Below are 56,841 nucleotides of genomic sequence, written 5' to 3' on the forward strand. Positions count from 1 at the left end.
TCTCAATAACCGATGTGCTTCTTCTGGTTGTTTTCTCATTGCACGTAAAAGCTTTTCTACCGGAATCAATGACCCTGCTGCCGTCATAGGACCTGGAATAGTAGCAAAAACCCCTACTTCTTTCCCTACTTTTTCCACGCATATGGATGCAGCTTCATAATTCAATTGACTCCACGCATCATTCTTTCTTTCAACCATCGACAAATCCAGTTCGGAAACCTGACTGATATCGTCTAGCCTATGTTTTATAATTGCCGGAGCACTATCTTCCGGATCATTAGTAATGCTTCCACAAGCTTTTCCAATTCCCAAGAGACCATATTCTACTACCAATCCATCTTGTCCCAATCTTTCATATGCTTTCAACTGTGCTTCCGCCTGATTTTTCGCACAACTTCTCTTTTCCCGATGTGTCATTCCCGCATATCTTCCTGCATTTGACACAATAAACAGCATAATAGGAGAATGATCATAAGGTTTTCCTGAATAGAACGCATCCATACGTTCATTTGATGTCATCTCATCTCCTCTAAACATTTTACTTTCTCCTTTTCTCTTAATGTTTATTATATAGAACCACCTTTACCGGAGGACTACTTCTTTGAATTTTCCATTTTCAATATGGTAATCTATATTCTTAATACACATCTGTCCTGCAAACTTCACTTTCCCAAGCAATGAAATACAAGCTTCTCCATATCTCATAGATTCCCCAATCTCTACATTTTCGAATTTCGCTTTCTCAGTTCCCAAAAGAGAAAACGTTGTCTTTGGGCAAAGAAGAATCATCGTCTTGTCGTCTGCAATCCCCTCTACTTTCTTCATAAACTCATAAGTAAAAGCTTCCACAACCTGCTCTGCCATCTTAGGCCCTAGGATATTCACCCCACCAGAAGAATCCGCATAACTGATCAACTCCACACCATACTTTTTCGCTTCTTCCATGAATTTTAAAACTTCATTTCCAAGCTTCCAAAACACCTGCTTCATTACTTCTGGTTTCTTTCTCATTCCTTTGAATACATATCTTGCATCAATCAATACATTTAAAATTGTAAATGGACCAGACACTTCCAAAACCACATGCTCCCCCATCTCCCGAAGTTCTTTACACGCCAGCAACACCTCATGGATTCTGCCTGTAGAAAAATCAATCTCCGGCAAATTCAGAAGTTCTTCTACATCTGTATAGATATATTCTTTTGCTCTTGGTCCCGTCTTATCATTTCCATAATTAATAATGCCGCCCAAAGCCTCAGCCTCTACCGTATGACAAAATGGTAATTCACAAAACCCCGCGCCGTCATACTCCTTTAATGCTTTGGACAATTTTGCCATCGTATCCGCATGAAGATACGCATCTGGAAATGTAAGTCCCAGTCCTTCTGTCACCGCACCACTAATCCCCGCAGAATTATCATAGGTACAATTAAAATCTTTGATCTCTCTCATAGATTTCTCCCTCCTTCATTTACATGGATTTATTCTACCCCAAACAACTGTCTGACTTTCTCCTCATCCAAATCACAGCCAATCACAACTGCTTTTTCACTCAAATGCTTCCTTTCATCTGCCGGACATTCTTCATAAGAGAACGGCGTATATTCAAAATGAATTCTTTGTCCCGCCACACTTAAAATTCCCTTTGCCCGCAGAACCTGTCCTGCATCCTGGCACTTAAACGCATTCAATACCGCATCAAACTGCTCTCTTGAAAATTCCGACACTTCTTCTACCGCAACACTGGAAAAGACTCGCTCTGCCGGAAGCGCTGGTTTTGGATGACCGCCCGACATTTCTTCATAATCCTCCGCCGCGTCTACCAGTGTTTTTAATTCTTTTCTTCCAAATGTCCGATAGTCCTCACGACAGATCACCGCTTTCGGATTCTCCCCACAAATTTCATCAAGAAGACGATTCCATTCTTTTTCCTCCACTCCTTCCATATTCGTCGGCAGAATCAATCCCGCATGCTGAATCTGATCCAGGTAAAAATCTCCAAAATCTTCTCTGTACTCTTCAAAACTTTTCACATCTACCATGGCAATCAGCTTCGTAATCGTCAGATCAATACCTTCCTTTTCTCTTGCCTTCTGGCATGCTTTCACGATATCCGAAAGCCGTCCCACGCCGGAAGGCTCAATCACGATCTGATCTGGAGAAAACTTCTCTGCAATCTCTTTGATCCCCTGTCTAAAATCAATTGCTAAACTGCAGCAGATACATCCCGCATAAATTTCTCGCACTGGAATATCTTCCTGAATCAGTTCGCCGTCCAGTCCCACTTCACCGAATTCATTTTCAATTAACACCGTCTTCCCGGCAAGCGCTGGAAGATAGTGATTCAAAAATGTTGTCTTCCCAGCTCCTAAAAAACCCGATACCACCTGTACTTCCATTTCCTATTCTCCTTTATATTATATTCAATAAAAAAGGTGCAAAAAAAGACAGTGTATACACTGTCTTTTTCCCACCAAAAAAAAATCCATTTCATATACAGCAGGTTTCCTGACTTGATCTCTTCCTTAGATTCCGCCTTCCCTTTTCACAAAGTGGCTATCTGAAATCCTCGTCCTTCTTACAGTAGAGTGGGCTGTTTCGGATTTTCACCGAATTCCCTTTTAAACGCCTTCGCGTCACTATATATGATACACAAGTATCATATCATATATATTCCCGATGTATCCAATCGATAATTTCCATATAAAAAGTTTTTCTATTGTTATTTTCTATAAGCAAAAAGATAAGGAGCAAATCTTTCTGATCTGCTCCTAACTCTATTGATACTTTCTGTAACTTTTTCTTCAATTCTAATTATAGAATGGACTCAGATCAATGGAATACAACTTCCATCCATCCCCATCCTTAATATATCTTAACTTGCTGGACGCCTGACCTTCATCATTCTCAACTTCACCACTGTCCTCCCAGTAATAGTTGGTATAACAGTAGTAATAGTCTCCTTTTATCTCGACTTCAATCACGGACTGCTCTTCACCTTCTACTACTTTAGAGCTTGTCTCCCCATTGGATAAGGTATACTCATTCGGTACAATATCGGTATCGTCTCCATCAAAATTATAATCTCTGGCATGTTCAAACTCCTCAAGAGCATCTTCCTTGCCCTCATCAGCCATGTCTTCAAACACCTTCACATCGCTGAATCGCTGATTGGTAACAGCCCCCTTCATAATTTCCTGCCAGTCTTCCAGCGCCTGCTCCGTCACTTTTTCCAAGACCTTTTCATTGTAGCCGCTTTCCACCGGAACCGGCTCACCCTCAGTCGATGTAACCAGCATCTTGACCGGATCAATCTCTTTTCCTGTGACTTCCACATAGTGCGTTGGTCCAAAAACCGGCGAAATCGTATAGACATCCATACCTTCCATCTCATGTGACGGCTTTTCTGTGTCAGATACGTTGATCTTATCAACCAGAACTTTCGCCCCCTTCGGAACAGCAATGGAATACTTCTTGGTTACAAAGCCTTCCGCCTTTACCTTCCAGTTCAACCCTTTTCTCTTCAACTTCAAATCCATCTTTTCTTTGGATTTTCCAACATTATAACGCACGCTGATTTTCTGGCTGGAAAATCCTCCGGAACGCTTTGAAATATTCGTAATTTCAAAATCTTCCGCTTTCTCTCTTTCCTCTAGAGACTGCGCTGTTACAAACGCTTCCTTTGTCATAAAATCTCCGGACTCCTCTACCAGTATCGTGTCATAGAATCCGCCCCAGTTCTGTTCCAGCAACGTTTCCACGTAACGCTCTGCCACATGTTTTGCACTGTACTGCACATTGTAAACCACAAAAAAGATTACAATCGACACCAAAAGTACCGCCAGCTCTACTAACAGAATCTTATCTTTCTTTTCCCATGCCTTTTTTTCTTTTTTCTGAGGTCTGGAAAGAGGCGCCTCTTCGTGCTGGTTCAATCTCGCACCACACTTTTCACAGAATCCTGCTCCATCTGCATTTCTTGTTCCACATTCAGGACAAAACATCCTCTTTCACCCCCTACTCGTATTTTTTAATCATTTCGATATTAGCCTGCTCCACATCACTGAGTCTGGATGTAATATCTGCATCAAACTCCTGCGGTGATATGGTTCCATTATACCAGTCTTTGCTTTCAAAATACGCTTTTAAATCTTCATTTTCAAACATACGTCCATGTCTAGCAAAGATCTCATTTCTGGCCAAATACAAATCATAAGCAGACAATCCTGATACATCCGCATCCGTCAGTAGCTTTGTATCGCTGTCTGGCAAAACATAATCTCCAGATTCTGCTCCGGCGTTCTCCTTTTTTAACTCATTTTTCGCCGAAGATGCTCCGTCCTGTGTAAACTGATATTTTTCATCCAGTCCCTTTACCAACACTTTTTCTTCTTTTTGTTCCTGCGTCATCACCGCCCGCGCCTTACTGATTTCATTCTTGGAGACTTTTGACTTTGCTTTTCCTGCTATGCCGGAACCCGTAACCCCCAGAAAAATGCTTCCTCCCAGAAATACTGCAATCAGAATTCCTGTTATCAGAATCGGAACTGACACGGTATGGTGCTGTTTCTGCCTCTTTGCCGTTTCCCTTTTTTCACTCATTCCATTCGCCTCTTTCGCTCTTTACATGAAACTAATCGGAATCACCCAGTCTCCATCCAGCTTCACTACCGGAATTTCCTCCACGACTGGTTCTCCAAAATCCTCATCCTCAGACGACATCTCTACTTCCAGAATATAAGCTTTTTTTACCCGTCTTGCCACTGAGGAAGACACATCATATTCTTCAGTCAGGATGTCCTGCATCTCGCCTTTTGCCAGTTTCTCTTTTCCGATGATTTCCAGATCAATCTCTACGTCCGGAAACATATCGCTTATATCATCTGAAAAGTACGCAGATACGCTGGATGCAATACTTGGCGAAAATGCCTCCAGTACCAGCTCTACATTTCCTTCATTCATACCCTTTTCCAGCTTTTCAATCGGCTTTTCATACCCTTTTCCTCCAAAGATTAACACTAAAATCAGTATAATCAGCACAACCGGAACTGCAATCAGCGCAAGTAATTTCCACGGAAATGCATTCTTTGCAGCAGTCATTCCGCTTCCGGCTCCCGGCTGATATCCGCCAGGCATTCCTCCCGGCTGAGCGTTCTGTCCTGGCATTCCCTGCATTGGTACTCCCTGACCAGGCATTCCCTGCACAGGAGCTCCTTGTACCGGCGCTCCACATTTCACGCAGAACTTGCTTCCTTCTTTTAATTCACTTCCACACTTTGCACAAAACTTTGCCATTCCCATCCTCTCCTCTCTTGTTCCTCTGCTCGATTATCCCAAACGCGTTCCACACTCTGTACAGAACAAAGAATCTTCTTCCACAACAGCTCCGCAGCTCGGGCAGCGTTTTCCTGCTGCGAGAGTTTGTGCGCCATCATTAACCGGCATCTCTTCCTGTTTTTCTTCTGCCACATTTACTGTCGCTTCTTCCTGCGCTGCCGCCGGTGTATTTGCCGGTGCTTCTACCTGCACTGATTCATATGACACGGCTTCTTCCACCGGTGCTTTCATCTCTTCTACAGGCGGAGTCCACACTGGCTGTGTCGGCGCTTCCGGCTCAGTCTGAGCTGCCCGGACAACCGGCGCTTCCGGCTCCGCCACTCCAAAGCGTTGTCCACATTCCGTACAGAACATCGCATCGTCTGTACACCATGCACCGCAGGCTGCACATTTCTTTCCAGCAGGCGCTGCCTGCCGCACCGCATTCAGAGGATTTCCGCAGCTGATACAGAATTTCGCATTCTGATTATTACTGAATCCGCATTGCGGACATACATTTCCAACCGCAAGCGTCTGCAGTGTCATCTGAATACTTGCATTTTCTTCCCGAAGTCTGAGAATCTCAGAAAACAGCTCTGCATACTCCGTATTCGTCTCATTCACATGGTTCTTCACGCACTGTACGCCCACCTGATGGGTCAACTTCTCAATCATTCGCTCATTCGCCTTAATTTGATTGCTAAGTTTCATACTCTCTGTTGCAGTTTTCGCTTTCTGGGATACCCCCTGACTCGCAACCGAGATAGAATCTTTCATTTTATCAAATAATGCCATCTTTTCTTTCCTCCTGTTACTGTAGCATTTTTGTTACTGCACTACTTCTTTTTCCATTACAAATCCTACAATATTAGAACTGTAATACTGACTTACATCATCCGGCATATCATAGAGATTCCAGCTGCCATTCACATACATCATTCCCATTCTTGGTTCATTACCCTGATCATTGTTAGGCTCTCCCACTCCCCACTGGGCATAAGAAAATTCATCTCCTGAAATCCACATAAATCCAGATCCGTCTGGTGTTCGCTGTGCCCCCAGCCAAAGCACCTTCAGTCCAGACTCATTTGCTTTCTGAACGATCTGATTATACTCTTCCTGTGTTGACGGCGTCGCAAGCTGTCCGCCCTGAGACTGACAATATGTATACGCCTCCGACCACGTCATTCGCTGCGCAATCACCTGATATTCATAGACAGGAGCTGCCGGCGCTTCCTTCTCTTTTTTTACGTCACTTTCTTCCTTCTTCGGCGGAGTCCCTTCTACGGAATCTTTCAAGCCATCCTGCTTATCAGCATCTTTTTCATCCTTTGCGTCAGCCTTTTTTTGTTCCTCTTTCTTTTTGTCGGACTTTTTCTTCTCGTTCTCCTTATCTTTCTCCTTTGATGCCGTAGTATTGCTTTTCGACGATGAAATATTTTTATAAAGAAAATATCCGCCGACTCCAACCCCAACTCCAACGATCACGACAGCCAGAATTCCAATAATCAGCCCTTTCTTTCCCTTTCCTGACGAACCATTTCCATCGTCCCAATCAAAATCATTCGGAGCAAAATCGTCAGGATCTTCTGCATTCGGAGCAACATAATTTGATGCAAAATTGTCTGAAGCGAAATTATCTGAAGTAAAACTGTCTGAAGTAAAACCGTCTGAAGCGGCCGTGTTTGACGCGAAATTTCCCGGACCATCTTCTGTCTGCTTCGCGCCACAAGACGGGCAAAACAGGCTTCCATCTTCCAGTTCTGTACCACAATTATAACAATACATGCTTTTCCTCCTTTCAAAGTACGACACACTTTGCTCTCATTCGTCTAATATAGACATTTTATCAAACAATTCTTCCTTTTTCAACTATGCATATACTACATATTGTGCTAAACTAAGTGTATGTGAGGGGACCAAAGACAAGATATACTAAAGGTAAAGGAGAGATGTTTATGTTTTGTAAGTATTGTGGCGCCCAGCTAAAAGATAACTCAAAATTCTGTGCATCCTGTGGTGCAAAATTAGAATCCGATTCTTCGTCAGCAAGGACGGTTAGGCCAAATACAACCTATGCGAATGCAGCCCCTTCGAATCCCAACCATTCGAATACAGCCATTCCTAATTCGGCTATTCCAAACGCTGCCGTTCCAAATGCTGCCGTTCCACTGGGCAAAAAGAAACGTACATTTAATATCGGAAATTTTGTCATTTGGGCTGGATGTGTTATTGCATTTATATCCCTTTTCCTTCCGTTCGCTTCCGCTTCTTTCCTGGGATTCAGCCAAAGCGTCTCCCTTTTTGATACAGAAGACGGTATTTTCTTCATCGTGACGATTGTCGCGACGGCACTTCTTAATTTTACAAGATTGAACCTATTACCAACCATTGGTTCCGCAGTTATGGTATTCTTTCTCTGCCTCGAGGTAAACAGCTTGAACGATGCCGGCTCTCTTGTAAATTACGGACCAGGCCGCGTATTCCTGATTATCGGAACAATTTTGATGATTGGCGGATCTATCGGAGCTATCGTATTAAATATTCTCCGAAAAAAATCACTTTAAAAGAACGAATCAAAAAGCTGCTGCAAGCGACTGAATATCAGCCTCTTGCAGCAGTTTTTATTTGTATCATAATTTTTTGTTTTTAATATAAGAAGCTTTATAAAATCTTGGACAAAAATTCCTGAAGTCTTGGATCCTTCGGATGTTCAAAGAACTCTTCCGGAGTTCCCTCTTCCTTAATCTGTCCTTCATCTACAAAAATTACTCTGGACGCCACTTCTTTTGCAAATCCCATCTCATGTGTCACAACCACCATGGTCATTCCTTCTTTTGCAAGCTGTTTCATCAGCTCCAAAACCTCTCCAACCATCTCCGGATCCAACGCAGATGTCGGCTCATCAAAGAGCATCACATCCGGTTCCATTGCCAGTGCACGGACGATTGCAATTCTCTGCTTCTGACCACCGGACAGCTGAGAAGGATACGCATTTGCCTTTGCTTCCAGACCTACGCGCTCCAAGAGCTTCATTCCACAAGCTTCCGCTTCTTCTTTACTCTTTCCAAGAAGCTTTATCGGTGCAAGCGTAATATTCTGAAGAATGGTTTTATGTGGGAACAAATTAAAATGCTGGAATACCATTCCCATCTTCTGTCTGTGTTTATTAATGTCTACATTCTTGTCGGTAATATCTACACCTTCAAAATAAATATGTCCTCTGGATGGAACCTCCAGCAGATTTAAAGAACGAAGGAAAGTAGATTTCCCCGAACCAGACGGGCCTACCACCACAACAACCTCGCCCTTTTTAATTTCGTTAGAAACTCCGTTAAGTGCATGCAGTTCCCCGAAAATCTTATGTACGTCTTCTACTTTAATTAATGTTTCTCCACGATTAATGGTCACTGCTCCTTAACCTCCTCTCCAGCATATTTACCAGCTTGGTAAATATCAGTACCATTGCAAGATAGATAAGCGCAACGGCAATCAACGGCATAAATGCATCATAAGTACGGCTTCGGATAATATCTCCTGCCTTTGTCAGATCCTGAAGCGCAATATAGCCAGATACTGACGTCTCTTTCAACAATACGATAAACTCATTTCCAAGTGCCGGAAGCACATTCTTAAAGGCCTGAGGCATAATGATATGAATCATCGTCTGCACATAATTAAATCCAAGGCTTCGTCCCGCCTCAAACTGTCCATTGTCAATGGACATGATTCCGGATCGGAAGATCTCGGCTACGTACGCGCCGGAGTTCAAACCGAATGCCATCACTGCCACAAGTGTTTTGCTTATATCAGAACTTCCGAAAATTACAAAGTAAATAATTAACAGCTGTACAACCACTGGTGTACCGCGGATCACGGTCAAATATAATTTGCAAAAAAGATTTAAGATTTTCAGCTTTCCTGTTCTGTCATAAGTGGAGCGTACAACCGCAACCATAAATCCAATCACAATACCGATCAATACCGCAAAGAAGGTGACTCTAAGTGTAACTCCAAGTCCTTCCAAGATATATTTCCAGCGATCATCTGCAATAAAATTCGTAACGAACCTATCCTGTAATGTCTGCAACATACCTATTTCCCCATTCACTCTCCGGCTTACTCTGCGTCAGCCTTGATGTATTCTGCTACAATCTCATCCAATTTTCCGGATTCTTTTAAAGTTTTTAATGCCTTATTTACTTTCTCAAGCAGTTCGTCATTATCTTTTGCAATACCGATTGCATATTCTTCTTCTGTAAAGGCTTCATCCAGAATCTTAAGTCCTTCTGCTTCTTCAACAAATTCTTTTGCCGGCTCACTATCAATAATAACTGCGTCAATCTTACCCTGCATAGTTGCCTGAACTGCTTCAAATCCCTTGTTGTACTGCTCAACCTCTGCATCTTTAATATCACTTGCGTACAGGTCTCCTGTCGTACCGAGCTGAACGCCGATCTTCTTACCTTCCAGATCGTCTGGTCCTGCAATCGCACTGTCCTCTTTTACGATGATTACCTGTGTTGCCTTTGCATAAGTATCTGTAAAGTTTAAGTTCGCTTTTCGCTCGTCAGTCACGGTCAATCCTGCCAACGCAATGTCAGCTTTTCCACTTGATACTGCTGGGATAACGGAATCGAATGCCATATCCTCAATCTTCAATTCCATTCCTAACTCTTCAGCAACTGCCTTTGCAATATCTACATCAATACCGACAACTTCTTCTCCTTCATAATACTCATATGGAGGGAACTCCGCATTCGTTGCCATTACAAGTGCCTTATCTTCCTCTGCCTTTTTCTCTTCTTTCTTTCCTCCACATGCGACCAAAGATACGCTGCATGCTGCTACTAATAATACACTGACTAATTTTTTCATTTTCATAACTTTATTCCTCCATTTTTCATTTTCATTGCATAAAAATACAAAAGCTATTACATATACTACCACGTATTTCAAAAAAATCAAGTGGGTTTTTACATATTTTTGCAAAAACCCACGTTTTAAACAGTATTTTTATGCATCGAACATCTTTTTATGCATAAATCATCTATTTTATGCAATCACTTTCGTAATCAGAGATGTCACTAAAATCAATCCCCCCAGCACAATTCGGTAATAACCAAAGACTTTGAAATCGTGCTTTTTAATATATCCCATCAGGAACTTGATTGCTATCACGGACAAGCTAAAGGATACCACGCATCCCAGTATCAGAAGTCCGAATTCAGCACCGGTAAAATGGAATCCAAATTTGATTAATTTTAAAAAGCTTGCCCCAAACATCGCCGGAATAGCAAGGAAAAATGTAAACTCTGCCGCCACTTCTCTGGAAACTCCTATCAAAAGAGCTCCAACAATCGTCGCACCGGATCTGGAAGTTCCCGGAATCAGAGCCAGCATCTGGAACACGCCGATAATCAACAGCATCTGAATCGATAATTCTGAAATCTTTGTAACAGATGGTCTCGTATGTTTGTTTCTGTTTTCCACTACAATAAACAACACGCCATAAACGATCAGCATCACCGCAATCGGAACGGACTTGTAAAACAATTTATCCAAAATATCATCAAACAAGACTCCAACAATTCCTGCCGGTACCGATGCAATTAACACTTTAATCCACATCTGCCAGGTAAGAAGCTTTTGCTTTTCTGTCTTTTTTGGCGAAAATGGATTCAGCTTATGGAAATAGATCACCACAACCGCCATAATCGCACCCAGCTGAATCACCACATTGAACATCTCCATAAAAGCATCGCTCATACTCGGTTTTAACAAGTCTCCTACCAAAATCAGATGACCGGTACTGCTGACTGGAAGCCATTCGGTAATTCCTTCCACAATTCCAAGAATAATTACTTTTAAAATATCTAACATCTTCGTCTCCTTTTCTATGATTTTCTGTCTAACACATAGGTTTCGAGAAATTCTGCCACGCCGTCCTCGTCATTGCTTCCTGCAATGTAATCTGCCGCCTCTTTTACCGCTTCAATAGCATTGGACATCGCCACGCCACTTCCAACTTCCCGCATCAGATGAATATCATTTGCTCCGTCTCCAAATGCCATAATCTCTTCCCTGGCAATTCCCATACTCGCTCCCAGTTCTACAAGCGCAGCTCCTTTGTTGACTCCTGCTGCATTTACCTCAATATTATTGTTAAGCGCACCCGTCACTTCAATCCCCGGCACTTCTCTTAGCTCTTCAATCGCATCCAGCTTATCTTCATAATTTACAAACAAGCCCTGCAGCTTATCCATTGCTCGATTTTCTTCCTCAAATAGTTTCCATAAATCCGATACCCCCTTACGAGTCGCTTTCACATAGCGTGCCATCGGAGCTTCCGGAAGATATTGCTCTATCGATGCTAATTTTTCCTCCAAAGCATATCCCTGGCCATCATAATAAAGTTCACACATGGTATCGTATTTCTCCAGGATTGTCAGTACTTTTCGTGCCGTATCCGGCATCACTAGACGCTCCAGTATCGTTTTTCCAGTCTTTACTTCCACAATTCTTCCGCCGTTTGCCGTCAAGGCATATCGAATTCCCGGAAATTCAAGTACCTCTCTAGGGATACCGCACAGGGTCCTTCCTGTTGCAGGCAGAAGTTCAATTCCCTGAGCAATTGCCCGTTCCATCGCATCCTTGGTACGCTTCGTCAACTCTTTTTCCGTCGTAAGAAGCGTTCCGTCCAGATCAAATCCTATCATTCGTGTCTTAATCTTCATAAACAGTCAATTCCTTCCCCTCTTGTGAAAAGAGAAACTGCTTCATGCTAATTCGGTCAGCACTTTGCTCATAGGCGCCACTCGCATGTTCCTTCATTTTTTCCACAGCATCTTCGTTAGATGCCGGAGCAAACAGCACCGTATCCTTTGCCGGCACCATAATCAATATATCATCCTTCAATTTGTCCGCGCAAACCTGCCAGATATGTTTAAAGCACAGAGAACTCGCCTCATTGTGTCCATCTGCGAGAATTCCAAATCCTCCATACCAGGTATTTGCAATTACAAATTCTACATCCTGTACCAGATTCTCACACGCCTTCTGATATAACGCTTCAATATTACACTCCGGCGGAAGCATGTTGTCCTTTAAAACTTCATACACATCTTCCTCACGCTTTATAACAAATATAATCTTTAAATCTCCAATAAATGACACTACCGGCGTGTCATTTTCTGAAATATGCTTCCCATTCAACGCATGAAGGTCTATCAATTCTTTCTTAATCCATGGATAAATCTTATCTTGAATCCGCTCGTAACGATAGTGTTCTTCTTCATATTTTTTCATATGTGTCCCTCCCGTTTCACGTTCTAGCTCTTATTCTATCAAACTTCATACTATAAAGCAATTCAGGATTTACCCCATCTCATTTACAGGATTTCCTCCATCTCATTTGCAAAAGAGAACCGGGACATATGCTGCTACATGCATACGTCCCGATTCTCTCTTCCTACTTCTATTATAATCTGCAGGGATTCCCAATTAGCAACAAGATCTCCAAGCTCGATCTTCCTTACTGGTAATCCATAACATCAATCCACTTCATTAAGAAATCCTTCTCAAGCTCATTGTCTTTCTCAAGCTGTGCAGCTGCCACAATTGGAAGCCACTGCTGTACGTACTGCTTTGGCGTATCACTCTTCTTGCAGAACAGATTCAAATACAGATCTGCATTTTCCTGACTCTTAAGTGCAAAAAGAAGATAGGTCATGGCAGCGTCTGCACTGGCATTTCCCTGTGTCACATGCGCCCAATCCACAACTGTCATCTTTCCGTTCTTTCCAACAATCACATTACTTGGATTGTAGTCTCCATGACAGATCTTTGTATGCTTCGGCATGCTCTCTAACCGGGTACAAAGTTCATATCTCTGAGTTGCATCCAACACCGTCAGGCTATTAATCTGGCGCGCCAGTTTCTCCTTTAAGTCATTCAGCATCGGAGCCTGTTTTTCCTGAATCGCCAGCTGCATATCTACAAAATCAGACATATATTTCTCTATATTCGCCGGATCTACCTTCATCATCTCTTCTAACGTCTTACCATCCTTGTGCTCAATCACAAGCGCCCATTTTCCGTCAATCTGGGTTACTTCTTTCAGCTTAGGAATTGCCAAACCAGTCTCTTCTACCCGAACAGTATTCAGTGCCTCATTGAACACTGCTGACTTCGGATGTGATTTTGCAAATACCTTCACGATACTATCCTCACACTGATACACCTCTTTATAAGACCGCGTTACAATCAGATTGCTTTTTTCCAGTTTCATATGCGCTACCTCCTTGAAAATGTTTCCGTTCCTCTTTTTCATGGTCGAATTATACACCTATTTCATTTGTTTGCGAATGGTTTTTTGACATTTTTTTAACTTATTTTTTATTGTCTGTTTTCTTGTTGTTTTATTAACAATTTGCAGCCAGAAGAACAGGGATTTCAAAAGGGACAGGGTAAAACGCAATCGGGGACGGAGGTTTTTTCAAAAAACCTCCGTCCCCGATTAACATTTCTTATTTACCATAGTAACATTTCAAATAAATTTCTTTCATTTCTTTCATCAATGGATATCTTGGGTTAGCGCCTGTACACTGATCGTTGAAGGCCTGCTCAACCATATCATCCAATGTATCTAAGAAGTACTGCTCGTCAATACCATACTCTTTGATGGATTTCTTAATACCGATCTTCTCTTTCAAATCTTCCAGTTTTGCAAGGAAGTTCTCGAACACTTCTTCATCTGTCTTGCCCTGGCATCCTGCAAAACGTCCAAGCTCTGCATATCTTGCCAGTGCATGTGGATACTGATACTGAGAGAATGTTCCCATCTTAGTCGGAACTTCTGCCGCATTGTATCTCATAACGTCTGTCAAAAGAACTGCATTTGCAACTCCATGTGGCAGATGGTGGAACGCTCCAAGTTTGTGAGCCATAGAGTGGTTCAATCCCAGGAATGCATTCGCAAATGCCATACCAGCCATACAAGATGCATTTGCCATTTTCTCTCTTGCGATTGGATCGTTTGCTCCGTTCTCGTAAGCAGATGGCAGATACTCAAATACTGCTTTTACCGCCTTCATAGCCAGACCGTCTGTGTAATCCGTTGCCATAATAGATACATATGCTTCGATTGCATGTGTCATTACGTCGATACCAGATGCACTGGTCAGTCCTTTTGGCTGTGTCATCATATTGTCAACATCTACAATTGCCATGTTTGGAAGCAGTTCGTAGTCAGCGATTGGCCATTTTACTCCTGTCTCTGCATCTGTAATGATCGCAAATGGTGTCACTTCAGATCCTGTACCAGAAGAAGTAGGAATTGCTACGAAGTACGCTTTCTCACCCATTTTCGGGAATGTATATACTCTCTTACGGATATCCATGAAATCCATAGCCATATCTTCAAAGTTTGCTTCTGGATGTTCATACATTACCCACATAATCTTTGCAGCATCCATTGCAGATCCACCACCAAGTGCAATAATGGTATCTGGCTCAAATGCTCTCATCTGATCTGTACCTTTCTGTGCACACTGTAATGTCGGGTCTGGAGCAACCTCGTAGAAGCAGGTATGCTGAATTCCAAGCTCATCTAATTTTTCTTCAATTGGCGCTACGTAACCATTTTTATATAAGAAGGAATCTGTTACGATGAATGCTTTTTTCTTATTCATCACTGTTCCCAGTTCATCAAGAGCTACCGGCATACAGCCTTTCTTAAAGTATACTTTCTCAGGTGTTCTAAACCACAGCATGTTTTCTCTCCTCTCAGCCACCGTCTTAATGTTGATTAAGTGTTTTACACCTACGTTCTCAGATACAGAGTTTCCACCCCAGGAACCACATCCAAGTGTCAAAGATGGAGCGAGCTTGAAGTTGTAAAGATCACCGATACCACCCTGAGAAGATGGTGTGTTGATCAGAATACGACAGGTCTTCATTGCTGCTGCATGTTTTTCAATCTTTTCTTTCTGTGCAGGATGTACATAGAGCGCTGCGGTATGTCCATATCCTCCGTCTGCTACCAGCTGTTCTGCCTTTGCAAGTGCCTCATCAAATGTCTTTGCTTTATACATTGCAAGTACCGGAGACAGCTTCTCATGTGCAAATTCTTCAGAAATATCTACAGACTCTACTTCACCAATCAGAATCTTTGTATTTTCCGGAACCTCTACTCCAGCCAGTTTTGCAATCTCGTATGCAGATTTTCCAGGAATCTTGTTATTTAATGCACCATTGATAATGATGGTCTTACGAACTTTATCCAGTTCTTCGCCTTTCTTTAAGAAGTAGCATCCGCGATATGCGAATTCTTTCTTCACTTCTTCATAAACGCTTTCCAGAACGGTTACAGACTGTTCAGATGCACAAATCATACCATTATCAAATGTCTTAGAATGAATAATAGAGTTAACTGCCATCTTAACATCTGCTGTATCATCAATGATAACTGGTGTATTTCCAGCTCCAACGCCAAGTGCCGGTTTTCCGGAAGAGTAAGCAGCTTTTACCATTCCAGGTCCGCCTGTTGCCAAAATGATGTCTGCATCTCTCATAACAGTATTGGTAAGTTCCAGAGAAGGAACGTCAATCCATCCGATGATACCTTCTGGTGCTCCTGCCTTTACTGCCGCATCCAAGACTACCTTTGCAGCTGCGATTGTACATGCTTTTGCAGCCGGATGTGGGCTGATGATAATTGCATTTCTCGTCTTCAGACAGATCAATGTTTTAAAGATTGCTGTAGATGTCGGGTTTGTAGTAGGAATAACTGCTGCTACCAATCCAATTGGCTCTGCAATCTTCTTAATTCCGTAAGCGCTGTCTTCTTCAATCACACCGCAAGTTTTTGTATTTTTATATGCATTGTAAATGTATTCTGCTGCGTAATGATTTTTGATTACCTTATCTTCCACAACTCCACGGCCAGTTTCTTCAACTGCCTGTTTTGCAAGTGGAATACGCATTTTGTTTGCTGCCATTGCAGCTTCATAAAAGATTTTGTCTACCTGTTCCTGAGTATAAGTTGCAAAGATTTTCTGCGCTTCACGCATTGCTTTCATCTTTGCTTCCAATGCTTCTACACTATCAATAATCTCTGGAACCATTTCCTTTTTCTTTGCCATATTATAAATCCTCCCTGTAATGATTGCCATGTCAATTGCTATTTGTTATTTTCTTAACTATGTTTGAAAGTATAATGCATTGTTAATTATTTGTCAATATCTTTTTTGATATTTTTTTAACAAGCTTACAGAAAGGATCTTTTTTCACTTTATATGCCCACTACACTTCCAGCTTTCACCGCCAGCAGGCTCGTAATTCAAAAAGAAAATCCCAGACGCCATGCCTGAGATTTTCTCCCGATAGATCTTCCTCCCTGATGCCTGCCTTGATGTCTGCGTTCTATCTCTTTATGTATTTTATTTCTTATCTTACCTTATGCTCTGTATGCAGCAGCATATGTGCCTTGTGTGACATCGGCTTCTCGAAATACTCTTCATACATCCGTGCAATATCCTGATTCTCATGGGAGAACCGAATTTCTGACTTCTGATCCAGATCATACAGATTCTTGCCTCGCTCAAATGCCAGCTCCTCTCCGTCGTGAATCGGCTGTCCTCCGCCACCGACACAACCGCCCGGACATGCCATTACTTCTACGAAATCATACTGGACTTCTCCTCTTTCGATCTTTTCAAGAAGAGCTCTGGTATTTCCAAGTCCGCTGACTACTGCAGTTCTCACCCGGATATCATCGATCTTAAACTCCGCTTCCATCACACCATGATTCTCCTGGAACCCAGGACTTCTTACCACCTTAAATGCATCTGCATCTGGATTCTCTCCTTTCAGGAGATAGTATGCCGTCCGAAGCGCAGCTTCCATAACGCCTCCCGTTGCTCCAAAGATCACACCCGCTCCAGATCCATCCTGCATAGGCCGATCGCTCTCTATATCCTGAAGCGTTGCCGGATTGATGTGGGCTGCACGAATCATCTGCGTCAGCTCTCTGGTTGTAATCACCGTATCGATATCCCGTCCTGCATATTCCTGATAGAACAATTCCATCTCACTTTCGCCCTTTTTGGCAACACATGGCATAACGGATACAGTATAAATCTTCTCCGGTGATACGTCAAGCTTCTCTGCAAAATAGGTCTTCATCACCGCACCGAACATTTGCTGCGGAGATTTTGCCGAAGACAGGTATTTCACCAAATGCGGGAACTGCGACTTCGCAAACCGGATCCAGCCCGGACAACAAGACGTGAACATCGGCCGTTCCTTCAACTCTCCTGATGTGAACCTCTCTATAAATTCACTTGCCTCTTCCATAATCGTTAAATCTGCTGAAAACGTAGTGTCAAACACGTAATCTACACCCATTTTCTTAAGTGCATCTAAGATTTTTCCAACGGTTGCTTCTTCCTTGGCAAGTCCTAAGCTCTCTCCCCAGGCTGCCCGCACTGCCGGCGCCACCTGTGCAACAACAATTTTCTCTTCATCTTCAATGGCATTCCACACTTTCTCTGTATCGTCTCTTGCACCGAGTGCTCCCACCGGACAATGTGTAATACACTGTCCGCACAGAGAACAGTCTGCCTCCTCAATCGTCTTATGCCCCGCTACATTTACGGTCGTTCTGGAACCTGTTCCTTCCAGATCCCAAATGCTTAAACTCTGTACCTTGTCACAGACTTGGATACAGCGCATACATTTAATACATTTAGAAGAATCTCTGATCAGCGGGAAATTCTTATTCCAGGGCTGTCTTTCAATCTCTGCCTTGTATGGGATCTCCAGAATATTCAGATCGTTGGCGATCTTCTGAAGGGAACAATTTCCACTCCGGTAACAGGTAACACACTCGCAGTCATGCTGGGAGAGTATCATCTGCACATTTGCCTTCCGATGTCTGCGCACCTTCGGGCTGTTGGTATAAATCACCATTCCTTCTTCCGCCATATTATTGCAGGATGTAATCAGCCGATTCTTTCCTTCCAGCTCTACCACACATACACGGCAGGCTGCAATCTCATTGATTCCTTTCAGATAACACAGCTTCGGAATATGAATTCCATACTGTGCGGCAGCCTCCATAATGGTAGTATTTTCTTTTACGGAGATTGCCTGCCCGTCAATTGTAAGATTTACCATAATGTCTCTCTGCCTCCTTTGAATATTCCATATCCGAAATGATCACAACGCAGGCATCTGGATGCCTCTTGTTTTGCTTCCTTCTCTGTCATACAGTTTTCTACGCCTTCAAAGTCACAGACTCTCTCACATGCCTCTCGTTCCGTCAGGTTAACCCGACCGCACGGAGTTCTGTCATCCAGATGTGCTTTCGGAATTTCCACATCACAGGAAATCTCGTGGCGATAACCCAGATATTCATCAATGTTCGCCGCAACCACCTTTGCCGCCGCAATGGCACTGATTACCGACGCCGGTCCGCTGGCACAATCACCGCCCGCAAAGACGCCCGGCATATTCTCGAATGTTCCACTTTTTTCTGTTACAATCTTACCTCTGGCAACCGGAATTCCTGCCTCTTCAAAATGACGGGTTTCAATATTCTGTCCAATAGCCACAACTAATACATCGCACGGAATATAAATATTTTCCTCTCCGGTCGGTTTAATGCTGGCACGTCCATCCTTGATTGAACTAATCATCTGCGGTGTCACATAAATTCCGCGGATATGATGATTCTCATCCACATCAAGCGCAGCCGGAGCCTTCAGCGTCTGAAGCTCAATACCTTCTGCCACCGCACCTTCAATCTCTCCAGGAAGCGCCGTCATATCGGCAACTCTTCTTCTATAAACGATACTTACCTTCTTAGCGCCAAGACGTTTCGCTGTGCGAACCGCGTCCATGGAAACATTTCCGCCACCAATGACCGCCACTTCTTTTCCGGTCAAATCCATGATCTGATTCTTTCCTACGTTCCGCAAAAACTCTACCGCAGACAACACACCGTCCGCATCCTCACCCTCTAAGCCAAGCTTCTTATCCGTGCTTGCTCCAATGGTAATCAGAACCGCATCGTACTGTTCCCGAAGTTCCTGCATCGTGATATCCTGACCAATTTTCAGACCGTACTTCACTTCCACACCAGTCTTTAAGATCGCATTGATGTCTTCCTCTAACCGCTCCTTCGGCAGACGGTAGTTCGGAATTCCATAACGCAGCATACCACCAAGCTTCGGAAGCATCTCATAAACCGTTGCCTGATGCCCCATCAGCTGGAGATAATACGCAGCGCTTAAACCTCCCGGTCCACCTCCAAGTACCGCTACCTTCTTGCCGGTAGACGGTGCACATGCCGGCGGATCTACTTCCCCTGCGTAATCAGCCGCCATCCGTTTCAGTCCCCGGATATTAATAGAATCATCTACCATATTTCTACGGCATCTGGCCTCACATGGATGCTCACAGATAAAGCCACAGGTTGTCGGGAATGGATTGTCCTTGCGGATCAGCCTGATTGCATCTGCATATCTACCTTCTCCTACCAGTGCAATATACCCCGGAATATCTACATGTGCCGGACACAAGGATACACATGGTACCGGCTGATTGTACGTACAGGTACAGCGTCCGTTCTGAATATGCTCAATATAATCGTCCCGATATCCGATCAATCCTTTATAAACCATATTAGCCGCTTCATACCCGATCGCACAGTCTGCAGACTCCATAATGGAAAGAGCCGTCTGCTCCATCACATCCAACGTTTCCATCGTCGCCTTTCCGTCCAGTACGTCTTTGATAAAATGATTCAGCTGTCCCAGTCCAATCCGACACGGCACACATTTCCCACATGTCTGCGCGTGACATAATTCCAAAAATGCCCGGGCCATATCTACCGGACACAGCCCCGGCGGACTCGATTCAATTCTTCGCTCCAAATCCTTATAGAGCCCTTCCATCACGATCTTCGCTCTCTTTGGTGAAGCTATCTCTAACCTGCTCATCAGCTACATTCCTTTCTTTTGTATGAATTCTGAATTACAACAAACGTAACAGTACATTTATTATACCATTTTTTGAAAGTTCTGTAAGCAAATCGGCATAAGTAGATAAATTAACAAAAAGCATATTATTCTAGTGACTCCTGCACTACAAGAAAGCCTTTCTCCTTCAATGCATGCTCAATCATATCCAAAGTCTCTTCATTATCGGCCGTCACTTCGTGATAATGATATCCGGATGTAATATTTTTCAGCGGACTGGACTTCCCTCTTCTGATATCTTCCAGAAAATCTGCAATCTTTTTCCTGGAATTGATATTAAGTTCTGCTTCCAGCCGTCCGTACACCCGGTGATGAATCATCACATTATGCACACAGCCACCAAGATCCACGATGCTGCACAGCTCTTCTTCCAGCTGGTCATCGCTGTGCTGTACCTTGAACGTCCGTTTTGCAGCCACCGGAGCGTTCAGTATATAACCTCGATTCGTCGCAATAATGTCATAACCTGCGGCGCGGATCAGCGCAATATCCTGCACAATCACTTGACGGCTCACTCCATATGCCTCCGCCAGCTTCTGCCCAGATACCGGCTCTGCCTGCGCCTGGATCCGTTGAACGATTTCTGCCCTTCTCTTTGCACCTGTCATATGCCTCGTTCCACCTCCGCTTTTCTTAGACTGCATGAAGATTTTTCAGAGAAATGTCCAAAATCGGCGCAGAATGTGTCAGCGCGCCGCTGGAAATATAATCAACCCCAAGCTCTGTCAGTCTTCCAATATTCTCCTTCGTCACATTTCCGGAACACTCCGTCTCTGCACGACCATCAATCACCGCAATAGCCTCCTGCATTTCTTCCGTCGTCATATTATCCAGCATGATAATGTCAGCGCCTGCTTCCACCGCTTCTTTTACCATATCAAGGTTCTCAACTTCAACCTCGATCTTTCTGACGAACGGTGCGTATTCTTTCGCCATCCGTACCGCTTCCTTCACACCGCCTGCTGCCCCGATGTGATTATCCTTCAAAAGCACACCATCAGACAGATTGTAGCGATGGTTGTATCCACCGCCCACTCGTACGGCATACTTTTCAAAAATCCGCATATTCGGCGTCGTTTTTCTCGTATCCAAAAGCTTTGTCTTGCTTTCCTTCAAAAGCTCTGCTACAGAGTGAGTATAAGTTGCAATTCCACTCATCCGCTGCAGATAATTAAGTGCTACCCGCTCTCCGGAAAGAAGCACCCGGATATCTCCGGTCACCTTTCCCATCAACTGACCATTTTTCACCTTTTCCCCGTCTTTACAGTATAGCTCTACCTCAGTCTCCGGATCCAGAAGTGTAAATACTCTGGTAAACACATCAAGGCCTGCAATCACCCCGTCCTGCTTGCAGATCAGTTCCACCTCTCCGGTAACCCTCTCTTTCATAACGGAATTCGTCGTTACATCCTCGCTTGAAATATCCTCTTTCAACGCTTCCATAATCAAATGGTCTGCCTGTAATTTCATCGTAATCTGATTCATATTGCTTCTCCTTCTTTATCAATTCTTTTCTATTTTACTTTCTTCCTTAAGCTGCCTTTCTTATTCGCCTTTCTTATTTACCTTCCTTATCTGCCTTCCTCTTCTGCCAGTTCCAGCATAATGCTTTGCGCTGCACGCTTTGCGAATACCATACTCTCCAACAAAGAATTGCTTGCCAGACGATTTCTCCCATGAACACCATTACAGCTGGTCTCACCCACCGCGTACAAATGCTCCATGGACGTTTTACTATTCTTGTCCACCCAGATTCCGCCCATGAAATAATGCTGCGCCGGAACTACCGGAATCCATTCGCTCAACGGATCATATCCCTCTTCTTTACACTGACAGCAAATATTAGGAAAATGGGCCAGAATTTCTTCCTTCGGAATCCTCTCCATCGACAGCCACACGTGGTCTGTTCCGTCCTTCTCCATCTGTTCTCGGATCGCCGCCGTCACCACATCTCTTGGCAGCAGTTCATCTACAAACCGTTCTCCTGCCTTGTTGTAAAGCACTGCACCTTCTCCCCGCACAGATTCTGAAATGAGGAATCTGCGTCCCGGGCGCTTGGAATACAGCGTTGTCGGGTGGATCTGTACATAGTCCAAATGATCCAAACGGATTCCCCGCCGTTTTGCAATTGCCAATGCATCTCCCGTCAAATGCGGAAAATTAGTGGTATTCGGATAACATCCTCCAATCCCGCCACTGGCAAAAATAGTATACGGCGCATGGATATTCCACGTCTTCCCCTGATACTCTGCCACGACTCCCTGGCAGGAATCTTGTTCCACCAGAATGTCGGTCATTGTCATATATTCATAAATCGTAATATTTGCCCGTTCTCTTGCCCGTTTAAGTAATTTGCTTGTAATCTCTTTTCCTGTAATATCCGCATGATACAAAATCCGCGGCCGGGAATGTGCCCCTTCACGAGTATAGACAAATTCCCCATCTTTTTGTTCAAATTCCACGCCATACGACACCAGATCCGCGATCACTTCTCTGGAAGAGCGAATCATAATATCCACCGACTCTTTCCGGTTCTCATAACGCCCCGCCCGCATGGTATCTTCAAAATAGCCGTCATAATCTTCATCATCCCGCTGCACACAGATTCCTCCCTGTGCCAAGAAAGAATCACTGCTCTCTGCGTCCGCCTTGGTAAGCATGACTACCTTTTTGTCTTTCCCAATATTAAGCGCGCTAAAAAGACCGCCAACTCCGGTACCGACTACGACAACGTCTGCATATATATCCATCTTTTTCCTTCCTCCCAAATGCCCGTGCCGTTACCTGGCCAGCTCCAGCATTTTTTCCAGCGGTCTGCCGGAATTCTCCCTGAGTTCATCCGTTACAAACACTTCATTTTCTCCCGTTTCCAGCACTTGAAGAATCTTCTCAAGCGTAACCTTCTTCATATCGTGACAGACTGGTTCCGTCTTTGTGAAATAGAACTTCTTGCCCGGATTTCTCTTTTCCAGTTCATAACGCACTCCATTTTCCGTACAAATAATAAATTCCTGCTTTGGACTTTCTTCTGCATATCGAATAATACCTGAGGTACTGCCGATATAATCGGAAATCTTCAATACCGCTTCCGCACATTCTGGATGCGTCAATACTTCCGCCGCCGGGTGCATCCGCTTGGCCTCTAAAATCTCTTCTACCTGTACCTTCTCGTGCACCGGGCAGTATCCTGTATTATAGACAAATTCCTTTTCCGGCACCTGACTTGCCACATAATGCGCCAGATTTCGATCCGGAATAAAGAAAATATACTTATTCGGAAGAGCTTTGACAATCTTTACTGCATTTGCGGAAGTCACGCACACATCCGAATACTGCTTCAATTCCGCCGTCGAATTGATATAACACACCACTGCCAGATCATCATACTTCTTTCGCATCTCCTGAATCGTCTCACGATCCGCCATATGCGCCATCGCACAATCCGCCGTCATATCCGGCATCAGTACCGTCTTCTTGGGATTTAAGATCTTAGCACTCTCTCCCATAAAAGATACGCCGCAAAATACGATTGTCTGCTCCTTTAAATCCACTGCAACCTTACTTAAATAATAAGAATCTCCAATGTAATCAGCAATTGCCTGTACCTCGTCCGGTACATAATAGTGCGCAAGAATCACAGCATTTTTCTCTTTTTTTAATTTTTTGATCTGTTCTATAATATCCATAACCTTTTCCTTTCTCAGATTCACATTGCTCCTATTATAGCACCTCGCTTTACATGTGACAAGACAGTTATTTTTTTGAGAGGGGACAGGGTGAAACACAATCGGGGACGGAGGTTTTTTGAAAAAACCTCCGTCCCCGATTGACGCTACGCTTTCTTCTTAGCAAACGCACAATATAATACGAATCCCAAAAGCAGCACTGCCACTGCCATCCAGCCGGCCAACATCGCCGGTCCTTCTCCTACAAATTTGTCGTAGTACCCTTTCATATAAATAATCATAATAATAACCGGAATCACATAGCCAACATACCAGCGGATTCCTTTCGGGAACTTAATTCCATTCCCCGCATTCACTTCTGCCAGGAAGTTATCCCATCCCCATCCATTCTTTCTTGTACAGAACAGAAGATATCCAAGACTTCCAAGTGGAAGCAAGTTATTAGATACGATAAAGTCTTCCAGATCCATGATGGTGCTTCCGGCGCCCACCGGCTCCCAGCCAGCCAGCACATTGAAGCCAAGCACGCATGGCATACTCAAAACAATAATCAGGACCGCACTTACCAGCACACTCTTATTTCTGGACCAGCCAAACAGATCCATATCAAATGAAATAATATTTTCAAATACAGCTACGATTGTCGTAAACGCAGCAAATGTCAGGAACAGGAAGAACAATGCTCCCCAAAACTGTCCGCCTGCCATCTGGGCAAATATATTTGGAATAGTGATGAAAATAAGGCTCGGTCCTGCCCCCGGCTCAATCCCAAACGCAAAGCACGCCGGGATAATAATAAATCCAGCCATTAACGCCACAAAAGTATCCAGACAGGTAATGCTGATTGCTTCGCCAGCCAGACTTCTGTCCTTACTCATATAGCTTCCAAAAATCATCATGGCTCCAATACCGATGGACAATGTAAAGAATGCCTGACTCATGGCTCCAAAAATTACATTTCCAATTCCGGTCTGCTGCATCTTCGCAAAATCCGGCACCAGATAGAAGCGGATTCCTTCTCCCGCACCATCCAGGAAGAATGAACGTACAGCCAATACCACCATAATCAAAAGCAGCGCCGTCATCATTACTTTCGACATCCGCTCAATTCCTTTTTGAATTCCAAACCAGCATACCGCAAATCCAATTACACAGATCAATACGGTCCACATCGTCAGCGTCCCCGGACTTCCCAGCATATCTGCAAACCCAGCCTCTACCGCATCCGGCGTAGCTCCTACAAAATCGCCTCTCACAGAACGGAAACAATAATACATCATCCAACCACCAACTGTCGTGTAAAACATCATCAAAAGATAACTTCCGATAATACCGATCCATTTGGTATGATGCCACCTGCTTCCTTTGGGCTCCAGTTCCTCAAACCCTGCTGCCACACTGTAACGGCTTCCGCGTCCAATGGCAAACTCACACACCAAAACCGGAATTCCCATAATCAACAAAAATATCAGATAAATCAGAATAAATGCAGCTCCGCCCAATTCTCCGCAAAGATATGGGAACTTCCACACATTTCCGATTCCAATTGCACATCCGGCTGATACCAAAATGAATCCAAGCCTTGATCCGAATTTTTCTCTCTTCATCTCATTTCCTCCATTCTCTTTCGTCGGTCACTCTCCCCCACATCTGCAACTAGACTTTGCTATTATAACCTATTACCGTATAAAAATGCAACCTTACATCTTTCATATCAGCCGCATCTTCCCTCTTCTATACTTAAGCATCCCTCGTAAGCTTGTGAATCCACTTTCCATAATTACATTTGACAAATGCCGGAATACACTTAAAAATCTGATCCGAATTCAAACAACAGACCACCACTGCCGGAGATGCCTTTACCACAAATGCCAGAAAAAATGACAACGGAATCACAAGCATCCAAATGCTGATCAAATCCATTTTCACCACAAACATCGCACTTCCGCCGCCCCGAATAATCCCATTATTGGTAGGCATCTGATAGGACATTCCCACGCAGATCACACTCAAAATCACCAGAAATGCATTTGCCATTTCCTTCGTTTCCGGCTGCAAATCATAAAGTCCTAATACTGGAATTCGAATAAAAAACAAAAAGATCCCAGACACCACGCCAATCAACACAAACAAGCATTGCAATTTTTTCGCATATCGTTTCACCAGCCCCATATCTCCGGTTCCAATCGTTTTTCCGATCAGCACTGACGCCGTCGAAGACGCCCCTACTGCCGCAGACTTTACCACCAGAAATAAAGTGGCCGCAGCACTGTTTGCCGCAATGGCGGCAGCCGTCATATGACCAAGAATTACCGTCTGAAGCGCTGTATTCACTCCCCACAGCCCCTGCACAATCAAGATCGGCACTACAATCTTAATATAATCCCACACCAGAACTTTGTCTGTTGAGAGATAATCTTTCAAGCGTAATCTTAACTTTTCATCCTTTTTAATCACATACCAGATCAGAACCACACACTCTAAAACTCTGGCAACTAAAGTTCCCACTGCCGCACCTTTGGCTCCCATGCAAGGAGCGCCAAAATGCCCGAAGATCAATCCATAATTAATCCCGCAATTTACAAGAAGCGTCATCACCGACAGACGAAACGCAATCTTCACTGACTCTACACTTCGCATCGAAGCCAACAGGATCTGCGTCACCGCAAAGAAGAGATAGGTAAATCGAACAATTCCAAGATACCCAACTCCCTCCTCAATAATCGGAACGTCTTCCGTAAAGATCCGAACAGCTTCATAAGGAAAAATGCTTACCGCCGCGAACAAAACCACTGCGGCTACAAGCGCCGCCCGCATTGCCGCCGAACTAATCTTTTTCATCGGATCAATCCGCCGCTTTCCCCAGTACTGACTGCAGAAGATTACCAGCCCGTCCCCCAGCGCCAGAATAATCTGCTGATATACAAATTGAATTTGATTGACTGCCGCCACACCAGCAAGCGCCGTCTCGCTATACGAACCCAGCATCAAATTATCCGCTAGATTTACGCTAAGTGTAATTACATTCTGCAACACCAGCGTTATATAAATTGAAAAGAAATTTTTGTAAAACTTTTGCCCATTCATACCATCTTCATCCCATATCTTTTAAATACATAAAAAAAGAGAGATTACATTTCTGTAACCTCTCAACATCTCCGTCCTCGGCGAAGTCGGAGTGACGTGATTCGAACACGCGACCTCTACGTCCCGAACGTAGCGCTCTACCAAGCTGAGCCACACTCCGATAAAATATGACCGAATGCCTGATTCTCAGGCATTCGGCGCCCCTGCCAAGGAACTACGGATAGAGGACTCGAACCTCTACTAACAGAGTCAGAGTCTGCTGTGCTGCCATTACACCAATCCGCAACATCTGCTTTTGTTCTCTGTTTTGTTCAGCGAACATGTTATATTATAGCAAAGAAAAAAAATAAATCAAGTACTTTTTTGAATTTTTTTAAAATTTTTTTCAACTTTTTTCCGAAGCCCTGTTTTCGCGCTGTTTCCTGGCAGTTTTCCCATGCTGATTAAATCTCGATTTCTCCATCGAATACGGTCGTAGCCGGTCCCGTCATATAGACAATATCCGCCTCTCGATCCCATTCAATCTCCAGATCTCCTCCTAACAGTCTAACTGTCACCTGATTTTCTGTATAATTATTTAGAATGCTCGCTACGGCAACCGCACATGCACCGGTTCCACATGCCATCGTCTCGCCGGAGCCTCTCTCCCAGACACGCATTTCTACCGTACGCCGATCCAATACCCGTGCAAACTCTGTATTAATTCGATTTGGGAAACGCTCATGCTGTTCAAATGCCGGCCCAATCTCTTCAATCGCCATTCCCTGTATATTCTCCAAATACACAACTGTATGTGGATTTCCCATAGAAACGCCCGTCATCTGATACGTTTGACCTCTCACTTCGATTGGAGACAGAATTACCGGATCCTGCTCTCTTCCTTCATCCATGATGATAGGAATCTCACACGCTTTCAATCCAGGATGTCCCATATTTACCTTAACAGAAGCTACTTTTCCTTCCACAACATTAAGATCCAGATATTTAATCCCTCCCAGCGTCTCCACCGAAATACTGGTCTGATCTGTCAATCCATAATCATAAACATATTTTCCCACACAGCGGATTCCGTTTCCACACATCTCTCCCCTAGATCCGTCTGCATTATACATCTGCATCTCAAAATCCGCCTGACTGGACGGGCATATCATAATCAATCCGTCAGAGCCAATTCCTGTATGCCTGTCACTTACATATTTTGCCACCTCCGATGGATTTTCTACCGTTTCCTTAAAACAGTTCACATAGACATAATCATTTCCAAGCCCGTGCATTTTCGTAAATTTCATTCTTTTCATCCCTCGCTGTTTCTCTATTTTTTAGTCTTATTCTATTGGTGTTGTTACCGGAATTATAATGAATAACCCGCTCCTTGTCAACGAAGGAACACTGACTGCTTTATTTCTTACGATTCTATTTGAATTTTTCACGTTGATTTGGTAAAATATTAAAACAATAACAGAAACAAAAGTTTCATGCCAGCTTTAAAGGAGGAACATCACATGGGGCTTGCAATTCCAATTGAAACCAGCGCCCGCCACATTCATATGTGTCGGTCTGATTTTGAGGCCTTATTCGGAACAGGCGCCGAACTTACTTACAAGGCAGATTTAAGCCAGCCGGGACAATTTGTTGCCCAAGAGCGGTTAACCATCCAGGGACCGAAAGGCTCCTTTGAAAACGTTGCCATCTTAGGTCCATTCCGAAAGGAAACACAGCTTGAAATCTCCATGACCGATTCCCGTAAGCTTGGAATTCCCGGTGTTATTCGGCAATCCGGAGACACTGCCGGATCTCCCGGCTGTACTCTGATCGGTCCCAATGGTTCTCTCACCATTGATCATGGCGTAATCGTAGCCAAACGCCACATCCATATGACGCCCGTTCAGGCGATTCAGATGAATGTCAAAGACAACGATGAAGTCTTTGTCATCATGGAGAGTTTCGAGCGTTCTCTGATTTACGCCGACGTGATTGTCCGGGTCAGTCCCGATTATGCGCTGGCCATGCACGTTGATACCGACGAGGCAAATGCGTTTGCCAATGACAACCACCCCACCGGGGTCATCTTGAAATTATTCGGCGGAAGAACTTATAATCTGCAGAAATGGGCGGAAGAACTACAAAACGGGATTCACAGACTTTAATCTCTGTGAATCCCGTTTTACATTCCTGTATCTTCCCTTTATGCCCCGGCAGATGGGAGATACGGTCTTAATACCCCTGCCACATTGCTGATTGGCATCGTCTGAAGCCAAACTTTTCCAGGACCTGTAATTACAGTATTAAACACACCTTCTCCGCCAAACAGCATATTCTTAACTCCCGGCACACTGCGGATCTCCATATTACATCCTGCCGTCATCGCTGCCAAATGTCCCGTGTCTACCACAATCTGCTGCCCCGGCTGAAGCACATATTCCACCACGTGACCGTCAAATTCTGCAAACACAATTCCGCAGCCGCCGGCTTTCTGTAATATAAATCCTTCCCCGCCAAACAGACCCGAACTAAATCTCTTACTAAACGAAATACTCAGCTCCACACCAGCTTCTCCTGCCAAAAATGCACTTTTCTGGAAAATCATTTCCTGTCCCGGCGCGATCTCAAAGGCCTTGACAGAACCCGGAAAACTGGACGCAAATGCAATCATCCCCGGTCCCCCCTGCGCCGTATAGATGTTCTGAAACATACGCTCTCCGGAAAACATTCTTCCCAGCGCCTTGCCTAAGCCTCCATTCGTACTCGTCTCCATCAGCATATTTGGAGACATCCAAGACATGCTTCCTCCTTCGGTAATCATACGCTCGCCCGCTTCCAGATGGCAGATCACAACCGGCAGCGTCTCTCCTTGAATCTGATACCTCATTTTCGTTTCCTCCTGTTCCTTTTCTTATCTCATCTTAAAGACCGGACTTATCTTCTTGTAAATAATAAATACGATCATAGATACCACTATGCCTTTCAGCAGGTTAAACGGCGCCACTGCAAACATCACGAAAGTAAAAAGATTGGTAATAGATCCATTGATCTTGCTTCCCATCTCTACCAACACTTCCATTGGCATTCCAAACGCTTTCGCATAAGCAGGAAGCAGTACATAAGCATTCAGCACACAGCCTGCTGCCGTCATTAACACCGTTCCAACCAACATTCCTGTCACCGCTCTTTGTCGGGTTCGTTTCCGCTGATAAATCAGTCCTGCTGGAATTACAAGCGCACAGCCAATTAAAAAATTAGCCACTTCTCCAACTCCAGCTGTCACTGTTCCGTTAATTGCAAAATTCAGAAGAATCTTCAAAAACTCTATCGCTGCTCCCGCTGCCGGACCCATAGCAAAACAACCAACCAGAACCGGAACCTCACTAAAATCAATCTGGTAAAATGCCGGAGCAAATGGAAGCGGAATCTCAAACAGCATTAATACTACCGCAATCGCAGAAAGCATTGCAATCTGCACCATTGTTTTTACCCGTGTTTTGGTTTTGATCTGTTCTTTCATCATTACGTTTGTGTTCATGTTTCTTTCTCCTTTTGATAAATTTTATCTTAAAGAAAGAAATTCTTCTGTTAAAAGATTTTGGGTTTACTAGGAATAAATTTTCCCATAAAGCAAAAGAAAATCCCGATATAGAACTATATCGGGATCTTATTGCTTTCGTAACAACCACTCAGTTCTTCTCTCATCCAGACTGTACTGTCGGTTCTGGAATCTCACCAGATCAGCCGCCGCTCAACGAAAGCGACAGGTCGCGGACTATACCGCCGGTTGGGACTTTCACCCGACCCCGAAGAATTTTTTTCTTTATTCTTTTTTATTGTATACCTGCCGAAGCGAATATTCAAGCATTTTTCTTAACTTACTGATGGTAAAATTTCCTTAACTTACCAGCGGCAGAATATAATTCACCCACAGCCAGCTTGCCGGCATCACCAGAATCATCCCCGGAATCATATCCGCAATCGGGAACATCCGAAGCTTCACCATCCGAAATCCCGTAGCCAGCATAATAAAACCGCCGCACGCCTTGAAATCTGCAATCATAGCAGGCGTACACATGGGATAAATGATTCCTGCACAAAAAAACAGAATCAGGAAAATGACCATCTGCGGAATGGCAATCACCGACACCACCATTCCTAAACTGCACGCAAAGATAAGCGCTGTAAACAGATCCAAGATAGACTTCGCCATCAGAATGCTGTGATCTCCTGTCATCCCTGAAATAATGGATCCATAGATCCCTGTACCCGATGCACAGAACAACACAATTACCGTTACTAGCGTTGCCGTAAATTCCTGTTTTTCCATATTACTTTTCTTAGACGGGAACCATTTGGCTACTCCCTGCTCCATCCAGCCTGCGCCTCTGTTGATCCGCTCTCCCAGATGGATCCATAAGCCAAGCGCCGTCCCGATAATCACAGCAAATACGACTGCCGGCATATTTTCCATCAAGACGATGCTGCTGATTCCCATACTCATAGAACAGATTCCAAAGACCAGATTCAGATTATCCTTAAACTCCTGCTTAAGCTTTCCGCCCACCAGCGCGCCAATCATTCCGCCGATGGCCACCGAAAGACCGTTTACAATTACACCAATTGGCATTTTTTGTTTCCTCCTCTATCCGCCATTCCTCTCTGACGATACCCGCCATGTGCCAAAGCACATTCTTTTCTATTATAGAAGATTTTCCCCAAATGTCAAAATGTAATTCCCTCCACTTCAAAACAGGTAATCCACGGATATTCCACATATTTCACGACAATGGGGTCTGAAATCTTGATCCCTTCCGCCGGATAATATACATTTCCCAATTCGCTTTGATCCACCAGGAACCCCTTCAAGGTCATAGCTTCTTCATCCTCTTCGGTAAAACTTACCGAAATCTCCTTATGCGGAGCCGCACATCAGCTAGTGATCTCCTCCACATTCAGAACGATGTGGCGCCATCCGTTTATCTGCATATAGGCTTTCGCCCGATCATTTACATCTACCATATCCTGCTCTATTTCTCCAGATATTTTCCTTTCAGCTCTTCCACCTTTGCTGTATAGGCATCATTCTGCTTTTCCGCCATTAACTGCTGATAGATCTGAGCTCTCACCTCATCAAATGCTGCTTTGGAAGAATCCTGTTTCTTCTCCACCTTGATCAAATGAGCTCCAAACTGTGTCTTTACCGGTCCTACGATCTGACCAATCTCAGCCGCAAATGCTGCGTCTTCAAATTCTTTCACCATCTGCCCTCTTCCAAACTCTCCGAGGTCTCCGCCGCGCTCTTTGGACGGGCAGGTAGAATACTCTTTTGCTGCGTCCTCAAAGGTCTTTGCACCGCTCTCAATCTGTGCCAGAACGTCTTTACATGCTTCTTCTGTCTCTACCAGAATATGTTTTGCAGATACGGTGGCACCTTTTTCAAACTTCTTCGGATTCGCTTCGTAATAATCCTTGATCTCGTCCTCTGTCACCTGTACTTTCTTCAACGTATTGCGCATTGCAAGCTGCGCCAGAATATCACGCTTAGCGCTCTCCAAAATAGTCTTGTACTCTTCTGTTTCATCAAGCTTCTCATCCTCGCCAAACTGCGCAAACATATGGAGAGAAATCAACTGATCCAAATACTGATCCCGATACTGCGGATTTGCTGCATATGCCTGCTGCTCTCTTGGGATTCCCTGCAGATATGCATGAAATTCTGCCTCTGTAATCTCTCTTCCTGCTACTTTTGCCAACACTTTATCACTCATGTTACTGTTCTCCTTTTCTTGTTAATGTGTCTATTATACGCGACACTACTTACTTTTGTAAAGTTCGTCTACAAGCACGTTCCTGGCTAATCTGTAATCGCGCTTCCTGCTAATCTTGTATCACCCCACGGAGTCCTTATAGCCAGTGTCCCTTCTCCGTATCAAAAGCGGCTTCTTTTCTTAAGCCCAAACATACCTTCAATCCTCTCTATTTTTTCTTCCTATCACTTCTACTTCTCCATTTAAATCGTTTTCAAAATAACGCAAAACCAATTGCCGCCCTTCTTCATTTCCAACTATTTTTTGTAAGTTTTTATAAAGCAAAAGTAGCGGGAGAACAAATATTATTAATATTTCTCCTAACAAAAACGGATCTCCCTTAGAAAAAAGGAACCCTATTATTAACATGGCAATCAAAAATATTTGAGCTCCTCTTTTTATATATGGCAAAACCATGAATTCACCTTCCAAAACAACGCTATCATCATGGCTTTCTACGGTTGCCCGAAACTGTTCCCAGCCACCGCCATTCATACTTCCCACCGCACAACTTACTTCCAAAACATTGTTTTCTTTATCATAGCTTGCTAATATCGTTTTTCTATACGCTTGATTTTGTATATTTAACTCTTTTGTAGTTTGATTAATTAAATACAAAAACTGCTCTTTTGACTCAGGAATTACTATTCTGTATTTCATTCTAATCTCCATTTTGCGTGTTCTCTTAGTCTCTATCTCCCCTTAATCTGGAAACCATTCTTTTAATTTTTATAATAATTCCACCAATACCACCTAATCTTGATAATAAAATGCCAAGGCAAAAAAATATTACCAAGACAGCAACTATATCCAAATAATTCTCAACCATATTTCCCTCCTAAAATTCACGTTTTATATTTATTTTTCAGTCAAACAAAACTGGGATTTTTCTATAATTTATTTCCCACTCATTTTCTTTTTAGAGAATAGATAAGAAACCACACCCGGAATACCAACCCATGCCGCCATTGCACAGATGGTAACAATTTCAAAATTGGAAATCGTCAAAGCGCAAGTGATATAGAGTAGAGCAATCGGAAGTGAGATATAGCCTAAAATGCTATGCGCAATATTCCATGTATCCTCGTCACATATTGTCCACGGCAAACGCACCCCAGTATGTCTGCTGTATGGCAGTTTCGGAGATATAATACCTGCGAAAATCATCACGCAGGACACCAACGCCATAGCAAACATCTTTTCTCCATTTTCTGAAAATGTAAAGATATCAAACGCTACTAAAATCGCAAAGATTATTCCTATTGCTAAAACAAGAATATTGAAAATGGTCGTAGTGCGCAAAATGCCTATTTTCAAATCATCTGTCGTTATGCTGGTAAGTAAGGCTAAGTTACGATACAAGATGATGACTGCCGCAAGCATACATGCACCTACAAGCAGAATGGACACTATTTCATTTTTTACAATCAAAGCAATCAGCATAGCGGCAATCGAAAGGAATAAGATCAATTCTCTTTTTTCCCCGCCTGCATAACTAGTTTTTCCCATCTGTTTTTCTTTGCCAGCTGCTCATTCAACTGTTCCAATTCTTCAGACAAATTCAGATTGTCACTGCTGTCTGTTTCAATGTCCAAAAGACTGCCAACAGACACATCCAGTAATTCCGCCATGTGAATGAGAACACCTGCATCAGGAACCGATAATCCTTTTTCCCACTTAGATATTGTTTGCCTTACTACATTAAGTTTTATAGCCAACTCTTCTTGCGAAAGCCCTTTTGCTTTTCGTAAATTTCTAATATTTTCGTTTAACATAACCTGTGCCTCCTTTGTTTTGATACAACTATTAAAAATCAAAACAACCGTTACCACAAGCAACGCAAATTAACATCTGTCATTACTCACATAAATTTCTATTTGTTTATTTCTTCTTTTTCGGCTTTGGACTTGGCAGATCCTCATACATAGCATTAAACAATCCTGTCAAAAACTCTTTATTATCTATTTCATCTACCAACAACATTTCTTTTGCTCCCTCATAAGGTAATTCATACAAAGCTGTTGGCATATAACTAATTGCTGATTTTACCGGTTTAACAAGCAATCTATCATCATAGATACCACCTACAATCTTACCTCGATAATAGATAATAAATTCTCCCATCATAGCTCGATATGTAATTTCATCTAATCCAGATAACTGCCCTAAAATAAATTCCAAATATTCCTTACTTGACGCCATGACTTCACCTCAAAATTTGAAATTGTAATTACATTCCATACATATTGGCATTCTTTACAATTACTTTATCGCCTTTTTCTAATTGTTCCTTGGAAATTCCTCGTAACCCAAGTCCAACATGCTCTGTTTTATATCCACAACCATTTGCTTTTCGTTCTTTTGTATGTACATCGACAGTAGTAATTCTAGTTTCTAAGACATCTCCATTTGCTTTATAAATACACGCATTTTCTCCTTCTCTGCACATCCCTATTAATATGTTTCCTACGGCAACTGTTCCAACCCCCATAATTGTAAATACATCATCAATAATCAATTCAAAATCTTCTTTTAAACACGATGGAACATCTAATCTGTTCATATATTCTTTTTCTCGTTCTTTTTTGCTTTTACCAAATAATCCCATAATATTTCTCCTTTACAACTTCAAAGTTGACTATTGCTTTTTTCTCTTTTTGCAATATGTGTTGGAAGTAACAAAAATAAAAATCACCAACATTATAATACACGGCAACCCCACATGAACAGCAAATGCTTCCGTATCAATATATCCTGTTATTCCAATTACTAGTGCTATTCCAAAGCAAAAAATAGAAAAACATCTATTCAACTTTCTTTCATCATACTTTGCTTTATCTTCATCATTGGCAGTGTTATATCCTGCAATAAGAAAACCGCCTTTCCCAAAAGCAAACATTATACCCATTATTGCGAATATAACTGTAAGAATAATAATCCCAATCATGTGGAACCTCCTTTACAACTTTCGATTGAGATTTCACCTGTTTTAGGGAATTTAATAACTGTTATATTTTGTTATTAAATTCTCTGCAAACCCTTGAAAACACTGGATTTATCGCAGGTGAGCTTTCCCTTATTGTTTCCCTTGTGTTATATCGTCCCGTCAGCGTTTACGAACTCTGATAAGGGCAAATACAAGGGCAAGAAAAATCTATAAAACAGTATAACACAAAATAAAAGTGACATGGTGAACTGATTGAAATGCTTCTGATTTTTGTAACAAATGACTGATTGAATGATAAGGAGATTCTATACGATGAGAACAATATTTGCAGAATACAATCCACACAGAAACAGCATTGATATTTATACTTCTGCTGGTTATATGCTCCGCATTGACTGTTGGGAAGCCGAAAAGGATTTAAAAACCACACCCGGATCAGACTGTGCATTGAACGCACTTGCCATTGATAAACCGCTTGAATATGCAAAATTATATCTTGATGAAACAATGCAGATATGGGTAGATGCAGAAGATTCATTAGAACTATGGTGATTTTTTCAACAGCACTAAGGTTACTTTTTCCCAATCTCATTTATTGAGAATCGTCTTTTTACCGTGCATATATATTCAATATCTTTTTATCTATTATAATGAAATCAAGGGCTGGTCTAATGCCAGCCCTACAAAAATGAAAATTCACATAGAAAATAAATTTACAATTTTTCCGATATAAACCTGTTATCAACAAATACAAACATAATTTATATTATCGTATCTATTGATATGATATGTATTTCAAAGAGTTACCAGAAGTTTTTGAAAACTTTTCCCTTGTGATATTATCTAAAGCTCCTAATTTTATACTTTTCCCATGATGGAGCAGCTTATTTGACCGTATCTTTAATAGCTGTATTTTTGTAATTAGATGTAACACCACCGGATTTTCATCCGTTGAATCATCCGCATATTTAAGACAATAAGAAAGACCGGTGCCATTACCTCCTGTCCACAACATATTATCTGTTGTGAATATCTGATATACCTTCGGTGTTTCTGCCGTATAAAATGTCTTTTCCCCAGATGCAGGCGTTTTCATATTATTGCCTTTTTGTTGGCGGTACATTGAAGATACCGTATTTAGACCAGAACCAATGTGCATACTTCTGTTCCTCCAATCATTTTATCTGAATTGTAAATGTACTGCTTCTCTGACTGTTTTCAGTGTCCTTGAAATAGTGTCAAAAAGAGGTGCTATGCCTGGCTTAACTACCGTATGTTTTGCACGGTCTTTTACATCATGCACTCCAAATCCGTAACACATATTTCTGCCCTCTGCGGAAAAATTCACGGTATCTCTGTCTTTATGTACATTTGAACTGCTTTTTTCTGCATTTATGTGTTCCCGCATTTCAGAATTTATTTTATATCCATCATACTGAAACGCCTTACTCTGCCTACTGTAAACTTCCAACGACATATCCGTGTCCTCCTCAGATTTTCGTATCTAATGTAGATAATAAATCTACATTATCGTATTCCGCTTGAGTATATGCTCTTACCACTGAACTACTGTTTTCTGACATTTCACTAATATACTCATCTCTATCTTTGCGTTTCTCACGCAATTCTTCCAAATATTCTTCATCTCTTTTTCGTTTCTCACGCATTTTCTCTAAGTATTCTTCTTGCTCACGTTTTTTGTCCCGTCTACTTTTTGCTGCTTTTTGTTGATTTTGTGTACTCAATACATCTGAACTTTTATTTGACGAATTAGCTGTTCTCATACCACCACATGAAGATTGCCGATTTCCATTAGCATCATATGTAACTGTCCTGCCTCCCAACTCTACACCGTCACGCTTTGCAAAAGAATATACTTGTGAATTTGCTGCAACCTCTCCGGATAAATTCCATTCTATTTCTTTTGCGAATTCCGGATCATTAGCCATTTTTTTCAAACAGTCATAAGAAAGATTTACGACCACTTTATTGGAATTGCAAGGCACAACACCGCCGTTGGTATTAAAACTTATTTGCGGAAACTTTTTACATAATTTTTCATAATATTCTTCCACACTATTAGAATTGTGTTTTGTGTCACATAATTGTTATATGAATTGCTTATACCTGTCATTGACATATCCGTGTCCTCCTTTGAAATCCTTTTCTGTCCGTTATTCTCACTCAACCTTTTTCCCAAACTTATAATTACTTGGATATTCCAAATTATAAATATCCTCTCCATACGGAATATCCAAAGTATGATTTTCACTTAAAATATATTCCTTATCGCCAATCTTAAAAATGTCTCCGGCTTCATATTCATCAAGTAAAATGCCACCAGAAGTCAAATTCTTGTATCTTGCATCATATCGTTCCTTAGACTGAATTGGGCTTGTTGTTTTAGTGGCAGAATAAAATTGAGTTGCTTCCCTATCTCCCATCTTTACAGTGAAAAAGCCGTTTTTTATCCCTGCATTTTCCATATAGCCTCTTATTTCTTCATCTGAATAAGACAACTGAACATATACAGGGTCTTTTGTCATCATGTAATTCCAAAAGCTCGCATACCTTTCCAACACCGGATCATAAGGTTCACCACGCATAATCTCGGAAACAATAGAGCCTATCCCCTTATTATCTGTGTATAAACAATGCTCCTGTCCGTCACCGGAAACATATTTAAAATACTTATTCTTCCCAAAGTCAATGATATTATCTTCTGCCTTAATTTCATTCAGACAAGCTCCACTGATTTTAGGTATCTGCTCCGCTGTAAAAAATGTTCCTCCGCATTCGTATATATCTCCCTGTTTTCGCACCTTAGAAATATCATTATTCATAGCAGCTAATACGCTACCCGGAATCATTTTTCTTCTTTGTCCCGCTGAAATTGTATATGTACCTGCATCATATGTTGTACTTCTGACAAACAAATCCTTTTTCCCGCTTTGACCAACATTTTGATAAAGCAATATATAATTTTTTAAATACAAATTTAGAAACTAATGTAAAAATTCCTAATATTGAATATTCGTATATTAGTGATGAATTATCTATACTAGGTTATAAAGAAATTAAAGGAACTTTTTTAACACCAGAAATTTATTCTACTATGTCAGAAGAAGAACAAAATTTGTTAAAACGAGATATTGCCAGTTTTTTAAGACAAATGCACGGTTTAGATTATACAGATATTAGTGAATGTACTATTGATAATAAACAAAATGTATTAGAAGAGTATATATTGTTGCGTGAAACTATTTATAATGATTTAACTGATATAGAAAAAGATTATATAGAAAGTTTTATGGAAAGACTAAATGCAACAACAGTTTTTGAGGGTAAAAAGTGTTTATGCCATAATGATTTTAGTTGTAATCATCTATTGTTAGATGGCAATAATAGATTAACTGGAATAATTGATTTTGGAGATTCTGGAATTATAGATGAATATTGTGATTTTATATACTTACTTGAAGATAGTGAAGAAGAAATAGGAACAAATTTTGGAGAAGATATATTAAGAATGTATGGAAATATAGATATTGAGAAAGCAAAAGAATATCAAGATATAGTTGAAGAATATTATCCTATTGAAACTATTGTTTATTGATGATAATATGGTTTTTGATATTGATAATTTAAAAGGATTTCTTAATGATACCAGTTCATTTGGGTTTATAGCTAAAGAAAATAATAAAATTATAGGATTTGCATATTGCTATACACTTTTAAGACCTGATGGAAAAACAATGTTTTATTTACACTCAATAGGAATGTTACCTAACTATCAAGACAAAGGTTATGGTTCAAAATTATTATCTTTTATTAAGGAATATTCTAAAGAGATTGGTTGTTCTGAAATGTTTTTAATAACTGATAAAGGTAATCCTAGAGCTTGCCATGTATATGAAAAATTAGGTGGTAAAAATGATTATAAAGATGAAATAGTATATGTATATGATTATGAAAAAGGTGATAAATAAATGAATATAGTTGAAAATGAAATATGTATAAGAACTTTAATAGATGATGATTTTCCTTTGATGTTAAAATGGTTAACTGATGAAAGAGTATTAGAATTTTATGGTGGTAGAGATAAAAAATATACATTAGAATCATTAAAAAAACATTATACAGAGCCTTGGGAAGATGAAGTTTTTAGAGTAATTATTGAATATAACAATGTTCCTATTGGATATGGACAAATATATAAAATGTATGATGAGTTATATACTGATTATCATTATCCAAAAACTGATGAGATAGTCTATGGTATGGATCAATTTATAGGAGAGCCAAATTATTGGAGTAAAGGAATTGGTACAAGATATATTAAATTGATTTTTGAATTTTTGAAAAAAGAAAGAAATGCTAATGCAGTTATTTTAGACCCTCATAAAAATAATCCAAGAGCAATAAGGGCATACCAAAAATCTGGTTTTAGAATTATTGAAGATTTGCCAGAACATGAATTACACGAGGGCAAAAAAGAAGATTGTTATTTAATGGAATATAGATATGATGATAATGCCACAAATGTTAAGGCAATGAAATATTTAATTGAGCATTACTTTGATAATTTCAAAGTAGATAGTATTGAAATAATCGGTAGTGGTTATGATAGTGTGGCATATTTAGTTAATAATGAATACATTTTTAAAACAAAATTTAGTACTAATAAGAAAAAAGGTTATGCAAAAGAAAAAGCAATATATAATTTTTTAAATACAAATTTAGAAACTAATGTAAAAATTCCTAATATTGAATATTCGTATATTAGTGATGAATTATCTATACTAGGTTATAAAGAAATTAAAGGAACTTTTTTAACACCAGAAATTTATTCTACTATGTCAGAAGAAGAACAAAATTTGTTAAAACGAGATATTGCCAGTTTTTTAAGACAAATGCACGGTTTAGATTATACAGATATTAGTGAATGTACTATTGATAATAAACAAAATGTATTAGAAGAGTATATATTGTTGCGTGAAACTATTTATAATGATTTAACTGATATAGAAAAAGATTATATAGAAAGTTTTATGGAAAGACTAAATGCAACAACAGTTTTTGAGGGTAAAAAGTGTTTATGCCATAATGATTTTAGTTGTAATCATCTATTGTTAGATGGCAATAATAGATTAACTGGAATAATTGATTTTGGAGATTCTGGAATTATAGATGAATATTGTGATTTTATATACTTACTTGAAGATAGTGAAGAAGAAATAGGAACAAATTTTGGAGAAGATATATTAAGAATGTATGGAAATATAGATATTGAGAAAGCAAAAGAATATCAAGATATAGTTGAAGAATATTATCCTATTGAAACTATTGTTTATGGAATTAAAAATATTAAACAGGAATTTATCGAAAATGGTAGAAAAGAAATTTATAAAAGGACTTATAAAGATTGATTATATAATATATGAAAAGCTATTATAAAAGACATTAGTATTAAATAGTTTAAAAAAATGAAAAATAATAAAGGAAGTGAGTCAAGTCCAGACTCCTGTGTAAAATGCTATACAATGTTTTTACCATTTCTACTTATCAAAATTGATGTATTTTCTTGAAGAATAAATCCATTCATCATGTAGGTCCATAAGAACGGCTCCAATTAAGCGATTGGCTGATGTTTGATTGGGGAAGATGCGAATAATCTTTTCTCTTCTGCGTACTTCTTGATTCAGTCGTTCAATTAGATTGGTACTCTTTAGTCGATTGTGGGAATTTCCTTGTACGGTATATTGAAAGGCGTCTTCGAATCCATCATCCAATGATGCGCAAGCTTTTGAATATTTTGGTTGATCGATATAATCATGAATCAATCGATTTTTAGCCTCACGCGCTAAGTTAATATCTGTGAACTTAAAAATTCCTTTAACAGCTTCTCTGAAAGATTTTGAATTTTTTTTAGGAATGGTGGTAAAGATATTTCTTAGGAAGTGAACTTGGCATCTTTGCCAACTTACGTTGGTGAAGGATTTTCTAATGGCAGAGACTAATCCTTTGTGCGCATCAGAAATAACGAGTTCCGTACCTTGTAAACCGCGTTCTTTTAGGTATTCAAAAAATGTTGTCCAGGTCTCTTCGCTTTCGCCACTTTGAATCATGAAGCCGATAATTTCACGGTCGCCATCTTTGGTTATTCCAATCGCTATATGACAGCTTTTTGAGAGTACTCGATTTTCTTCTCGTACTTTTATATAGAGTACATCGGTCATTAAGTAAGGATAATTTTTTTCTGATAATAAACGATTCTGCCACTCGTTAACCATAGGTTCTAGCTGTTCTGTTAAGCTAGAAACGAAGGACTTAGAGACGGATTTACCACAAAGTTCTTCCACAATTTTTGATACTTTACGAGTTGAAACGCCTGATACATACATTTCCAACATTGAAGCCATGAGGGCTTTTTCGTTTCGTTGATAACGTTCAAACACTGTGGGTGAAAAATGGCCATCACGTGTTCTGGGTACTTTTAATTCTAGCGTGCCTACACGTGTCGTAAAGCTGCGCTCATAATAGCCATTTCGTTGACTTTGTCGGTTTTCTGTTCGTTCATATTCTTTTGCTTGAATATATTCTGTTCGTTGATTTTCCATTAGTTGATTAAATACCGTTGTTAAAATATTTTTAGAAACGTCATCCTTTACAGAATATTCAATAATGCTTTGAATCTCTTCGCTTTTCAGTGTAAAATGTACTTGGGTCATGTAAAAGTCCTCCTGGGTATGTTTTTGTCGTTAAAAACATTGTACCGTAAAAGGACTGTTATATGGCCTTTTTACTTTTACACAATTATACGGACTTTATCAACATTTTGCTTATTAAGCAAGATATTCGTCAGGCTCTGTCTTCTGTTTAAGGATTGTAGTGAATTACTAAAACCAGAAAATCTAATATTCATAGAACCACCTTGTCTTCCTTTACCTGAAATCCTTTTTTCTATATCTTTTGACAACAATCCATTCTACATATTCATTAACTCACTCAATTTCTGTAATAATGAAGATTGCCCAAACGATAAATGCTGTAATTTTACTGTACCTTTTGTATTCCACCATCGTCATATCTTTAGCAGACACAGAACCTATTTTTGAATTGCCCACTATACTTCCACTAGCTTCGCTCTTTTCTCTTACACTATCCGCAAACCTTGTATCTTCCTTCTCCTGATCTTTAGCCGCATTTTTCTGCTGGTACTGATTGTAAGCCCGTGTCATATAGTTCACATTAATTGTATTACTCATAGTAACCTCCTTTGCTTTCTTTATCGGATAAAATAACCTGTTCTCCTAGTCCCATATCATCAAACGACCATATTACGCACACAAAGACCATATTTTTACAAGATGACCACTGCCTTAGTAGAAGCTCTGTATCTCAAACTCTTTGAAATACAATGCTTCCCTGCATTTTCTATATCGGCATGTTGATATTATTACTTTACTATCCTGCACACTCTCTGAGAGTGACTGTATCTATCAAAAAAGAAGCCAGCAGTTTATTCACGCACTGCTGACTTCTTATAATACTACTCATTTTATTTACTTCGCTGCGTCTCAGACAATTTTTTTATTTTTAAACATAACCTCTGTTTTCCCGCCATCCCTTTACATACCACCTGATTCCAACATATACCAGTTGCACGAATAATAAGAGAAATAGCAGATTGATTGGCAATACTTCCTTTATCCAATCCCCAAAGTAGATAGCTATTGCCATACTTACAAGTATCACCATTATGGTAATCATATCCCAACAGTATTTCTTATATAGCCCTGCAATCTTTATTTCGATGAATGCCAAAAGTATTCCCACACCCACCAGACATCCACCGCAAATCAATATTCTTATCAGCCAGTTTATAATTCCAGCAACGACAGGATTGGATATTCCATCACTAATCTGTGCCACGTTCTTTCCTGCCAGTACAACCCAGCCAGCAATGGTCTGTGTGAAAGTTGCGATTGTATCAAAGAATACCACGCAATCAGAAATAAATATTTTTGACCGTATCATCTGAAAAAGAGTAGTTGATACGGAATACCATATCAGCAGAAACATCAATGCTTCATACATGGCTGTTTTTGTTTTATATCTGCCTGCCAGTTTTTCCCTCTGCATATCATACTTTTCCTTAGCTTTCAGATAAGCTGTCTGTTTACAATTCCCGCACTTTTGATAGAGTACCGGCTTTTCAACCGGTATCTCTACTTTTTTCTGATGGGAGAGTGCATAATCCCGTTCCTGTTCTGCCTGTCTCTGCTTATCTCGACATTCCTCTATCATGGCTTGGACGGTGTGTGTTTTCTCTTTCTCGCTCTGCAACAATTCTTTTGTTTTCCTCAAGTCGTTCTTTAAGGCTTGAATGTTCTCTGTTTTGTTCTCGCTGTTTAACTTCTCGTTCAAGGTCAGCGATTCGTCGAGCTGCACTTTCAGTTCCCTGATAGTCCGGTCTTTCTGGTCGAGTTCTTCCTGCATCTGCTCTGTCAGCAGAAGCAACTCTTCCAGTTGATCGTCGCTCTTTGAGTTTCTTAATTCGTTCATCAATCAACCTTCCTTTCTCTAATTGCTGTTCAAGTTCAGTAATTCGCTGTTCTGTTTCTGCAATAGCCGGTTCTCGCTGTTTAATTTCTGTGCCAATTCCTGCCATTGCTGATTTTCGTCTGTGAGTTTCTGTATCTGGTCTGTCTTTTCTTCCAGAAGCATCAACAGTTCTTCTGTATCCGGTAAGATTTGTAGCAGCTCTGACAATTCTTTCTCTAATTGCTGCAATCGTTCTTCCTGCTCCTGAAAGCACATCAGCTTCTCGTCCTTTTCCTGTATCTCCTGAAGCATCTCTGCCATGATATTCTGCTGTTCCTCTATCTGTGTAATCATTGCTTCCATCATGGGAATTACTTCTTTGCTTTCTTCTAATGTCATTCAACCACTCCCTCCACATCGACAATGCACCGGATACCTTACCAAAGGTTGCAATTACCTTTTGCAGCAGTGCATTTTGTTTTTTTATCATCTGGTTTTCCTCGACCTTCCATGAACCTTTCCTTATCTGCCCGGTGAGATATTTTTCCTCAATCTTCCTTGCATCTGCACCCTCATGAATCGTAGGGACTTTCAATTTGCCCTGTCTTTCATAAGAGCGGTGGTCAATCAGATTGTCTATGGATAAATGCCGGTTACACATCTTTGCCCATTCGCTTCGCCATAACTCACAATTCTTTGGATTGTTCCAGCCGGTAGCGTCAGTCAGAACCCTTTTCCATTGTTTTCTGTTTCTTGCCCCGACTTTCTGTACTCCGTTTTCATCAAGTACCGGAATACGGATTCCATGACGGTCTGGATTTTTCTTATCCTGCCACCAGTCCGGGTGGGATTCATCAACCACGATATTTCCGTCAGTATCTCTGACAAAATCCCAGTCCTTGACTTCCTTGCTGCCCCATGAGTGGTCTGGATTGAATGGTCGCATGGTTACAAGTAAATGCACATGTGGGTTCCCGTCGCCCTTATCGTGTATGCTCCAGTCGGCACACATTCCCTCGTCCACGAAAGTCTTTTGAATATATTCGGTTGTATAATCAATCTGTTCCTGTCTGCTCCATTCTTTCGGCAGGGAAAATTCAAATGAGCGTCCAAGCTGTGCATCTGCATTTTTTTCTATCTTCAATACCTCATTCCATAGACGCTGTTTCTGAAATGTGATTTTAAACTTTTCCAGTGCGGCATCTTTATCATCCGCTCTTTTATAACGGATAGACTGTTGAAACCTTTTTATATTTTCTTCCGGTACATGCAGCCATTCAGGAGGTGCATTTTCGCACATCATCAGACTGGTGTAGACGACTTCCTTTTTGGAAGTATAGTAACTGATTCTGCCTGTTTCCTCATTCTTCATCACATCTCCATTAAGATATGCCGATGCGGATATGACAGATTTTCCTTTACTGCGCCCGACAATCTTTACTGTAAAGTGAAATATCGCCATGATACGATTCCCCCTTTCTGCCGTATCCGGCATTGATTTCCGACAGCATCTTCTTCTGGTTTGGCAGAAGTGAAGCTGTCGGAACGCCCTCTGCGCAAGAGTGCCCCCTGCGGCATGAGCAGGTCTGGCTGAAAGCCCCGCCGACGGAACGAGCCCGGCAAGCGTAAGCGCAGACCGGTTGCCACTTGTGGCAAACTTATAAGGACGACCTCTGGTTGTCCATAAGTGCGCCCTTCATTCAAAGGCAATGAAGGGAATGGAAAAACCACTCCCTCCGCCATTACACTTCCTCCATATCTGTAAGTGGCTCTTTCTGCATCGCCTTTGAGAAAAACTTTCCGTTTGTTTCCTGCCTTTTTAAGAAGCCTATCAACTTTGGTAAATCTTCCTCCTCAATCGGACAGCCAAGAACCGATTCCACCGCACCGCCAATCTGACAGAGCCTGTGGGTTCGTTTTTTACTTTCCTCGGCTTTCTTTCTCTTTTCCAGTTCCTTTCGCTGTGCAATGAGCTTTTTGGTAGCTTCGATGCTTTCCTGTTCCTTTTTCTCTAATGCACGTATTCTTTCTTCATAAGTCTTTGTTGATTTCGCCATATCGTCTTCATCCTTTCTCTTATAATCAAATCTTGCTCTGCTAAGATTTGGCACACGATTCTGGTCAGCTCTGTTGACATAATTCCAATCAGAATCGTGGTGCATCCTTGCGGAGCATTATCTTGTCGATGTTTTTCCGACAAGATAAACATTAGTTCCCGGTTGCATATCAGGAGAAGCACATGGTATAATCCTCTTGCGTGTAGGTATATCATGGCTTCGGTCTGATAGAACCTTTGGCGGTTTCGTAGGAAGCCGCCTTTTTAAGTTGCCACATTTCTTGTGACAGTTTTTACATTTCCTTTATCCCTCAGATCTCGCCCCTCGTTGGCTTCCATGAACTTTTCCAGAATGTCAGTTTTAATAAGGACTTTTCTTCCGACTTTTAATACCGGAAGTTTCTTCCATTCAACCAGCTTTCTCAAAGTGTTTCTGCCAATTCCTGTATAGTCGGCTGCTTCCTCGATGGATAATGCAATCTTTCTTTCCGTCATCTTGTCACCTCCTTATGAATTGCATTATGCAATTTCTGTTGTGCTGTTAGTATAGCGGTTTTATATTGTGTTGTCAAGCGTTATGAAATTTTAAAAATAATTATTATATTGCATATTGCAATTATGTGAGGTACATGCTATAATTCATACATACCGAAAAAGGAGGCAATCAGCATGAAAGATAAAGAACTACGCAAGCTGATAGGCAGCAGGGCAAAACAGCGTCGTCTGGAATTAAATCTGACACAGCCTTATGTTGCAGAGAAGATGGGAGTTACCGCTTCCACAATCCTGCGTTATGAGAATGGTTCGATTGACAATACCAAAAAGATGGTGCTGGAAGGTCTTTCGGAAGCACTTCATGTATCTATTGAATGGCTCAGAGGGGAAACCGATGAATACGAAACCGATATTACGGATAAGAAAGAATTACAGATTCGTGATGCAATGGGCGATATTCTCAAACAGTTACCTCTCGACCTTAGTAAAAAGGAAGATGCTTTTTCCAAAGATTTACTGCTGTTGATGTTAAAGCAATATAACCTGTTTCTGGAATCATTCCAGTTTGCCTGCAAGAATTACAAGGGCAACACGAATGAAGCTGATATTGCAAAAGTAATGGGGTTTGAATCGAATGATGAATATAACGAGATTATGTTTCTCCGGGAGATCACCCACACTGTTAATGCCTTTAACGACATGGCAGATATCGTAAGGCTTTATTCCAAGAAACCGGAAATGGCAGAACAAAGGCTTGAAAATCTTTTATCAGAAGTTTTGTATGAGGATTCCGATTCGGTATAGAACGACAACCGGAGTTATGATATACTTACACGCAAGAAGCATTTCATCAGTTCCGATTGTCTGATATCGAAAGGAGACACACGATTATGGCAAAAGGATCTGTAAGAAAAAAAGGAAAGAAATGGTACTACCGCTTCTATGTAGAAGATGCAAGCGGCAATCTGGTTCAGAAAGAATACGCTGGAACAGAAAGTAAAAGTGAAACGGAAAAACTGCTCCGTCAGGCAATGGATGATTACGAAAGCAAGAAATTTGTCGCAAAGACAGATAATCTTACTGTAGGAGAACTTCTTGATATGTGGGCGGAAGAAGAACTGAAAGTCGGAACACTCAGCAATGGTACAGTGGAAAATTATCTTGGTGCAATCCGTTGTATCAAGAAACATCCGATTGCAGAACGCAAATTAAAAACCGTTACTGCTGAACATTTACAGGCATTTCTCGATCTGCTTACATTCGGTGGGGAATTTCCAGATGGAAAAGTGAGAAAAGGATACAGTAAAGATTACATCCATTCCTTTTCAGCAGTATTACAACAGGCTTTCCGGTTTGCAGTATTTCCAAAACAGTTGATTACTTTTAATCCTATGCAGTATATTAAGCTGAAAAAACAGGCAGAGGATGTGGATTTATTCTCAGATGATGAGGTAGAAGAAGGCATACAGCCTATTTCCCATGAAGATTATGAGAGACTGATAGAATACCTCAAAGTAAAGAATCCACCTGCAATCCTGCCAATCCAGATCGCATACTATGCGGGACTTCGTATCGGTGAAGTTTGCGGATTGACATGGCAGGACATCAATCTTGAAGAACAATGCCTGACCATTAAAAGAAGTATCCGCTATGATGGCACAAAACATAAAAACATCATCGGACCGACCAAGCGAAAGAAAGTAAGGATTGTTGATTTTGGCGATACTCTGACTGAAATACTGAAAACCGCCAGAAAAAAACAGCTTAAAAGCCGGATGCAGTATGGTGAACTTTACCACCGCAATTTCTACAAGGAAGCACAGGACAAAAACAGAGTGTATTATGAATATTATCATCTGGACGGAACCGAAGAAATCCCGGTAGATTACAAGGAAATCTCCTTTGTCTGCCTGAGACCGGACGGATGTCTGGAACTGCCAAGCACACTCAGCATTGCCTGCCGATCAGTTGCAAAAAGGCTGGACGGATTTGAGAATTTCCATTTCCACCAGTTGCGACACACCTACACAAGCAACCTCCTCTCAAACGGAGCTGCCCCAAAAGATGTGCAGGAACTGTTAGGGCACTCTGATGTCAGTACCACAATGAATGTCTACGCCCACTCTACAAGAAAGGCAAAGCGGAACTCCGCCAGACTTCTTGATAAAGTGGCAGGCAACGACTAAATAAAAAATTCCCTTATTTCCCTTGCTGATTCCGCATAAGGTCAAAAATAAGGGAAAATACATATCATTTCACTATTTAAGGGGCTGGAAAGCCCGTAAAATAAGGAAAGTTCAAGAAATCTCTCCACAAATTCCGATTTGTCTATTTCAAACCTCCCCACTACCGGAACTTGCTACTCATTATTCATCTCAACTAAAACTGCATCGTCAACATCAAAATAATCCGCCATATGACTACTGAGCCCACTTGCCTTCCATGCCTGTTCAAATGAAATATTTTCTATGTTGCTAAGGTATACGAATACTGAATCGCAAACCGCATTCGGCATTCTTCCTTTTATCTCAAGGCGATATTTATAAGCAATATCATTGCAATTCCACGTTCCATCTTCCATCTCGCAATATGTTTTCATATTGCCTTCTATTGTTTTCTTAACCTCATTATTTTTTGGCTCACCACACCCTACCAGTGAAAAAACATATAGTATACTAATTGCAAAGACAATTATCTTCTTCATGCTCAACACCTCCGCAACTTCTTGTTTTCCAATTCTACAAGATGGATTTTTGTTATTTAGATTTATCCTTGAAAAAGCCAATTAAAATTAAAGCAATACCAAGAATTGCTACTGGAATATAAATAACATTTCTCGATTAACACCGTAAACTGGAAATTATCTTTCTTTTATCATCATATAGTTTGTAAGAAAAATTCCTTGTCGTTCTACCTGCTGTTCCTTAACAATCTTATAATCTCTTTTTTCAAAAAAAGGCTTCGCCGTAATAGAAGCGTCAGTAGTAATATTTCCTTGAACAGCTTGCTCCAGTTGATTGCAAATAGCAGTTGCAATACCTTTTCTTTGATAATCGGCATGAACAAATAGGCGGTCAAGGTAGCCTGTTTTATCGATGTCCCCAAAGCCTACAAGGCTCATTGCAATAAACAAACTAATTTTTTCATAAGTTCTCTTTTTTTCTAAGTTTGCTTTCATTTTTAGTCTCCAATCTTCAAATTTTCCGTTGTCTATTATGTTTATTTTATCATTATGCTTGCCAGATATTAGAGCTAAGATGGCACTTGTATTTTTTCGTGTATTTTTTATAATTATATATAAGAACACAAAAGGTATCAATACAAACTGAAAAGTGAGGGATCTTGTATGAGAAAAATACCGAGTCTCACAAAACCGTCAAAAACATTAAAGAACGAAAAGCTTTTACAGTCAGCATCGCAGATGAAAGCGTCATGAACGGTGATACGATTGATATGTCACTGGTAAATGCCATTGCCTTTGATCCTTATACGCATGGATATTACAAAGTAACCGAAAGAGTTGGCGAAGCTTTTAAAGATGGACTTCAATTAAAGCGATAACCACCAAATACAGAAAGCAGGTCTTGAACAAACGACCTGCTTTCTGACTTATTTATCTATTATCAATTCTCTATTCCACGCATTTCTAACCAATTTCCTTAGTATCAGTAATCCCACAACAAGAATAAGCGGAAACATTGTAGCCACAAATAGTCCCGTTTTAAGATTACCACCTGCCATTTCAGAAAGGCCGCCTACCATCGTAGGACTTACCATCGCACCCAAATCACCGGCTAATGCTAAGAATGCAAACATTGCAGTTCCCCCTCTCGGACACCTCTGCGAAGATATACTGATAGATCCCGGCCACATAACACCGACACCCAAACCGCAAAGAGCGCAGCCTACAAGTCCAAGGATTGGCAGCGTGGACAAGGAAGCTAACAAATAACACCCGACACACATCGTCCCGCAAGCAAGCATAACCTTGGTCAAATCAAGCTTCTGGCTGAACTTTCCATATAAAACACGCGATACCCCCATAAACATTGCGAACAAGCACGGCGCTGCCAAATCTCCAACCGTCTTGGATACTCCGATCGCAGATTCGGTAAATGCCGATGCCCATTGAGCCATCGTCGCTTCTGATGCCCCCGAACATACCATAAGTAATATCATCAACCAAAATATCGGAGTTTTCAACAATTCTCTAATCCCCATACTCTTACCGTCTTCTACCAGGCGTTCTATAGGACAGTTCATAAAATTAAATGCGTTATATAATGGCACTAATGCCCAAATAAAAACGAGTACTTTCCATTTTTCTATTCCAAACAGAGCAAAAAAGAGTGTGGAGCCTAAAACAACCCCCATTGCACCCCAGCAATAAAAAGAATGAAGCAAACTCATCACTCCATCCTTATTTTCAAAAGGACAAGCTTCAACAATCGGACTGACTAAAACTTCGATCAGTCCACTTCCAATGGCATAAAGCACTACCGAAATCAGAATCCCTATAAATGGTGCAGAAAGTAATTCCGGCAAAAGCGCCATTAGCAAAAGTCCTATAGCCGATAACACTTGTGACGCAACGACACAAGTACGATATCCAATTTTATCAGCAAATTTAGTGGCTGCAAAATCGATAAGGAGCTGCGTCAAATAAAACACTAATGGTATCATCGCAATCTTTTCAAACGTAACTCCGTAAGTATTTACAAATGTCAAAAATAAAAGTGGCGTAAAATTAGCAGTGATCGCTTGGGTAACAAAGCCAAGATAACAAGCTGCTAAAGTTTTTTTATAATTCTTTTGTTTTATCATTGTGGTTCCTTTAAAATGTCAGCTCCATCTTCGTTCCTTTTCCCACTTTACTTTCCACCCTTATGGATGCGCCGTGAATCATGGCGCCGTGTTTCACAATGGACAAACCAAGTCCTGTGCCTCCGGTCGCCTTGGAATGACTTTTATCCACCCGATAAAACCGCTCAAAGATTCGTTCCTGCTGATCCTCCGGGATTCCGATTCCTGTATCTGTTACGATCACTTTCTTACCTTTCAGGGTACTGCCAACCCATATGCTGATACTTCCACCCCGGTTATTATACTTAATTCCGTTTTCACAAATGTTATAAATCATTTCATCCAATATCGGACGAACTCCATGATAAAGTACAGATTCCCCCGTCACTTCGATGTGAACGTTCATCTCTTCCGCCTGAGGCGCCAAACGACTGGCAATCTCCCTGGTTAGGTCATAGAGATCTACATCTTCTTTTTCATTTTCCACCTTACCTTCATCTAACTTTGACAGCTTGATGATATCTTCCACCAATGAAATCAAGCGTTTTGCCTCATTATAAATGCGCTCTGAAAACATCTTCATGTCTTCTGGCTTTACTAACCCATTTTTCATAATTTCTGCATAACCGGAAATAGACGTCAGTGGCGTCTTTAACTCATGGGATACATTTGCAGAGAATTCTTTCCGCATATTTGCGATTGCATCTTTCTCTCTATTCTGCTTATCAATACTCTCAAGCAATGGCGTCAACTCCTCATACACATCATTATCCAATGGATGTTCCAACTGAAGCTCATTGATCGGACGAATCAGGCGCTCTACCTGCCATTTAGCCAAAAGCCACGCCACAACCAGCATAACTCCGGCAATCAACCCCATCAGCGGAAGAATTGCCATCGCCGTGTGGTATGCCGTATTGACAGTCTTAGACACCCTTAAAATATCTCCATTCGGAAGCCGCTTTGCATAATAGAACATTTCCTCATCCAGCGTATCTGATCTTCTGACATACTGACCACTCCCTGATTTGATTGCCTGTTTTACCTCCGGACGATCCTTGTGGTTTTCCAACGTGACATCGTCTTCTTTAGAATCATATTTCACATCTCCATCACTCGCAATCAGTGTCACACGAGTATTCCGTCTTACGGCATCCAAATCTTCCAGATATCGTTCTCCGGAAATTTTAACCGCCTCGATGATATAGTCCGCTTCCTGCCGGATCTCATCCTCCATAATTCCCATGGTCTGTCTATAGATCACAAATGTCGTAATTGCATAAGTGATCACCAGTGTCGTTGCAATCACTAGAATCATGCTGCGCTGTATCTTTTTTCTCATCTGCCGATCCTACTCCTTCTCGCTTCCTTCTCGCTTCTCTCTTGCTTCCTTATTATCTTCTCTACTGCCCCATTCTATAGCCCACACCCCGGACCGTCTCAATGTGTTCGCCGGCACTTCCCAGTTTCTGGCGCAGAGTCCGCACATGCACGTCTACTGTTCGGGTCTCTCCATCAAAGTCATATCCCCATATATCCTCTAGAAGCTGATCCCTCGTCAGCACAATATTCGTATTCTTCATCAAACGCTTTAAAAGTTCGTACTCTTTCAAGGTCAGATTGATCACTTCTCCTGCAACTGTCACCTCATGCTTCTTCGTATCAATCTCAATCTCACCAACCACAATGGTGTTGTCCTTGTGCGGATGTTCCCGATTGCTTCTGCGAAGCACAGCCTTCACACGAGACACCAGTTCCATCATTCCAAATGGCTTTGTCACATAGTCGTCTGCTCCTGCGTCCAATCCCATGACTTTATCATATTCCGCGCCCTTAGCGGTCACCATAATCACGGGAATCTCTCTTGTCTTGGCTGATCCTTTTAACTTTCTAAGTAACTCCATTCCATCCATCCCCGGAAGCATAATATCAAGCAAAATAAGCTCTGGCGTCTCAAGAGCCAAAGCTTCTAGAAAAGATTTTCCTTCTTCAAAGCCACGGGCTTTAAAGCCCGTGCTTTCCAATGTATAAACTACCAGTTCCCGGATATTACTGTCATCTTCTACACAAAATATCATGAATTCTTCGTCTCCTTATACCTGACTTTCTTTGTGAATACCGGTAATTGAAAATTCTACCCACTCTGCAATGTTGGTCGCATGATCTCCGATTCGCTCCAGATATTTGGCCACCATGATAAGGTCAATGATTTCGCGCCCTGCATCCCCTTTATTCTGTGCAATAAAAGCAATCAAATCCCGCTTATTCTCTTCAAAAAGCTGGTCTACCGCATCATCGGCCTCCATCACCTTCCTGGACAATTCCAAATCTCTCTTCACATAAGCAGTCACACTGTCTCTGACCATCTTTGCTACTGCCTCTGACATCTTCCCAATCTTCGGAATCTCAGCTCCTTCTGACTTCTTTTCAGAAATAATAATCTCGGCAATGTCAGATGCCTGATCTCCGATTCGCTCCATGTCTGTAATCATCTTAAGAGCCGCAGAAATCTGTCTTAAATCTCTTGCCACAGGCTGTTGCTGAAGTAGAAGCTTCAGGCACAGACGCTCAATGTCCTTCTCCATCTGGTCAATCTCTTCATCTGCCCGAATGACCTCCTTCGCCTCTTCCATACTTCCATGCTGAAGCGCTGTGGTTGCCCGGTTAATGGCAACTTCACACAATTCTCCCATATGAATCAGCTGTTCGCTGAGACACTCAAGCTGCATATCAAATTTATTACGCATATCTTAACCAAACCTCCCTGTAATATAATCTTCTGTCCGTTTGTCTGACGGTATGGAGAACAATTTCTCCGTATCGTTATACTCGATGACTTCACCAAGCAGGAAAAAGGCGGTGTTATCCGATACACGTACAGCCTGCTGCATGTTGTGGGTTACCATAACGATAGTATAATCTTTTTTCAGTTCCATCGCAAGATCTTCAATCTTCGACGTGGAAATAGGATCCAACGCCGAAGTTGGTTCATCCATCAAAAGAACTTCCGGCTGAACCGCAAGTGCACGAGCAATGCATAGTCTCTGCTGCTGCCCGCCGGACATTCCAAGCGCACTCTTTTTCAAACGATCTTTACATTCTTCCCAAATTGCTGCGTCCCGCAAAGATTTCTCCACAATATCATCTAGCTTTGCCTTGGAATGAATTCCATGGGTTCTCGGTCCGAATGCAATATTGTCATAGATGCTCATAGGAAATGGATTTGGCTTCTGGAATACCATTCCCACCCTTCTGCGAAGCAAGTTCACATCAATATCCTTATAAATATCTTCCCCGTCAAGCTGAAGTTCTCCTTCAATCCGACACCCCTCTACCAGATCATTCATCCGATTGATGGATTTTAGAAGCGTGGACTTTCCACATCCTGACGGACCAATAAATGCCGTAATTTTGTTTTCCTCTATCTCAAGATTCACATTTTTCAGAGCATGAAAATCCCCGTAATGGAGATTCATATCCTTGATACTAATCTTACTCATGTTCTATCCTCTCTTATATTCTTCTTATCCTCTTATACTCTTCTTTTCTACGCTTTTGTCAGTTTCTTTGCCAGAAATCCTGACAAGGTATTGATTCCCACTACCAGCACAAGCAGAATTACCGCCGTTGCATATGCCTGATCCATATACAAGCCTTCGCTTGCCAGATTATACATATGAACCGCCAGCGTTCTTCCCGAATCCAGAACGCTGTTTGGAATATCTGCCACCGTTCCTGCTGTGTAAATCAGAGCCGCTGTCTCTCCGACAATTCTTCCCACCGCCAGGATCACTCCCGCCAAAATACCCGGAATTGCAGACGGCAATACAATCCGAAACACGGTACGAAGCTTTCCTGCCCCGAGGCCAAAGCTTCCTTCTCTGTAAGAATCCGGCACCGCCTTTAACGCCTCTTCCGTACTTCTCATAATTAATGGAAGCACCATAATAGACAAGGTAAATGCTCCTGCCAAAATAGAAAATCCCCATCCGTATGCAGATACGAAAAACAACATTCCAAACAATCCATATACAATAGACGGGATTCCCTGCAGTGTCTCCGTCGTCAGCCGGATAACCTCTACGAATTTATTACCTCTCTTTGCATATTCCACCAAAAAGATGGCTGAAAATATTCCAAAAGGAACCGCGATCACCAGAGACAATAAAGTCATAATAATTGTATTGATAAGCGCCGGCATTAAAGATGCATTTTCAGATGTATAAGTGAAAGAAAATAATGATGGTTTCAAGTACGGCACACCATTAATCAAGACATAAGCAATCAAAAAAATTAATACCGCAAACGTGATCACTGCTGACAACATTACCAAAAGCATCATCAGAAAAGAAAAAGGGGTTCGCTTATAAGATTTTAATTTCTGTCCAATATTTCTTTGATTTTTACTCACGAGTCGTCCTCCTCTTTAGCAGCGCCACACTGAAGTTGATAATCAAGATGAACACAAAAAGTACTACTCCCGTTGCGATCAACGCTTCTCTGTGAAGTCCAGTCGCATATCCCATCTCAATTACAATATTGGCTGTCAGCGTACGTACTCCTCGGAAAATTCCTTGCGGCAGTCGTGCCTGATTACCCGCCACCATAATAACCGCCATCGTCTCTCCAATAGCACGGCCGATTCCCAAGACAATCGCTGCAATCACGCCAGACTTTGCTGCCGGTATAACAACCCGGAAGATCGCCCTTTCGTGAGTTGCTCCAAGCGCAACTGCCCCCTCATAATACTGCTCCGGTACCGCACGAATGGAAGATTCCGTCAATCCAATAATTGTTGGAAGAATCATCATCCCCAGAAGCAGAGATGCGGTCAGGATACTGCTTCCATTTCCGCCGAATCCTAGATCCCGTCCCAATGTACGGATCAAAGGTACAATCACCACCAGTCCAAAGAAACCATAAACTACTGACGGGATTCCCGCCAGAAGTTCTGTTGCCGCCTTCAGCGGCTTATAGATTTTCTTTGGGCAGTAATACGCCATAAAAACAGCTGTCAAAATTCCGATTGGAACACCAAAGATAATCGCCCCCGCTGTTACGTATAAAC

64 protein-coding genes, 2 tRNA genes, 2 pseudogenes and 2 riboswitches (2 of these 70 running past the window's edge) are annotated in these 56,841 nt (G+C 41.5%); of the genes and pseudogenes, 9 read left to right on the forward strand and 59 right to left on the reverse strand.

The window, feature by feature from the left end; all coding sequences use genetic code 11:
* The 8 genes from WKT00_RS05805 to WKT00_RS05840 form a co-directional block, all read right to left on the reverse strand.
* A protein-coding gene (locus tag WKT00_RS05805; protein ID WP_101694877.1) for a uroporphyrinogen decarboxylase family protein crosses the window boundary here: on the reverse strand, window positions 1–537 show its 5' portion. 534 nt of this gene lie to the left of the window's left edge; the window shows 537 of its 1,071 coding nt (coding positions 1–537); the start codon lies at window positions 535–537; its stop codon lies off the left edge, out of view.
* 45 nt (window positions 538–582) lie between these two features.
* Complete coding sequence (locus WKT00_RS05810) at window positions 583–1,452, reverse strand: uroporphyrinogen decarboxylase family protein (protein WP_340261787.1); 870 nt, start codon at window positions 1,450–1,452, stop codon at window positions 583–585.
* 29 nt (window positions 1,453–1,481) lie between these two features.
* Window positions 1,482–2,399, reverse strand: coding sequence for a CobW family GTP-binding protein (locus WKT00_RS05815; RefSeq protein WP_340261791.1), 918 nt, complete (start codon window positions 2,397–2,399; stop codon window positions 1,482–1,484).
* Window positions 2,400–2,481: 82 nt separating this feature from the next.
* A riboswitch (cobalamin riboswitch) is annotated at window positions 2,482–2,659 on the reverse strand.
* Window positions 2,660–2,810: 151 nt separating this feature from the next.
* Window positions 2,811–4,004, reverse strand: a complete 1,194-nt coding sequence (locus tag WKT00_RS05820) for a zinc ribbon domain-containing protein (protein WP_101694880.1) — start codon at window positions 4,002–4,004, stop codon at window positions 2,811–2,813.
* A 13-nt stretch (window positions 4,005–4,017) separates the two neighbouring features.
* Window positions 4,018–4,602 (reverse strand): YARHG domain-containing protein, encoded by a 585-nt coding sequence (locus WKT00_RS05825; RefSeq protein ID WP_340261802.1) that lies wholly within the window; start codon window positions 4,600–4,602, stop codon window positions 4,018–4,020.
* A 21-nt stretch (window positions 4,603–4,623) separates the two neighbouring features.
* The gene (locus tag WKT00_RS05830; RefSeq protein ID WP_340261805.1) at window positions 4,624–5,295 is read right to left on the reverse strand and encodes a zinc ribbon domain-containing protein; all 672 of its coding nucleotides are present in this window, start codon (window positions 5,293–5,295) and stop codon (window positions 4,624–4,626) included.
* A 33-nt stretch (window positions 5,296–5,328) separates the two neighbouring features.
* Window positions 5,329–6,111: a zinc-ribbon domain-containing protein gene (locus WKT00_RS05835; protein WP_340261809.1), complete on the reverse strand. Its 783-nt coding sequence runs from the start codon at window positions 6,109–6,111 to the stop codon at window positions 5,329–5,331.
* Window positions 6,112–6,144: 33 nt separating this feature from the next.
* Window positions 6,145–7,104, reverse strand: a complete 960-nt coding sequence (locus tag WKT00_RS05840; protein ID WP_340261813.1) for a lectin-like protein — start codon at window positions 7,102–7,104, stop codon at window positions 6,145–6,147.
* 170 nt (window positions 7,105–7,274) lie between these two features.
* Between WKT00_RS05840 and WKT00_RS05845 the strand changes: the two genes are divergently transcribed.
* On the forward strand, window positions 7,275–7,883 hold the full coding sequence (locus WKT00_RS05845) for a zinc ribbon domain-containing protein (protein WP_159459851.1): 609 nt from the start codon (window positions 7,275–7,277) through the stop codon (window positions 7,881–7,883).
* 97 nt (window positions 7,884–7,980) lie between these two features.
* Here WKT00_RS05845 and WKT00_RS05850 read toward each other — a convergent pair whose 3' ends face one another.
* The 19 genes from WKT00_RS05850 to dapF all read right to left on the reverse strand — a co-directional run bounded on the left by WKT00_RS05850 (window position 7,981) and on the right by dapF (window position 28,422).
* Window positions 7,981–8,727, reverse strand: a complete 747-nt coding sequence (locus WKT00_RS05850; protein WP_101694885.1) for an amino acid ABC transporter ATP-binding protein — start codon at window positions 8,725–8,727, stop codon at window positions 7,981–7,983.
* Window positions 8,717–9,409: an amino acid ABC transporter permease gene (locus WKT00_RS05855; RefSeq protein ID WP_340261823.1), complete on the reverse strand. Its 693-nt coding sequence runs from the start codon at window positions 9,407–9,409 to the stop codon at window positions 8,717–8,719. Before WKT00_RS05855 ends, WKT00_RS05850 begins: the two co-directional genes overlap by 11 nt.
* Before the next feature lie 26 nt (window positions 9,410–9,435).
* Complete coding sequence (locus tag WKT00_RS05860; RefSeq protein WP_340261826.1) at window positions 9,436–10,200, reverse strand: basic amino acid ABC transporter substrate-binding protein; 765 nt, start codon at window positions 10,198–10,200, stop codon at window positions 9,436–9,438.
* A 171-nt stretch (window positions 10,201–10,371) separates the two neighbouring features.
* Complete coding sequence (locus WKT00_RS05865) at window positions 10,372–11,199, reverse strand: undecaprenyl-diphosphate phosphatase (protein WP_340261829.1); 828 nt, start codon at window positions 11,197–11,199, stop codon at window positions 10,372–10,374.
* A gap of 14 nt (window positions 11,200–11,213) precedes the next feature.
* On the reverse strand, window positions 11,214–12,053 hold the full coding sequence (locus WKT00_RS05870; RefSeq protein WP_101694889.1) for a Cof-type HAD-IIB family hydrolase: 840 nt from the start codon (window positions 12,051–12,053) through the stop codon (window positions 11,214–11,216).
* The gene (locus WKT00_RS05875) at window positions 12,043–12,624 is read right to left on the reverse strand and encodes a hypothetical protein (RefSeq protein WP_340261834.1); all 582 of its coding nucleotides are present in this window, start codon (window positions 12,622–12,624) and stop codon (window positions 12,043–12,045) included. The genes WKT00_RS05870 and WKT00_RS05875 overlap by 11 nt, the downstream gene beginning before the upstream one ends.
* 226 nt (window positions 12,625–12,850) lie before the next feature.
* Window positions 12,851–13,606 (reverse strand): phosphotransferase, encoded by a 756-nt coding sequence (locus WKT00_RS05880; RefSeq protein ID WP_340261838.1) that lies wholly within the window; start codon window positions 13,604–13,606, stop codon window positions 12,851–12,853.
* A 238-nt stretch (window positions 13,607–13,844) separates the two neighbouring features.
* Window positions 13,845–16,460, reverse strand: a complete 2,616-nt coding sequence (gene adhE, locus WKT00_RS05885; protein WP_101694892.1) for a bifunctional acetaldehyde-CoA/alcohol dehydrogenase — start codon at window positions 16,458–16,460, stop codon at window positions 13,845–13,847.
* A 304-nt stretch (window positions 16,461–16,764) separates the two neighbouring features.
* Window positions 16,765–18,495: a [FeFe] hydrogenase, group A gene (locus WKT00_RS05890; protein WP_101694893.1), complete on the reverse strand. Its 1,731-nt coding sequence runs from the start codon at window positions 18,493–18,495 to the stop codon at window positions 16,765–16,767.
* On the reverse strand, window positions 18,489–20,321 hold the full coding sequence (locus tag WKT00_RS05895; protein ID WP_340261847.1) for an NAD(P)-binding protein: 1,833 nt from the start codon (window positions 20,319–20,321) through the stop codon (window positions 18,489–18,491). The genes WKT00_RS05890 and WKT00_RS05895 overlap by 7 nt, the downstream gene beginning before the upstream one ends.
* A 125-nt stretch (window positions 20,322–20,446) precedes the next feature.
* Window positions 20,447–20,968: a transcription repressor NadR gene (locus tag WKT00_RS05900; RefSeq protein ID WP_340261850.1), complete on the reverse strand. Its 522-nt coding sequence runs from the start codon at window positions 20,966–20,968 to the stop codon at window positions 20,447–20,449.
* Window positions 20,969–20,993: 25 nt separating this feature from the next.
* Window positions 20,994–21,845 (reverse strand): carboxylating nicotinate-nucleotide diphosphorylase, encoded by an 852-nt coding sequence (nadC, locus tag WKT00_RS05905; RefSeq protein WP_340261853.1) that lies wholly within the window; start codon window positions 21,843–21,845, stop codon window positions 20,994–20,996.
* A gap of 86 nt (window positions 21,846–21,931) precedes the next feature.
* Window positions 21,932–23,110, reverse strand: coding sequence for an L-aspartate oxidase (locus WKT00_RS05910; RefSeq protein WP_340261856.1), 1,179 nt, complete (start codon window positions 23,108–23,110; stop codon window positions 21,932–21,934).
* Window positions 23,111–23,140: 30 nt separating this feature from the next.
* Window positions 23,141–24,046, reverse strand: a complete 906-nt coding sequence (nadA, locus tag WKT00_RS05915) for a quinolinate synthase NadA (protein ID WP_340261859.1) — start codon at window positions 24,044–24,046, stop codon at window positions 23,141–23,143.
* Window positions 24,047–24,192: 146 nt separating this feature from the next.
* On the reverse strand, window positions 24,193–25,653 hold the full coding sequence (locus WKT00_RS05920) for a sodium-dependent transporter (protein ID WP_340261862.1): 1,461 nt from the start codon (window positions 25,651–25,653) through the stop codon (window positions 24,193–24,195).
* Between the two features lie 133 nt (window positions 25,654–25,786).
* Window positions 25,787–27,133, reverse strand: coding sequence for an MATE family efflux transporter (locus tag WKT00_RS05925; RefSeq protein WP_101694898.1), 1,347 nt, complete (start codon window positions 27,131–27,133; stop codon window positions 25,787–25,789).
* A gap of 86 nt (window positions 27,134–27,219) precedes the next feature.
* Window positions 27,220–27,293 (reverse strand) — tRNA-Pro (locus WKT00_RS05930).
* A 54-nt stretch (window positions 27,294–27,347) separates the two neighbouring features.
* Window positions 27,348–27,418, reverse strand: a tRNA-Gln gene (locus tag WKT00_RS05935).
* Window positions 27,419–27,576: 158 nt separating this feature from the next.
* Window positions 27,577–28,422: a diaminopimelate epimerase gene (gene dapF / locus WKT00_RS05940; RefSeq protein ID WP_340261868.1), complete on the reverse strand. Its 846-nt coding sequence runs from the start codon at window positions 28,420–28,422 to the stop codon at window positions 27,577–27,579.
* A 213-nt stretch (window positions 28,423–28,635) separates the two neighbouring features.
* Here dapF and WKT00_RS05945 point away from each other — a divergent pair, with 213 nt between their 5' ends.
* Window positions 28,636–29,280, forward strand: a complete 645-nt coding sequence (locus WKT00_RS05945; protein WP_101694899.1) for a PduL/EutD family phosphate acyltransferase — start codon at window positions 28,636–28,638, stop codon at window positions 29,278–29,280.
* A gap of 38 nt (window positions 29,281–29,318) precedes the next feature.
* Here the strand turns inward: WKT00_RS05945 and WKT00_RS05950 are convergent, their stop codons facing one another.
* The 12 genes from WKT00_RS05950 to WKT00_RS06005 all read right to left on the reverse strand — a co-directional run bounded on the left by WKT00_RS05950 (window position 29,319) and on the right by WKT00_RS06005 (window position 35,872).
* Window positions 29,319–30,002 (reverse strand): TIGR00266 family protein, encoded by a 684-nt coding sequence (locus WKT00_RS05950; protein WP_340261874.1) that lies wholly within the window; start codon window positions 30,000–30,002, stop codon window positions 29,319–29,321.
* Between the two features lie 24 nt (window positions 30,003–30,026).
* Complete coding sequence (locus WKT00_RS05955; protein WP_101694901.1) at window positions 30,027–30,653, reverse strand: ECF transporter S component; 627 nt, start codon at window positions 30,651–30,653, stop codon at window positions 30,027–30,029.
* Between the two features lie 151 nt (window positions 30,654–30,804).
* Window positions 30,805–30,933: riboswitch (FMN riboswitch) on the reverse strand.
* A gap of 80 nt (window positions 30,934–31,013) precedes the next feature.
* Complete coding sequence (locus WKT00_RS05960) at window positions 31,014–31,745, reverse strand: DUF554 domain-containing protein (protein ID WP_340261877.1); 732 nt, start codon at window positions 31,743–31,745, stop codon at window positions 31,014–31,016.
* 95 nt (window positions 31,746–31,840) lie between these two features.
* The gene (locus WKT00_RS05965; RefSeq protein ID WP_340261880.1) at window positions 31,841–31,990 is read right to left on the reverse strand and encodes a hypothetical protein; all 150 of its coding nucleotides are present in this window, start codon (window positions 31,988–31,990) and stop codon (window positions 31,841–31,843) included.
* 155 nt (window positions 31,991–32,145) lie between these two features.
* Complete coding sequence (locus WKT00_RS05970) at window positions 32,146–32,886, reverse strand: peptidylprolyl isomerase (protein WP_101694903.1); 741 nt, start codon at window positions 32,884–32,886, stop codon at window positions 32,146–32,148.
* Window positions 32,887–33,084: 198 nt separating this feature from the next.
* Window positions 33,085–33,597 carry a hypothetical protein gene (locus tag WKT00_RS05975; protein ID WP_340261887.1) on the reverse strand — a complete coding sequence of 171 codons (513 nt, stop codon included), beginning with the start codon at window positions 33,595–33,597 and terminating at the stop codon, window positions 33,085–33,087.
* 13 nt (window positions 33,598–33,610) lie between these two features.
* A complete protein-coding gene (locus tag WKT00_RS05980; RefSeq protein ID WP_173814579.1) occupies window positions 33,611–33,754 on the reverse strand; it encodes a hypothetical protein in 144 nt (47 codons plus the stop codon).
* A 68-nt stretch (window positions 33,755–33,822) separates the two neighbouring features.
* Window positions 33,823–34,434, reverse strand: a complete 612-nt coding sequence (locus tag WKT00_RS05985) for an SdpI family protein (RefSeq protein WP_340261893.1) — start codon at window positions 34,432–34,434, stop codon at window positions 33,823–33,825.
* Window positions 34,392–34,700: a helix-turn-helix domain-containing protein gene (locus tag WKT00_RS05990; protein WP_173814581.1), complete on the reverse strand. Its 309-nt coding sequence runs from the start codon at window positions 34,698–34,700 to the stop codon at window positions 34,392–34,394. Before WKT00_RS05990 ends, WKT00_RS05985 begins: the two co-directional genes overlap by 43 nt.
* A 106-nt stretch (window positions 34,701–34,806) precedes the next feature.
* Entirely contained in the window at window positions 34,807–35,127 is a 321-nt protein-coding gene (locus WKT00_RS05995) for a TfoX/Sxy family protein (RefSeq protein WP_101694905.1), read from the reverse strand.
* A 28-nt stretch (window positions 35,128–35,155) separates the two neighbouring features.
* A complete protein-coding gene (locus WKT00_RS06000) occupies window positions 35,156–35,533 on the reverse strand; it encodes a hypothetical protein (protein WP_101694906.1) in 378 nt (125 codons plus the stop codon).
* 30 nt (window positions 35,534–35,563) lie between these two features.
* Window positions 35,564–35,872 carry a DUF3784 domain-containing protein gene (locus WKT00_RS06005; protein WP_101694907.1) on the reverse strand — a complete coding sequence of 103 codons (309 nt, stop codon included), beginning with the start codon at window positions 35,870–35,872 and terminating at the stop codon, window positions 35,564–35,566.
* A gap of 312 nt (window positions 35,873–36,184) precedes the next feature.
* Here WKT00_RS06005 and WKT00_RS06010 point away from each other — a divergent pair, with 312 nt between their 5' ends.
* Complete coding sequence (locus WKT00_RS06010) at window positions 36,185–36,424, forward strand: DUF6061 family protein (RefSeq protein WP_008115692.1); 240 nt, start codon at window positions 36,185–36,187, stop codon at window positions 36,422–36,424.
* A 376-nt stretch (window positions 36,425–36,800) separates the two neighbouring features.
* On the opposite strand, the pseudogene WKT00_RS06015 reads toward WKT00_RS06010, so the two are convergent.
* From WKT00_RS06015 to WKT00_RS06030, 4 genes and pseudogenes are all read right to left on the reverse strand, one after another.
* Window positions 36,801–37,031, reverse strand: a pseudogene (locus WKT00_RS06015) (hypothetical protein); the annotation flags it as partial.
* Between the two features lie 21 nt (window positions 37,032–37,052).
* Complete coding sequence (locus WKT00_RS06020) at window positions 37,053–37,349, reverse strand: hypothetical protein (protein ID WP_022154349.1); 297 nt, start codon at window positions 37,347–37,349, stop codon at window positions 37,053–37,055.
* 13 nt (window positions 37,350–37,362) lie between these two features.
* The gene (locus WKT00_RS06025) at window positions 37,363–37,947 is read right to left on the reverse strand and encodes a DUF6033 family protein (RefSeq protein WP_022154350.1); all 585 of its coding nucleotides are present in this window, start codon (window positions 37,945–37,947) and stop codon (window positions 37,363–37,365) included.
* Window positions 37,948–38,052: 105 nt separating this feature from the next.
* Window positions 38,053–38,868, reverse strand: a complete 816-nt coding sequence (locus WKT00_RS06030; protein ID WP_340261915.1) for a hypothetical protein — start codon at window positions 38,866–38,868, stop codon at window positions 38,053–38,055.
* On the opposite strand from WKT00_RS06030, the pseudogene WKT00_RS06035 reads away from it, so the two are divergent.
* The 3 genes and pseudogenes from WKT00_RS06035 to WKT00_RS06045 all read left to right on the forward strand — a co-directional run.
* A pseudogene (locus WKT00_RS06035) lies at window positions 38,838–39,485 on the forward strand (aminoglycoside phosphotransferase family protein); the annotation flags it as partial. The gene WKT00_RS06030 and the pseudogene WKT00_RS06035 overlap by 31 nt on opposite strands.
* Before the next feature lie 10 nt (window positions 39,486–39,495).
* Window positions 39,496–39,861: a GNAT family N-acetyltransferase gene (locus WKT00_RS06040; protein ID WP_002303448.1), complete on the forward strand. Its 366-nt coding sequence runs from the start codon at window positions 39,496–39,498 to the stop codon at window positions 39,859–39,861.
* Window positions 39,862–41,301: a bifunctional aminoglycoside N-acetyltransferase AAC(6')-Ie/aminoglycoside O-phosphotransferase APH(2'')-Ia gene (locus WKT00_RS06045; RefSeq protein WP_001028144.1), complete on the forward strand. Its 1,440-nt coding sequence runs from the start codon at window positions 39,862–39,864 to the stop codon at window positions 41,299–41,301.
* 129 nt (window positions 41,302–41,430) lie between these two features.
* Here the strand turns inward: WKT00_RS06045 and WKT00_RS06050 are convergent, their stop codons facing one another.
* The 7 genes from WKT00_RS06050 to WKT00_RS06080 form a co-directional block, all read right to left on the reverse strand.
* Window positions 41,431–42,603: an IS256-like element IS256 family transposase gene (locus WKT00_RS06050; protein ID WP_000195429.1), complete on the reverse strand. Its 1,173-nt coding sequence runs from the start codon at window positions 42,601–42,603 to the stop codon at window positions 41,431–41,433.
* Between the two features lie 273 nt (window positions 42,604–42,876).
* The gene (locus tag WKT00_RS06055) at window positions 42,877–43,140 is read right to left on the reverse strand and encodes a hypothetical protein (RefSeq protein ID WP_118540039.1); all 264 of its coding nucleotides are present in this window, start codon (window positions 43,138–43,140) and stop codon (window positions 42,877–42,879) included.
* A 331-nt stretch (window positions 43,141–43,471) separates the two neighbouring features.
* Window positions 43,472–44,182 carry a DUF6040 family protein gene (locus WKT00_RS06060; RefSeq protein WP_014080632.1) on the reverse strand — a complete coding sequence of 237 codons (711 nt, stop codon included), beginning with the start codon at window positions 44,180–44,182 and terminating at the stop codon, window positions 43,472–43,474.
* Window positions 44,160–45,881 (reverse strand): MobA/MobL family protein, encoded by a 1,722-nt coding sequence (locus WKT00_RS06065; RefSeq protein WP_008115703.1) that lies wholly within the window; start codon window positions 45,879–45,881, stop codon window positions 44,160–44,162. Before WKT00_RS06065 ends, WKT00_RS06060 begins: the two co-directional genes overlap by 23 nt.
* Window positions 45,857–46,162 carry a hypothetical protein gene (locus WKT00_RS06070; protein WP_005345966.1) on the reverse strand — a complete coding sequence of 102 codons (306 nt, stop codon included), beginning with the start codon at window positions 46,160–46,162 and terminating at the stop codon, window positions 45,857–45,859. Before WKT00_RS06070 ends, WKT00_RS06065 begins: the two co-directional genes overlap by 25 nt.
* Complete coding sequence (locus WKT00_RS06075) at window positions 46,162–46,476, reverse strand: hypothetical protein (protein ID WP_014080633.1); 315 nt, start codon at window positions 46,474–46,476, stop codon at window positions 46,162–46,164. Before WKT00_RS06075 ends, WKT00_RS06070 begins: the two co-directional genes overlap by 1 nt.
* Window positions 46,477–46,739: 263 nt before the next feature.
* Entirely contained in the window at window positions 46,740–46,970 is a 231-nt protein-coding gene (locus tag WKT00_RS06080) for a helix-turn-helix domain-containing protein (RefSeq protein ID WP_008115699.1), read from the reverse strand.
* A 174-nt stretch (window positions 46,971–47,144) separates the two neighbouring features.
* Between WKT00_RS06080 and WKT00_RS06085 the strand changes: the two genes are divergently transcribed.
* A complete protein-coding gene (locus WKT00_RS06085) occupies window positions 47,145–47,774 on the forward strand; it encodes a helix-turn-helix domain-containing protein (protein ID WP_003505395.1) in 630 nt (209 codons plus the stop codon).
* 86 nt (window positions 47,775–47,860) lie between these two features.
* A complete protein-coding gene (locus WKT00_RS06090; protein WP_014080634.1) occupies window positions 47,861–49,156 on the forward strand; it encodes a tyrosine-type recombinase/integrase in 1,296 nt (431 codons plus the stop codon).
* A 173-nt stretch (window positions 49,157–49,329) separates the two neighbouring features.
* Here WKT00_RS06090 and WKT00_RS06095 read toward each other — a convergent pair whose 3' ends face one another.
* Window positions 49,330–49,674, reverse strand: coding sequence for an immunogenic protein (locus WKT00_RS06095; RefSeq protein WP_101694908.1), 345 nt, complete (start codon window positions 49,672–49,674; stop codon window positions 49,330–49,332).
* 156 nt (window positions 49,675–49,830) lie between these two features.
* Window positions 49,831–50,259, reverse strand: a complete 429-nt coding sequence (locus WKT00_RS06100) for a GNAT family N-acetyltransferase (RefSeq protein ID WP_408608325.1) — start codon at window positions 50,257–50,259, stop codon at window positions 49,831–49,833.
* A gap of 143 nt (window positions 50,260–50,402) precedes the next feature.
* Between WKT00_RS06100 and WKT00_RS11815 the strand changes: the two genes are divergently transcribed.
* Window positions 50,403–50,531: a hypothetical protein gene (locus WKT00_RS11815; RefSeq protein ID WP_330403449.1), complete on the forward strand. Its 129-nt coding sequence runs from the start codon at window positions 50,403–50,405 to the stop codon at window positions 50,529–50,531.
* Between the two features lie 48 nt (window positions 50,532–50,579).
* Here the strand turns inward: WKT00_RS11815 and WKT00_RS06110 are convergent, their stop codons facing one another.
* From WKT00_RS06110 to pstC, 7 genes are all read right to left on the reverse strand, one after another.
* Window positions 50,580–51,794, reverse strand: coding sequence for an MFS transporter (locus tag WKT00_RS06110; protein ID WP_101694910.1), 1,215 nt, complete (start codon window positions 51,792–51,794; stop codon window positions 50,580–50,582).
* Window positions 51,795–51,804: 10 nt separating this feature from the next.
* Window positions 51,805–53,115: a sensor histidine kinase gene (locus tag WKT00_RS06115; protein ID WP_101694911.1), complete on the reverse strand. Its 1,311-nt coding sequence runs from the start codon at window positions 53,113–53,115 to the stop codon at window positions 51,805–51,807.
* Between the two features lie 61 nt (window positions 53,116–53,176).
* Entirely contained in the window at window positions 53,177–53,851 is a 675-nt protein-coding gene (locus WKT00_RS06120) for a response regulator transcription factor (protein WP_101694912.1), read from the reverse strand.
* A gap of 15 nt (window positions 53,852–53,866) precedes the next feature.
* Window positions 53,867–54,520, reverse strand: a complete 654-nt coding sequence (phoU, locus tag WKT00_RS06125; protein WP_101694913.1) for a phosphate signaling complex protein PhoU — start codon at window positions 54,518–54,520, stop codon at window positions 53,867–53,869.
* 3 nt (window positions 54,521–54,523) lie between these two features.
* The gene (pstB, locus tag WKT00_RS06130) at window positions 54,524–55,273 is read right to left on the reverse strand and encodes a phosphate ABC transporter ATP-binding protein PstB (protein ID WP_101694914.1); all 750 of its coding nucleotides are present in this window, start codon (window positions 55,271–55,273) and stop codon (window positions 54,524–54,526) included.
* 47 nt (window positions 55,274–55,320) lie between these two features.
* Window positions 55,321–56,115 (reverse strand): phosphate ABC transporter permease PstA, encoded by a 795-nt coding sequence (pstA, locus tag WKT00_RS06135; RefSeq protein ID WP_173814666.1) that lies wholly within the window; start codon window positions 56,113–56,115, stop codon window positions 55,321–55,323.
* Between the two features lie 61 nt (window positions 56,116–56,176).
* Window positions 56,177–56,841: the 3' portion of a phosphate ABC transporter permease subunit PstC gene (pstC, locus tag WKT00_RS06140; protein ID WP_173814582.1), read on the reverse strand. It continues 211 nt past the right edge of the window; the window shows 665 of its 876 coding nt (coding positions 212–876); the start codon falls outside the window, past its right edge; its stop codon occupies window positions 56,177–56,179.

The organism is Dorea sp. ICN-14282 (assembly GCF_037890115.1).
GTDB classification, from domain to species: Bacteria; Bacillota; Clostridia; order Lachnospirales; family Lachnospiraceae; genus Dorea_B; species Dorea_B phocaeensis.

Coding starts and splice junctions, on each gene's coding strand:
- WKT00_RS05810 (WP_340261787.1), bottom strand. CDS start 1,452: ATGAGAGAGATCAAAGATTTTAATTGTACCTATGATAATTCTGCGGGG.
- WKT00_RS05815 (WP_340261791.1), bottom strand. CDS start 2,399: ATGGAAGTACAGGTGGTATCGGGTTTTTTAGGAGCTGGGAAGACAACA.
- WKT00_RS05820 (WP_101694880.1), bottom strand. CDS start 4,004: ATGTTTTGTCCTGAATGTGGAACAAGAAATGCAGATGGAGCAGGATTC.
- WKT00_RS05825 (WP_340261802.1), bottom strand. CDS start 4,602: ATGAGTGAAAAAAGGGAAACGGCAAAGAGGCAGAAACAGCACCATACC.
- WKT00_RS05830 (WP_340261805.1), bottom strand. CDS start 5,295: ATGGCAAAGTTTTGTGCAAAGTGTGGAAGTGAATTAAAAGAAGGAAGC.
- WKT00_RS05835 (WP_340261809.1), bottom strand. CDS start 6,111: ATGGCATTATTTGATAAAATGAAAGATTCTATCTCGGTTGCGAGTCAG.
- WKT00_RS05840 (WP_340261813.1), bottom strand. CDS start 7,104: ATGTATTGTTATAATTGTGGTACAGAACTGGAAGATGGAAGCCTGTTT.
- WKT00_RS05845 (WP_159459851.1), top strand. CDS start 7,275: ATGTTTTGTAAGTATTGTGGCGCCCAGCTAAAAGATAACTCAAAATTC.
- WKT00_RS05855 (WP_340261823.1), bottom strand. CDS start 9,409: ATGTTGCAGACATTACAGGATAGGTTCGTTACGAATTTTATTGCAGAT.
- WKT00_RS05860 (WP_340261826.1), bottom strand. CDS start 10,200: ATGAAAATGAAAAAATTAGTCAGTGTATTATTAGTAGCAGCATGCAGC.
- WKT00_RS05865 (WP_340261829.1), bottom strand. CDS start 11,199: ATGTTAGATATTTTAAAAGTAATTATTCTTGGAATTGTGGAAGGAATT.
- WKT00_RS05870 (WP_101694889.1), bottom strand. CDS start 12,053: ATGAAGATTAAGACACGAATGATAGGATTTGATCTGGACGGAACGCTT.
- WKT00_RS05875 (WP_340261834.1), bottom strand. CDS start 12,624: ATGAAAAAATATGAAGAAGAACACTATCGTTACGAGCGGATTCAAGAT.
- WKT00_RS05880 (WP_340261838.1), bottom strand. CDS start 13,606: ATGAAACTGGAAAAAAGCAATCTGATTGTAACGCGGTCTTATAAAGAG.
- adhE (WP_101694892.1), bottom strand. CDS start 16,460: ATGGCAAAGAAAAAGGAAATGGTTCCAGAGATTATTGATAGTGTAGAA.
- WKT00_RS05890 (WP_101694893.1), bottom strand. CDS start 18,495: ATGGTAAATCTTACAATTGACGGGCAGGCAATCTCCGTAAAAGAAAAT.
- WKT00_RS05895 (WP_340261847.1), bottom strand. CDS start 20,321: ATGAGCAGGTTAGAGATAGCTTCACCAAAGAGAGCGAAGATCGTGATG.
- WKT00_RS05900 (WP_340261850.1), bottom strand. CDS start 20,968: ATGACAGGTGCAAAGAGAAGGGCAGAAATCGTTCAACGGATCCAGGCG.
- nadC (WP_340261853.1), bottom strand. CDS start 21,845: ATGAATCAGATTACGATGAAATTACAGGCAGACCATTTGATTATGGAA.
- WKT00_RS05910 (WP_340261856.1), bottom strand. CDS start 23,110: ATGGATATATATGCAGACGTTGTCGTAGTCGGTACCGGAGTTGGCGGT.
- nadA (WP_340261859.1), bottom strand. CDS start 24,046: ATGGATATTATAGAACAGATCAAAAAATTAAAAAAAGAGAAAAATGCT.
- WKT00_RS05920 (WP_340261862.1), bottom strand. CDS start 25,653: ATGAAGAGAGAAAAATTCGGATCAAGGCTTGGATTCATTTTGGTATCA.
- WKT00_RS05925 (WP_101694898.1), bottom strand. CDS start 27,133: ATGAATGGGCAAAAGTTTTACAAAAATTTCTTTTCAATTTATATAACG.
- dapF (WP_340261868.1), bottom strand. CDS start 28,422: ATGAAATTTACGAAAATGCACGGGCTTGGAAATGATTATGTCTATGTG.
- WKT00_RS05945 (WP_101694899.1), top strand. CDS start 28,636: ATGGGGCTTGCAATTCCAATTGAAACCAGCGCCCGCCACATTCATATG.
- WKT00_RS05950 (WP_340261874.1), bottom strand. CDS start 30,002: ATGAGGTATCAGATTCAAGGAGAGACGCTGCCGGTTGTGATCTGCCAT.
- WKT00_RS05955 (WP_101694901.1), bottom strand. CDS start 30,653: ATGAACACAAACGTAATGATGAAAGAACAGATCAAAACCAAAACACGG.
- WKT00_RS05960 (WP_340261877.1), bottom strand. CDS start 31,745: ATGCCAATTGGTGTAATTGTAAACGGTCTTTCGGTGGCCATCGGCGGA.
- WKT00_RS05965 (WP_340261880.1), bottom strand. CDS start 31,990: ATGACCTTGAAGGGGTTCCTGGTGGATCAAAGCGAATTGGGAAATGTA.
- WKT00_RS05970 (WP_101694903.1), bottom strand. CDS start 32,886: ATGAGTGATAAAGTGTTGGCAAAAGTAGCAGGAAGAGAGATTACAGAG.
- WKT00_RS05975 (WP_340261887.1), bottom strand. CDS start 33,597: ATGGAGATTAGAATGAAATACAGAATAGTAATTCCTGAGTCAAAAGAG.
- WKT00_RS05980 (WP_173814579.1), bottom strand. CDS start 33,754: ATGGTTGAGAATTATTTGGATATAGTTGCTGTCTTGGTAATATTTTTT.
- WKT00_RS05985 (WP_340261893.1), bottom strand. CDS start 34,434: ATGGGAAAAACTAGTTATGCAGGCGGGGAAAAAAGAGAATTGATCTTA.
- WKT00_RS05990 (WP_173814581.1), bottom strand. CDS start 34,700: ATGTTAAACGAAAATATTAGAAATTTACGAAAAGCAAAAGGGCTTTCG.
- WKT00_RS05995 (WP_101694905.1), bottom strand. CDS start 35,127: ATGGCGTCAAGTAAGGAATATTTGGAATTTATTTTAGGGCAGTTATCT.
- WKT00_RS06000 (WP_101694906.1), bottom strand. CDS start 35,533: ATGGGATTATTTGGTAAAAGCAAAAAAGAACGAGAAAAAGAATATATG.
- WKT00_RS06005 (WP_101694907.1), bottom strand. CDS start 35,872: ATGATTGGGATTATTATTCTTACAGTTATATTCGCAATAATGGGTATA.
- WKT00_RS06010 (WP_008115692.1), top strand. CDS start 36,185: ATGAGAACAATATTTGCAGAATACAATCCACACAGAAACAGCATTGAT.
- WKT00_RS06020 (WP_022154349.1), bottom strand. CDS start 37,349: ATGTCGTTGGAAGTTTACAGTAGGCAGAGTAAGGCGTTTCAGTATGAT.
- WKT00_RS06040 (WP_002303448.1), top strand. CDS start 39,496: ATGGTTTTTGATATTGATAATTTAAAAGGATTTCTTAATGATACCAGT.
- WKT00_RS06045 (WP_001028144.1), top strand. CDS start 39,862: ATGAATATAGTTGAAAATGAAATATGTATAAGAACTTTAATAGATGAT.
- WKT00_RS06050 (WP_000195429.1), bottom strand. CDS start 42,603: ATGACCCAAGTACATTTTACACTGAAAAGCGAAGAGATTCAAAGCATT.
- WKT00_RS06055 (WP_118540039.1), bottom strand. CDS start 43,140: ATGAGTAATACAATTAATGTGAACTATATGACACGGGCTTACAATCAG.
- WKT00_RS06060 (WP_014080632.1), bottom strand. CDS start 44,182: ATGATAGAGGAATGTCGAGATAAGCAGAGACAGGCAGAACAGGAACGG.
- WKT00_RS06065 (WP_008115703.1), bottom strand. CDS start 45,881: ATGGCGATATTTCACTTTACAGTAAAGATTGTCGGGCGCAGTAAAGGA.
- WKT00_RS06070 (WP_005345966.1), bottom strand. CDS start 46,162: ATGGCGGAGGGAGTGGTTTTTCCATTCCCTTCATTGCCTTTGAATGAA.
- WKT00_RS06075 (WP_014080633.1), bottom strand. CDS start 46,476: ATGGCGAAATCAACAAAGACTTATGAAGAAAGAATACGTGCATTAGAG.
- WKT00_RS06080 (WP_008115699.1), bottom strand. CDS start 46,970: ATGACGGAAAGAAAGATTGCATTATCCATCGAGGAAGCAGCCGACTAT.
- WKT00_RS06085 (WP_003505395.1), top strand. CDS start 47,145: ATGAAAGATAAAGAACTACGCAAGCTGATAGGCAGCAGGGCAAAACAG.
- WKT00_RS06090 (WP_014080634.1), top strand. CDS start 47,861: ATGGCAAAAGGATCTGTAAGAAAAAAAGGAAAGAAATGGTACTACCGC.
- WKT00_RS06095 (WP_101694908.1), bottom strand. CDS start 49,674: ATGAAGAAGATAATTGTCTTTGCAATTAGTATACTATATGTTTTTTCA.
- WKT00_RS11815 (WP_330403449.1), top strand. CDS start 50,403: ATGAACGGTGATACGATTGATATGTCACTGGTAAATGCCATTGCCTTT.
- WKT00_RS06110 (WP_101694910.1), bottom strand. CDS start 51,794: ATGATAAAACAAAAGAATTATAAAAAAACTTTAGCAGCTTGTTATCTT.
- WKT00_RS06115 (WP_101694911.1), bottom strand. CDS start 53,115: ATGAGAAAAAAGATACAGCGCAGCATGATTCTAGTGATTGCAACGACA.
- WKT00_RS06120 (WP_101694912.1), bottom strand. CDS start 53,851: ATGATATTTTGTGTAGAAGATGACAGTAATATCCGGGAACTGGTAGTT.
- phoU (WP_101694913.1), bottom strand. CDS start 54,520: ATGCGTAATAAATTTGATATGCAGCTTGAGTGTCTCAGCGAACAGCTG.
- pstB (WP_101694914.1), bottom strand. CDS start 55,273: ATGAGTAAGATTAGTATCAAGGATATGAATCTCCATTACGGGGATTTT.
- pstA (WP_173814666.1), bottom strand. CDS start 56,115: ATGATGCTTTTGGTAATGTTGTCAGCAGTGATCACGTTTGCGGTATTA.